Below are 57,671 nucleotides of genomic sequence, written 5' to 3'. Positions count from 1 at the left end.
TTTATTTAGTTAAAAAAAGACATAATATACAACGAGATCAAATGACAAACTTTTATCGTCGTGATTATTATGAAAAAAAATGGTTAAAACAGCGTAATTTTAATTTATTAATAATAGACATTGACCATTTTAAAAAAATTAATGACACCTATGGTCATGAAGTTGGTGATGATGTTATACGTCACGTTGCACAACGAATTAATAATTCTATTCGAACTAAAGATATTGCAGTTCGTTGGGGAGGCGAAGAATTTATCATTACTTTTACAGATATGACTCCTCCACAATTGCATATTAAAGCAGGACAAATCTGCCATTCAATAGCGTCAGTTCCTATATTAAACCTTAGTATTACGGTTTCTATTGGTGGTATATCTGCAACAGATATTAATTTTAATGATGCTTATAAAGCTGCAGATAAAGCACTGTATGTTTCCAAAAATCAGGGAAGGAATCAGTACACCATTGCTGAATAATCCTATAAATGATTATATAATCATCAATTTAGATAATGAGACTATGATAAGCGCCCTTATTATTCCACTGGGGTATTAAGACTATATCAATAAAAATCCTTTATGGTTATGATGTGTATTTTTCATTTTAATCTATGATATGAATATATAAAATGCAGCCTCGACGACTCTTTAGTACCTATGGATAGTAATGATTATAAATTTAAATAGCTTTTTAAAAAAATCACTTTCAAATTTAAAGCTTTTTACTTTATTTTTCATTGTTTGTTCTAGCTTATATCTAATTTATAATATTTTTAATATTAATAAATTACATCAAAAATATATTACTACATTAGAGAATGTTTACTCAGGTGCGCGTCGGTTTGGTTCATTTTATAATAATACTGGCACAGAGGATTTAAAAAAAGGGCAATATTTATTTAATGGTGTTTCTGTAGTCGTAAATACACCAACGCAAGCTAAAATATTATCTACAGGTATAAATAAACTACGTTTACAAATAAATAAAATAACTGAAAATCATATTTGGACAGTGGCTGTTTTTGAAACTTCGGCGAAATACTCACATTTTGACCCACTTAGATCTATTTATTTAAAACTCTATGACCACGTTGTACTTAACTCTATTGTTAAAAATGAAGGCCTAACAGATACCTATCAATCATTTTATGGTTGTAATATAAAATTAACAGACATATATAAAGAACAAGGTACAAATGAAATTCTGCGTACTGTTTATTTCCCTATATATAACAATAAAAAACTAGACGCTTTATTAGCTATTGATATTAATAACTCAATATTCAAAAACATATTAAAAAAATATAACCGTAATAAAATAACAATTATTAGTATGAAAGATAATAACCTTTATCAAAAAAGTGAGTTATTACCATGTTCAGAAGTTGATCCTATTAATTTAGGGATTAATTTTTATACTTTGTTTAAATTCACCTTTTTACCCTCTATATTATTAATGTTTTTATACCACTCACTAACAAAGCTCATTGCTAATAAAAATTATATTTTACGTTATGACCAAATGACTCGCTTTTATCGCCGTGATTACTATGAAGCAAAACTGCTGAATCAAGCTGATTTTAATTTATTGATCATCGATATAGATCACTTTAAAACAGTCAATGATACCTATGGCCACGAAGTTGGTGATGAGGTTATTCGTGGGGTGACAAAACGCATTAATAATTGTATCCGTAAAAATGATATCGCGATTCGTTGGGGTGGAGAGGAATTTATGCTTTCTTTTCCAAAAATGAATAGTGAACAACTCACAAAAAAAGCACAACAAATTTGTGACTCAATTGCGTTATATCCTATATCAGATATTGATATCAGCGTTTCCATTGGCGGAATTAGTGCAACGAGTCTACATTTTAACGATGCTTATAAAGCCGCAGATCAGGCTCTTTATCATTCAAAAAATAATGGCCGTAATCAAGTTACCATTATTTAAATAGGGATAAATTCAATTCAGCATCAACAATCAGAGATTATTATGCTTGCGATCATACAAATATACTAAAAACTATAAATATAAATTCACAAATTTGTTGCATCCTCTTGTCAAACTTCCATCACTAAGGGTATAAATAGGCATATAACTATTTAATTACCCATGGATGAACGATATGTTTGAAAAGATTACAGCAGCACCCGCTGATCCAATTCTCGGTTTAACAGAAGAATTTAAAGCTGATCCTAGAACACATAAAATTAACCTCGGCGTGGGTATTTACAAAAATGAAGCAGGTAACACACCTGTTTTAGCGACAGTAAAAAAAGCAGAAGCAATCCTACTAGCACAAGAAACGACTAAATCTTACCTTAGTATTCCAGGTACGCCTGAATATGGCCTTGCTGTACAACAGCTACTTTTCGGGGCTGACTCAACCCTTATTGCCGAAAAGCGTATTCAAACCGCACAAGCACCCGGTGGTACAGGAGCACTACGCGTTGCTGCTGAGTTTATCAAACGCCAGTTAGGTAATGTTACAGTTTGGATTAGTAACCCAACATGGGCCAACCACCACGGTGTATTTGGTGCTGCAGGTTTAGAAACTAAAACTTACGGTTACTATAATGCTCAAACAAAAGACATTGATTTTGAGGCAACTATTGCTGATTTAAGTCAAGCCAATGCTGGTGATGTAGTACTATTTCACGGTTGCTGTCATAATCCAACCGGTATTGATCCTACCAATCAACAATGGCAAACCTTGGCTAAACTCTGCCTTGAAAAAGATTTACTACCAATGTTTGACTTTGCTTATCAAGGCTTTGCTTACGGTGTTGAAGAAGATGCTCAAGGATTACGTATCTTCGCAGATCAAATGCCCGAACTACTTGTTGCAAGCTCATTCTCTAAAAACTTTGGTCTTTACAACGAGCGTGTCGGCGCATTTACTTTAGTCGCAAAAAATGCAGAACAAGCAGCAGTCTCTTTTAGCCAAGTAAAATCAATTGCACGTGTTATTTATTCAAATCCCCCCGCTCACGGTGCTGCAATTGTAACTCAAATTCTAAATGATGCGGTATTACGTGCGGAATGGGAGCAAGAAGTTGCTGACATGCGTGATCGTATTCAAGAAATGCGAGTCCTCTTTGTTGCAACATTAAAACAATGTGGTGTAGATGCAGACTTTAGCTTTATTGAACGTCAAAACGGCATGTTTTCATTTTCAGGCCTAAACAAAGATCAAGTAAACCGCCTAAAAGATGAGTTTGCTATCTATATCGTTGGTTCTGGACGCATCAGTGTTGCAGGCATGACAAAATCAAATATGCTTCCACTATGTCAGGGAATTGCTGCAGTTTTATAATCTATAGTCCCTAACACAACCATAAAAAGAGGATAATTATCCTCTTTTTTATCGACTATAATGACACCAATAATATTAGCCTGATTTATTCAATGGCAGTACATTGCAATAAAGATCATGTTCATAATGCTTCTCTAATTGCTTACGCCAAGGTCGCTCTGCTATTGGTACAAGATAAAACATTTCTCTTGTAGTATCAGTCACAAACGCCATTCCATGCCGCATAACTTCATAATGTATATCGTGAATATAACCGAGAGAAAAACTTTGTCTCCCAGTTAGCATATTAATATCTTCGCGACTGAGGGATACTCCCTGTGTTTCATCTGCAAACCGTTCAAGTAGCCAACCAGAAAATTCCTTTGCACTTATCATTGTCATAAGATCAGTTTCTCCGAATTCTACGTACTCCTTGAGAGTCTCTCTCCATATTAATAGTTATAGCAGAGTGAAAAATAACCGTCAGTTTTATGTATTAAAGATAATAATAGTATAAATAATAACTGTAGTATGAGGGGAAATAGAATCATATTGCAGAGGAGAAATAGAAGAAAAACATAGAAATGCCCGCTTCTGAACAAGAAGCGGGATAAGCATATCTTAAAGTGCTTTATATAACACTTTATTCCCTGCCATTTGGATACGCTCAACTAACCCTTCTTCAGTCAATTTTTTTAACGCACCAGTAGCCCAAGATGCTGCTTTTGCATCTTCTTGGCCAGCTTGTAGACCAATACCCTTTGGATTTAATCCATCAGTATGCTTAACAATAATATCTAAAACTTGTTGTTGTTTAGGTGTTAACGTTGCAGCTGATTTAGAAGCTACAACAGGCTTAGAAGCGACAACAACTTCAGCAACAACTGCTGTTTCAATAGCTGTTTCAACTTTCTGTACATTTTTAGCTGCAGAGACTGTATTCGTTAAAAGAGGTTTCTGTTTATGCAGTTTACGCTGGATATTACGTTTGTGAGAAATTCTCATTACTTTATTTACTCCGTTACACTACTTTCGATCACCACTATTTTCAGCGAGAAAAAGTGAGCGCGTTTTATACCAAGGTTATTTGACAATTACCAGCAAACGATTATTTATCCATCAATAAATATGATCCTTAACAGGTGAGCATCAAATAATGGTGAATTTTGACGTACTAATAGCAAAAATAACGCTAAAAATCAGCATATCCATCGAAATGCCTTCAGTGCATATATACAACTTATGGATATTGGGTAACGGTACAATGTGACTATAATAGTAATAATGATGTAAGGAGGCAGTGATGGAGACACTTCATATTCATTCAGACAAAATAACTGCAAAACATTATGTCTGGTTGGTTATCATCGTTATCACTATAAGCCTCGCTTTTTTAAGTTATTTTAATACGAAATTATCAGCAATCAGTATATTTATTGTGCTATTTTTAATGGTAACTATATTGTTAGTAATGATTAAAATTATTACTACACCAAGTGTAAGTTTTACGTTAACTTTTATGCATTGCCAATATCATAGTCGCTATGGTGGCTGGGCGACAACATGGCACAACGTAACACATATAGGTCATGCTACTGTTGGGACACAAGGCTGGCATACATCCCTGCCCTGGATAGGTATTCGTTTAAAAAGTTATGATAATTTTATTAGCAGTATATGCCCCCGAGTAGCCTCAAGATTATTACTTGAACAACGGGTTTTATTGATAATGGCACTTAAATATAGTGTCGATTCACATCACCAGCTTGAAGACATATTATTTGATGACTCACCTTTTATCACTCAAGATGGTGAACAATTTATAGGGCTACAAGCGATGCTTGCTAATCGAATGCGCTATAACAGAGAATTATTAGGGTTCGACTTTTTTATTGCTGATGACGTTATCGATCGTCCTATTGCTGATTTCATTGGTTTATTACGACGCTATAAAGCCGCCGCCGCTTAACATGACGATGAATGACGAGCCGCTGAGGTTTGGACTTTAAGAAAAGGCAATAAAAGTAACCCAATAAAAGCAGCAGCTACTGAAATTACAACAAAAAAGCCAGTCCAATGATAATAGTTCATAATAATAGCCAGTGGATATCCAGCTAACGCAGCTCCCATATAAGCAAATAAACCCACAAAGCCTGTCGCGGCACCAACTGAATCTTTATGAGAACATTCTGCAGCAGCCATACCAATTAACATTTGTGGCCCAAAGACAAAGAAACCTATCGCAAAAAAACATCCCGACTGCAATATATAACTTGTTACTGGCATAACCCATAGTGCGGCAACGGCTAAAAATATTCCCATTGCAAACAATAAAATCATCGGACCTCGGTTGCCTCCAAATAATTTATCAGATCCCCAACCGCCAACTAATGAACCTAAAAAACCGCCAACTTCAAATAATGACAACGCGCCATTAGCTGATAACAAACTATAATGATGCTGCTCCGTTAGATAAAGGTTTCCCCAGTCATTGATCGCTGTTCGAACGATATAAACCAAGACATAACTCATCGCAAGTAGCCATAAGTATTTATTGGTTAATACATACTTAAACAATATTTGTCGTTGTGTAAGATCAATTCCTTCATTTTCTTGTGCAATTTCCAAATGGTCATGACGCCATAACCCAATACTTGGTAACCCTATCGCTGTCGGTTTATTTCGCAAACGCCAACATAAACTAAAACCAATAAAGATCGCTATTATGCCGGGAATAAAGAATCCATAGCGCCATCCATAATGCACAGTTAAAAAACCAACTAATAAAGGAATCAGCGCCCCACCAACATTATGAGCAGTATTCCAACAAGACCACCATAATCCACGTTCAGAACGTGAATACCAGCTTGTAAGCAATTTAGAACACGCAGGCCATCCCCAACCTTGAAACCAGGCATTAGCTATCCATAATAACGTAAATGCCATAATCGAACTTGAGAAACCAAAGCAGATATTTATAACGCCGGTTGCTATTAAACCTATACCCATAAAATAGCGTGGATTGGAACGATCAGATATCATACCTGATATAAATTTTGAGCAGCCATAAGTAAGATAAAACAAAGTTCCCATCATACCTATATCTGATTTATCCCAACCTAAATCAGCAATCATTGCCGGCATTGCATAAGTAAAGTTTTTACGGGTTAAATAAAATCCCGCATAGCCAATATACATACTAACCATAATATGCAAACGCCAATATTTATAGCGTTGATCAACTGTTGAATGTGATATTACGGCCATACTATACCTAAAAATATAAATTTAATTTATCGTTGGAATTATGCTATTGGTAATAGGATTATCAGCGTTGTACCTGCATCTTTTTTTGGTAATGATATGTTTTGGGACTCATCATGATAATTGCTCACTATTGAACATTGCCCTCCCAATACTTCAACTCGCTCACGAATACCGCGTAAACCGAAGCCTTTAAATGCATCTTCAGCTTTAAAGCCAATCCCATTATCTTCAATTTGTAATCTGATTTTTTGGTCAATCTCTAATTCAATAATAACTTCTGTCGCGTGTGAATACTTTGCGATATTATTTAATGCTTCTTGGCAAATACGATATAAGGTAACGCTAGTAGTATCGCATAATAATTGTTGATGATGGCCCCATGCCATTGCTACCTCAATACCTTTATCTTCCAATTTTAAATCGCAAACAACCTGCTCAACCGCTTTAGCTAGACCAAGATCATCTAATGTTTTTGGACGCAGTCGTGATAATAAACCTTTCGCTGTATCATAAACATTGAGCGATAATTGTTCGATTGTAGAAGCGCACTGCTGGGTCACAGGTGTTATTTCAACACGTTTTAATATACTCGCTTGCATTCTAATTGCGGTAATATTTTGCCCTATTTCATCATGCAATTCTCTGGCAACATCTCGCCTAACCGATTCTTCAGTTTTAATTAATTGCCGTGATAATACCTGATTTCGCCCTAACTCAGCGGATAATTTATGATTAAGATCCCGTTGTCGTTGAATACCAAGACCCAATAAAATCCCCGTTAAACTTTGTGCTGATAACGATAAGAGTAAATCAGTGATCTCCATCTTACTGACACCACTTCTTGCTGCTATTAATGCAACACTATTGAGTAGCGTCCCTAATAATGCACCTTGCCATCCATGCCGAAAAGCAAAAACAATAATAGGTATCGCTAAACAAAATGGAGCAAAACGACTTAATTCATCAGGTAAGTTTATTTGCAATAAAATATTAGCGACAAAAAGTAAAGCGTATAAACATAAATCACGATGGCGTAATTCTAATGGTCGAGAAATTAAAGCAACCGTCAATGGAATCCATGACCGATTAAATAAAAAGCTCCATAGTAAATAGCACGCTGGAACCAACATTAGCCCTCCCGTTATACTAATAAGGAAGATCATGCCTACTGATGATACGGCGATTTGGGCAATGGAACCAAATCCGATCACCATAGCAATATTAATACTTGCAGTGGATAGAATAACGACAGCCATTACTAATAACTGTCGCCATTGTTCGCCATAATAATAACGCCGACCATACCATAATAACGGCCACGATAAACCACTCGCCATTAAAATAGGCCACCACGGTAAATCATTAAGCACTTTTGAAAGAAGTAAAATTAAACCCCATTCAGCCGCGTAAATTATTATCCAATAACGACTTGCTGTATGCAGCGTTATTCCTAGTCGTAGTGCAAAAGGGAAAAGTAAAATAGCTAATGCAGGATCACCCACAAAATAAAAAGCAATTACCCACAAACAAAACCAACTACAAATAAAAAATAAACACCCGCCTAATGACGTGAGAAAATAATGTCGCATTACAATACTTCTTGTGGGAAATACTTTGCTAACTCAACATTATTACTAACATTAAGTTTATCCATTGCATTAGAACGATGTACATGAACGGTTTTATGGCTCAAACCTAATTCGATCGCAACCGCTTTAACATCTAAACCAGTAGCTAGCATTTCGCTAATTTGACGTTCACGTTTAGTTAAACACGCTATAGATTGCTGGTAAGGATCGGTCGTACCCAATTGGGCTTCTATATCAGAGGCTAAATAACGTTCACCATTTGCCACCTTTCGCACTGCGCGTATAAGCTCATCAGGGCTGCAACGTTTACTTAAATAACCTTTTGCTCCTGTGGATAACGCTTTATTTACAACGGTTGCAGTATCATGAACGCTAAGCATAATGCACGCCATATTTCGTGATAAATCTTCAAGTAATGTCAGGCCACTTTCATTAGGCATTGATATATCAATAATACATACATCGACAGTCTGCTTAACTAATCCATTACGCGCTTCTTGTGCTGAACTAAATTGACTAATAACCACCATATCTGACTCTAGCGATAATAATTGAGCAAAGCCAGAACGGACAATAACGTGATCGTCAACTAAAGCGACTGTAATCATGATGAGATATACCTATAAGCACTAAAAAACGACAGGAAAGCCCTAACGAGCATAAAATACCGTTTAGGTTAACCTCACGCAAGCTTTAGACTCCTAAATTGTTTATTGCTTAATAAACGATATAAAAAAACCACTGATCGTAAGACGATCAGTGGTTTCAATTTAATCTCGTGCTGGAATCCTGCTAACTAAGTGCTAACCTGACACACAGACATTATTAATACAGTGGCATTTCATCAGCTACAAATGGGTTTGTCACACGCTCATGACCAAATGTAGACAATGGGCCATGGCCAGGAACAAATGTCACTTCATTACCTAAAGGCCACAGCTTTGTCTTGATAGAATTTACCAATGTTGGATGATCACCTTGTGGGAAATCAGTACGACCGATCCCACCTTTAAATAATACATCCCCCACAAACGCGACGTTAGCATCCGCACTATAAAAAATCACATGGCCAGGTGTGTGACCAGGAGTATGAAATACTTGTAAGGCTTGATTACCAACGTTAACTACGTCGCCATCATTTAGCCATTGAGTCGGCGCAAATGCTTCTGTCATTGGGAAGCCAAACATTTCACTTTGACGAGGTAATCCTTGCAGCCAAAATTCATCATTTTTCTGTGGGCCAATAATCGGCACATTCAGAATCTGAGAAAGAGGCTCGGTACCACCGACATGATCTAAATGTCCGTGGGTTAATAATAATTGAGTAACATTAACACCAAGTTCTTCAACCACTTGCTGAAGTTGCTGAATATCACCACCGGGATCAATAATCGCTGCTTGATGTGTTTCATCACACCATATAATAGAGCAGTTTTGCTGAAATGGCGTAACTGGCACAATTTTGTATTGAAGACTCATTCATACTTCCTAACTGAGACATTATGTAACGAAGCATGCCATGAATATCACTAAAAATACAGATTCGTGCTGCAATAAACTACCCTCTCCAATTACGAACTGGTCCAGTGTCAATGTGCACAAATTGGCTATTTGGATAATAACCAACACCACCAATATTTAAATCTTGTGCCGCTTTGCGTATTTTAGCTAAAGGAACCCCTTCAAGATTAAAATCGATCGCCTGTGCTTTCATATGGTAACTTTTCTTTGCTACCCCGCCACGTTTGGCCAGCATTTTATTGGTTTTAGGCGAACGGTAACCCGAAAATAACTGTGCGTAGCCTTCGTGACCAAGATACGATTGGATTTGTGCAATCGCATCATACAAACGGCGATCTATACGAGCAATTTCATTTTGACGAAAATCACGACAAAGATGATCTAAACGTCGAACTTCTTTACCCACATAAGTCTTACCATTAAAGTATTTAGTTTCTAGTTCTTCACCTGTATGCAAATTACGCAGTAACATTGTTCGAGGTGTTGTTGCTTGAAAAGGGCTGGCTAGCGCAATATTAGGTAACATACATGCACCAACAGTCAACCCACCATATGTTAAAAATTTACGACGACTAATATCTAGATTTGACATAATTCACACAACCGAAAAAAATGATCTTTATTTCTAAAGCAATTCATATACCAATGTTGCAAGACATTATCTTCAGTTAATAAAGCAGTCAAATGCAAAAGTCACATAAAATAAAGCTGACAAATCTATTTTTAAATATCATTAAGTTACATTCAATTATTATTGTAAGCAGAGATTAATGACATTTTATTTTGTTGTTCTCTATCATATTCGTAAATATCAAACCGGTAATTAACCTCGCCATCATCATTAATCCATGCGGACTGATAAATAATTTCTACTGGAACTTTTTTGCTTTTATTGAGTCTAATTGTGCGCGTTTTTTTACTCCTAGAAAACATATTAAATTGCGACTCACTTCTTCCTGAATATTGTAATAATGCTAATGCCAGAGATTTAGACTCAAGCACACGCACACAACCAGAACTCAGTGCACGTTCATGCTTATTAAATAAGACTGGATATGATGTATCATGCAAGTAAATAGACTGGGTATTAGGAATATTAAACTTATATAAACCTAACGCGTTCTTTTTACCTGGCTTTTGACGTAACCGATAAGGAAATTTATTAGATGCTAATAAGTTATAAGGAATTGAATTTATATTTATTTTTTCAGAACTTCCCCAACTACGAAGAACCTCATAGTTATGACGCCTTAAATAACTTCGACTACGTCTTACTTTTGGTAATATATCCCTTTTCGTAATTGAATTAGGTACATTCCAATATGGATTAAATACCACCGAGTTTACTATCGAATTAAAAATCGGCGTTTGCCGTGATGGTCGGCCAACAATTACTTTACTATTCATAACCCAACGACCATCTAGCCATAAGTTCATATAATAATTAGGGATATTCACTACAATGCCGGTATAAAGGCTTGTCGACCATAACCGTAATCGCTGAGCATTTAACGCTAATAATCGTACTCGTTGGGTTAAATTTAATGCTAACCATTTCTGGGTTTCGGTACCAATAATACCATCACGTTTTAAACCATGTCGTGCTTGAAAACGTTTTACTGCTAAGACAATACTGCCAGTATATAACGATCTACGTTGCTGTTGATGCCGCTTAGCCTCACGTGGAGAAAGATCACCTAGACGCTTAAGTACCGTTATCAAACTAGGCATAAATTGAATTTTACTGCCTGGGTTCACTTTGCCGTGAAATACAAATACAGGCCAACGTAATGTGGGATGAGATTCCAACCGATTAATTGATGCTACTAATTGGTTATATTCAGAAGTTTGTGGCTTTAAGCGAATAATGAATTGATGAAACTGATTATTTTCAAAATTCTTTAGCATATCTTCAATGACCATTTGACTAGGCCGAGGTAATCGTGAAGATGTCTTCTCACCAAATAACCACATTTTTCCTTTACCATGTAACTGTTCAATAAAACTGAGATAGATTAATAATGTGTCTGTTGCGATAACATCATATTGCTGCCAGTTTTGTTGTGGCTGTAATTGAATGAGTAAATGATATCTTGCGGTAAGTTCTTTATTGGTTTGAGATAAGCTAATGATGCGTAATTGATCAATAAAATCATTGATTGTTCGTTGGTTTTTCCAAAATTGGCTAAACCCTGTTGATAAATATAACTCGACTAGCGTGGTTGGATATTTAAGTCGCGTCATATTTGCATTCGAATCCTCGACCCATCGCTGAGCACGACTTAACATATTTCTTGACCGATCAACTGTCGAAGAAGAAGCGTTGGGGTTATTTAAATGCAAGAGTCTATTATTCTCTTGAGTAACACTAGATTGAGAATATGCACATGATATTTGCCAATAAAAACTGACAAATAGTAATATGATAATTAACAAAACATCTTTAACTAATGCCATTCAATACCTCCATTGCACACTTTCAGCATGACAAATAAAACTTTATTTGATGATTAAATGTAGAAGACGATAATGTTCGCATATCTTAGAAGTACAACGATAAATTAGTGTCTAAGGTAACAAGCTATTTTAACTAGATAAAAACAATAAAAATGTTACCAAAAGTAGATGAATTGTTTATTGCCACAAGAACGTAATACTGCATTTTTATATTTAAGTGACAGGTATAGAACACCAATGATTATCCCAAGGAATAATCCTTTGGTTCATATTCGATTGTCTAGTAACAGCTACATGATTTCTTCAGTTTACTGCAAAACGACAATCATTTTCACTCAAAAATCAAACACAACAACAACACCATTGCAACAACTAAGGGTGGATACAATAGCGTACAATTACATTTATTTATGAAAAAAATTAATTAGAACCCGATAAATAGCAATGAAAATGTTATAATTATTGTATAATCACACTATGAAAATACCCTATACATCACAATGATTTTATACGGTAATTGCACACAAATTTAATTGGGAAAGTAAGATGGATAGGCACGAAGAAGTACTTATTGCTCTGAGACAAATTATTCGAGCAATTGACCTACATTCTAGAAAATTGAATAAAAGCGCCGGACTTACCGGTCCACAGTTAGTATTAATGCGTGCAATTCGAGGATCAGGCGAGATTACTATTCGTCAACTATCTAACAATACCAATATGAGCCAAGCAACAGCTACCACTATTCTTGATCGTTTAGAAAAACGAGGCCTCGTTGTTCGTAAACGTAGTGTGCTTGATAAACGTAAGGTACATGCACATCTCACAGAAGCTGGGCTTGTCTTACTTGATAAAGCGCCGATGCCATTACAAGATAGTTTTATCTCTCAATACCATGACTTAGAAGATTGGGAACAATCATTGCTGCTTTCTTCTGTACAACGTATTTCAACTATGATGAATGCAGAACACCTTGATGTTGCACCTCTACTTGAAGTTGGCAGTATTACTAAACAAGAAAAAACGAATAGCGAATTAGAAGAATAAACGGATAACCGCTTATATCTAGGCAATAAAAAACCGATCACTTGATCGGTTTTTGCGTATAGATAGCTATCAATATGTTTATCACCGATTACGCATTATATGCCTTGTTTGAAGTCAGTTTAGCCAAACCTTTAATAACTCTAAAAATAGACCAAATCCATACTGCAACCGCTAAAAAGTAGCCGACAACGACAAAAGCTAATACAAACGATACAATGTATAAACCTAACCCCCACCAAAAGGTTTTGGTAATATTGGTATAGTGATCTTCAAAGATTGTACCTTTAGCTTCATCTTTTTTTATCATTGCCCAAATAGCACCAACAATCCAAAAAATCCCCGTAAATAAACCAACAACCATCAGTCCATAAGCAATCAATGCATTGGTTTTTGCCGCTTCATCTTTCGTTGTCATAGTTTGACTTACAACGACCTCTTCTTGTATTTCTGACATGTAGAACTCCTTATGCTGTCTATCTATAAATCCGTTATAATACGCACACATTAAAACCTGCCACTACCATTGGCAATTTTAATCACATGCATACACTTTGATAAATCAATAATCGTGAAATATTATATGAGAGCATTTTTTTCTTACAATATTATGCGTTTATTTGTAACAACATACATAATTTTATTCGACTCATATCTAAATATTTATTATGGGAAAGCTCAACATATTAAATGATAGTTTGAAAGTCGGTGCTATATGGAGCAATATAATATGCTAAAAAGAAAGTTCTCATTTTAATTAGTTAAGCATACAATTTATTATATAGCCCACCACGTTTTAAATATATTAATGATAATATCATTAGCGTTATTATACTGAATAATCCTATTAGCCAACTGTCTTGAAATACCATAATAGCATCACTTGTCGGGGTGTCATCAGTCATACTTTCGACAATAATAAATACGTACGCTGCCAAATTATTTAAGCAATGGCATATGATTGGAATAATAAGCTTCTGAGTTTGAATATAAATCATAGCCATAACCACACCAAAGAGTGTTGCACTTAGCGGATCTGTATGTAATACACCAAATAAAATTGAGCTTATTATTACGGCAGTCTTAGTCTTAAATGTTACAGATAATCGATTAATCAATATGCCACGAAATACCAATTCTTCAATAATAGGAACAAATATCACCATCAAAATAGCCATTAAAAAGTTCGGCAATAATGGATATCCTCCCTCATAGGTATAGAAAATGATAGGTCCAGAACTCAACCATTCATAAATATAGTTCGGGTAAGCAAACGAAAGTGGATAAAATATTATATAAATCGTCGAATACGATACTATGATATTAAAAAAAACCACCTCCAATGCAAATGGTAAATTTTTACGATTAAATGTCCCAACCACCTCACAGAAGCGTAAACCTTTTTTCCAAAAAATAAACAATAAAAAAACTAACAGTATAACGCAATAATAATAGCTTCTTAAAACTTCATTCCAAAAATTATCATTTGATAGAGAACGCTGATTAATAAAAACATCAAATGAAATGCTTGCTAATAGTAAAAAAAACACTATATATGTAATTTTAATTTCTGATAATTTATACATATTGTTACCATTAATTTATTATTTTTTGTTGATATTTAATACCGTCTCAACTTTTATATCAATAATGATCAGCATAATATTAAGATACTGAATCATAATTTTTATGACACCACGTTTCCCAACTTACATTACCCAATTTCTTTTTGGCTCTGATGATACGAAAGACCAAGGTTGCTCCCATAATACAACCAAAAGCCAAACTAGATAGAGTGTAACGGATCCAATTTTCTGGCGTTGGATGCCAAACCATCAACCACATCAATGATCCCCATATCACGCTGAGAATTAAACTTTCTCTAAAAAAAAGCATAACCAAAGATTGAAAAACAAGCGGTCTGTCTTCCAAGAATAGAAACTTTGATAAGAAATTAGAATTGAACTTCGTTAAATCGGCTGGCACACCTTTTTCAATTAAGTGTTGCTGGATAAATTCTATCTTATTCATAATCACTTCCTTGCGCACTAAAGTGGGGGGCTTTAGTTGTCTAAAGATCAGTAGTGCGACAAAATATATCACTCATAATTTCAAACACTACTTTGTATAACTGATTAGAATCCATTCATTGATCAAGCTCAGAATTACTCATGTCATTCACTGCAAAGATTAACGCAATACGTGATAAAGGCTCATTACACTTTTAGAGATACTTTGGCCCTACCTCTTTTGTCGATATTACTCACGACATACCATATTCTCATGCGTCTTACCTCGCCTCTACCGCGATCATCCCGTATCATTAATTCCTCTCTTTCATCAATGGAATGAACCGATGTTACTTGAAGGTATTGAAACCTTATTAGTGTTAGCCGAAGAAGGTACCATGAGTCGAACGGGTAGCCGTTTATATATCAGCCAATCGGCAGTGAGTAAACGCATTGCCAAATTAGAAGCAACATTAGGCACCAAGCTGATTATTCCTGCTGGCAGGTTAATTAAGCTAACCCCCGATGCGCATGCGCTGATCAAAAATGTTGGGCCAAGCTTTAATGAGATTCGCGGGTTGATTTTTGAACACCAGAATTTAGACGACCAAAGTATTATTACGTTAGATTGCTCTGAAACCTTGGTGACAGGTTATTTATCCGATGCGCTGGGACAGTATTTTCAATACGATAAGTATATTTCTATAACAACTCATCACACCCCTGTCATTGTCGAAAACGTCCAATCAGGGAAGGCCTCAATTGGATTTTGTGCAGGTCATTTACCAGCAAACTATAACTTTATTGCTGAGCATTTAATGGATGAGCCTTTTAAGGTGATATTTAATCAGCCGCTAACGACACTACCTAAAGCCATTGTAGTTAATGACTTAAAAAACCCTTCAAATATTTCCCAAGCGGCGGTGCTGCAAAAGCATGGGATCACGCCTTTAATGGAGATGGACTCTTACACCGCTTCGGCACAATTAGCGCTGGCCGGTATGGCACCGGCCCTTGTTCCTAAATCAATCGTAAAAACATTAGCGATTAAGGATAAATTCTGTTTTGAGTTTGAGGAATTAGTGGAACTCACTCGCCCTATTAACCTCATTTACCGTCAAAATAGTTATAAATCACCACGGGTTAAAACGCTAATTGAAACCATTGCGGATGCTGTTGCCACAGCAATTTAATTGCCATTCCCATCGACATAATTACCACCATGGGGCGAATAAAACGTTGCCCTTTACTGATAACAATATGTGCGCCTAATCGTGCACCTATAAAACCGCCTGCAGCCATAATTAAACCTACTTTCCAAATAGGTAATCCAGCTAAAATAAATAATATCAACGCGGCAATGTTGGAAGTGAAATTTAAAATCTTAGTGCGAGCGGTCGCTTCAACCAATCCTAATTGCGCAAGCACAACAAAACAAATAGTAAAAAATGACCCTGTACCTGGGCCAAAAAAACCATCATAAAAACCAATACTCGTACCGACAGAAAATGCAAATGCTGCTTCTGATAACTTAGGAGTACCACCACCTACACCAATATTTGGTGACAATAAAAAATATAATGAAATACAAATCAGTAAAACTGGAATAAGGCTTGTTAATACACTAGCATCAATATGTTGTACTAATATGGCTCCAATTGCTGAGCCAGCAAATGTACAGGCAATCGCTAACCGCATTTGTTTTAAACTAACTAACCCATTGCGTACGAAATACCAAGAAGCTGAAAAACTACCAAATGAGCTTTGTAATTTATTAGTCGCTAATGCTTGAGCCGGAGGAATACCAACAGATAATAGCGCAGGAACCGTAAGCATACCGCCGCCACCAGCAATAGCATCAATAAACCCAGCAGCCAGCGCTACACAAAATAAAATAGCAAGTACATCTACACCTAATTCCATTTACTATCACTTTATTAGTTAACACATTGATAGCAGAATAATAACGGTGATTTGGGATCTCGAATAGTGAAAGCTAGGATAGCAATCCATTCCAGTTTGGAATAGATTCAAGCTCAATGAAAGCACATCTATTTTACCAACAACTTAATACCATTAAGATTAATTGCGATTACGGCACATTTCTGCAGGAAAAGATAATTGCACCATAATAAATCGTTTTAATAACTCATCATAAGGTTGAGCATCTAATGCTTTTTGCATACACATTAGCCATGCTTGTTTCTCATCCTGACCAATAGCCATATGTCGATGAGCACCTGCAAGATTCATACGTCCATAACGCTCAACATAACGATCTTCTCCTCCCATCCATCCAATCAAAAATGTGGCTAATTTCTGCCGGGATTCACTAAGATCATCACTATGCATTGCACGTATTGTTGCAGCTTCAGGCAAACTATCAATGTAATGGTAAAAGTCTGTCACCAACTGCTGTACACCAGCTTCACCACCCGCAGCGACCAAAGTACTATTACCTTGTCCAAATACTGGCACATTACGCTTTTTTACACCGGATAAATCATCACCTTCAGGAAATTCATTATTATCAACCATTTCATACTCTCTTAATTACAATCACCTGTTAATAGTATAATAAATGAATAAAGAGCTACCGTAGTCGCTCTTTATTATTGATCACAATCTATGTTTTTAATTAACTAACATAGATAGGCCCACTGAATGACGTAACGGGAGGCACTTTGCCAGTGTACTTTTCAAAATCGACCACGACGGTATTAGCACTGGTTGCTTGCGCAAGTTCAGACGTAGGAATATCAATCGTTAATGTATTAGGATCGCCATAAGTATCGATAGCACCAATATCATTATTAAGAGGTCCGAACCACGCTCCTTCTTGAATACGAATAACCCCCGTAGGATAATGTTCAGAAAGCACCGCCCCCGCTAACAACTGCCCACGATCATTAAACACCCTCACAATATCACCATCTTTAATGCCTTTTTTCTTGGCATCTTGTGGGTTGATATATACCGGTTCATGGCCTTTTACCGCATAGGTATTACGAAATTCTTCGGAGTCACACATCTGTGAGTGTAAGCGTTTATTTGGATGACAAGATTGAAGCCAAAAAGGGAATTTATCCGATTTAGGTCCGCCATGTGAACGTTCTTCTTTTTCAAACCACATCGGGTGGCCTTGGCAATGCTGGTAGTTATAACGAGCAATTTTACGGCTATAAATTTCAATAAATCCAGAAGGCGTTCCGAGACCATTAATTTCAGGATCCTCTCTAAAAGCAGCATGACTAACATAGGTTTGATCTGTTGGAAATTCGACTAATCCTTGTTGCCAAAACTGTTTAAACTCTGGCATTTCATGCTTACCTTTATTGGCTTTACGACAATCATTATACAGTTGTTCAATCCACTGCATTTCTGTCATACCGCGAGTATATTGTTTACTTTTACCAAAGCGCTGGGTTAATTCAGTGAATATCTGAAAATCTGTTTTTGATTGGAAAAGAGGATCAACCAGTTTATGCATAGCCAATACACCGCTGGTTGAATATGTACCGTATTGATCTAAATCGCTACGTTCAAATTGAGTGCAGGCAGGTAATACAATATCGGAGAAACGGCATGTTGGTGTCCATGTATAATCAATATTAACCACGGTTTGAAGCTTTCTAAAGGCCTCTTTCATTCGATTACGTTGCTGATGATGATTCCATGGGTTGCAACCACTAAATACCATCATCTTAATATCAGGTAATACGACCTTGCTGCCGTTATATTGAATATTTTTGCCGGGTTCCATAATGGCATCAATCCATCTAGCAACTGGAATCGTTGAGCTGTAGCCTTTAAAGTCATTATTATTCCAAATAGGCTCCTGACCTTCATCAACATTTCGAGGAAATCCCCCAGGCCCTGCTGCAGTACTAAATGGTAAACCGACACCACTATAGAAATGTGAATAAGACACTCCACCACCAGGTAAGCCAATCTGACCCAGCATCGATGCCAACACCGCCCCCATCCAGTATGGCTGCTCACCATGTTGTTGGCGTTGTACTGCCCAGCCAAACATCAACATAGTACGATCTTTAACTAAACTACGGGCAAACTCTCGAATAGCATCAGCTTTAACGCCACAAATAGGCTCTGCCCATTCCGGTGTTTTGGCTATTTTATCTTTGCCAGTACCCAGTAAATAAGGCAAAAATTCATTGAAACCCAGCGTATAGATTTCAAGAAATTGCTTATCGTACAGATCTTCTTTATACAGTGTATGCGCAATAGCAAGCATGAAAGGCACATCAGTTTGAGGGTTGACGTATTGGTGTTCACAATTAAAATATTTTTGCGATTTTGATACCACTGGATCGACAGAGATCATGCGGATCTTACCGTCAGCCACCTTCTGCTTTAATTGGGCATAATAATCATACGCACCATGAGTTTCGCATTGCCAGCCAACTTGACCATTTTTAATCGGATCATTTGACCACCATATCAATGTCTTACAATCTTTAAGTACTGTCGACCATGTCGTTGCTTGCGCATAAACTTCTGTCGAGCCTAAAACATAAGGCAAAATAGTTTGACCTGCACCAGTAGAATAATCACCGACCTTCTTAATAAAATTACCATGCATACCAACAGCGCGCTGCATATGTGAAGTACAGCTTTGGAACTGCCCCGTTTCTCGCCACCCGGTTTGACCGGCATGTAATGCCCACGGGCCATAATCTTTCTGTACCCGTTGTAACTCTTGATAAAACAAATCTAACGCTTCATCCCATGTCACCCGTACAAAACGATTATTACCTCGAGTATCACCACTGTATTTATTTTTCTTGAGCCAATCTAGACGCACCATTGGATAACGCACCCGCGAAGGGCTATAAATTAATCCTTTGATCCCATTTAACATATCTGTAGGATTTTTATCGAATTCTAATGGCTTAATTTCAGCTACTTGACCATTATAAATACGAGCTCGAAATGCCCCCCAATGAGAACCTGATACCTTCCAAATACCTGGGGCTTCTCCTGTTGTCGTCGCATTAGCTTCAGTTGCTTGTGCCACTTGCAATAATAATCCAGGACCAATCACGGAAGCGGCACTGGTTGTCGCTAACCCTTGTAAAAATTTGCGCCGACTCAAAGACATAGATCTTTCCTCTTTATAAACGGGATCCGCTGTTAATGTTTTTCTTTAGCAAAATCTGATGAGTGATTTTGTAAATATTTCAAAACAATAGCTTCGCTGTCGGTATCAAAATTCACAAACGCTAACATGCCATTAAACATTCCCGGCCAAGTATTAGCATCAAAATGATTTTCTGCAGGTTGAGTATGACAAACACTACAATTGGTTTTATAAGCCGATTGTGCAACCGACCAAATATCATTGATATTACTGACAAACTTCGCTTTTTCTACCCATAGTATTGCGCTGACTTGCTGCCACTTCAGTCCTGTTACATCATCTTCTTTCTCGGTTGTTCCAGTCACAATCTTATTATTTTGAGCGGCCGTTTTACTTAATGCTGCCGTTGGAATATTCATCCCAAAGTCTTGATTAATTACCCGCCCAAACCCTTTTTCTTTACGCCAACCACTAATTTCAATTTGTAACATATCATCTTTTACCGCAACGACTTTCACTGCTGAAGCTGGCTCTAATGAACCACCATCTTGTGTTTTCGCTTCATCTTCAAACATAGGGATAAACTGCATACTGTAGTAAGTATTGCCTTTTTCATAATCAGTATTCTGCGCCACTGTGGCTAATTCAGAAATCATGCCGCCTGAAGAATCCATGTTAGCGGGTAAGTGATGAGCGATACCTTTGTGGCAGTCAATACAGCTTTGATCTTTAGCGGCTGCCTGCTTCATTTGTACTTGTGCACGAGGTGACATTTCATCCCATTTCATACTGGAGTAGCTATGGCAACTTTTACATTCGAGGGATTTATTAGCAGCAAAACGTTTCCATTCATGCTGAGCCAGTTCTAACCGCTTGGCTTCAAATTTTGCAGGGGTATCGATAGTGCCGACAATAGCACCAAAAACTTCTTTACTGGCTTGCATCTTACGAGCAATTTTATCAGTCCAATTATGAGGAACATGACAATCAGGACACGTCGCCCTCACTCCAGCATTATTTTCCCAATGAATAGTCCCTTGCAATTCAGGGTAAACCGTATCCCGCATTGAATGGCAACTAATACAAAATTTTTCTGTATTAGCCACTTCTAATGCGGTATTAAATCCTCCCCAAAAGATAATGCCTGAAATAAACCCACCGAGAGTGAGTACACCAAGACTTATCTTTGCGGCTGGACGCCAAAAAGTCAGCCATATTTTTTTTATGAATGTCAGCATTGTTTCACTCTCCGTTATTTATTCCACCCACAGCATTACAACCTAACCGTGTCCAGGTGGACCAAAGACAAAGACTTGCAACGCCCATACAGTGAAACCGTAGCCGCCGACTAAGGCTGCGGATAACAACGGAAATAAAAAAATAGTGATGAATAAAAAGGCCCACCATTCATAGCGACCTCTTTCCTGCTCTGTAATTTCAGTATTAGCCATCGATGACCTCTCTGTAATCATTACTATAGCGGTACACCATTCATCAAATGATAAATGGATTGGTGAAATTATAGTCAATGATAACTAACCTTCACGTCCTAACTTCGAATTAGTTGTATTAAAAAAAGACTCAATACCTAATTTAATCCATAAAAAAAGCCAGCATCACTGCTGGCTTTATTGGCATACTCAAGAGAGTTACTGAATATAATTACTGTTTACACAGGTTCAATATCAAGGAGTGTCTGTACTGGCATTTCCACTTTTGGTTTGTTACCAAAACCGCGTAAACCCACTACGTGTACGTGTTCACGATCCTTAAATATTTTACGCACTAATTTATAGGTCGTACCTTTTTCAGGACTAATATTTTCAGGTGCCGCAATTAATAACTGCATATCTAAACGTTCACATAACTCAAATAAGGTCGCAATAGATTTACCATCTAAACGCGCTGCCTCATCGAGGAATAACAAACGACAAGGAATAATATCTTTACCGCGTAAACGACGAGATTCTTCTTCCCAGCTTTGTACAACCATCAACAAAATTGCCTGACCAGTACCAATCGCTTCACCAGTCGATAATGCGCCAGATTCAGCTTGGAGCCAGCCATCAGTACCACGGTTAACTTCAATGTTCAGCTCTAAATAGTTACGGTAATCAAGTAACTCTTCACCCAGAATTTGCGGTGAACGCTGACCCATATCAATATGTGGATTTAAACGTTGGAATAATTTCGCAATCGCTTCTGAGAACGTTAGGCGATTATTGCCAAACAAATCATTATGCTGATCTTTTTGATCAATTAAGCCGAGTAATAACGATTCATGAGTATCACGTACTTTAACGTTAAGACGTACACCACGCACTTGACCAAATCCAATATTTTGTAAGCCTTGGTTAAGCATACGAATACGGTTTTGCTCACGCTGAATTGTCTTACGAATAATATTAGCAACTGAATCAGAGCTAATCGCTAGACGTTGCTCACGTGCAGTCAACTCTTCGGTTAGACGTGCCAGTTCAACTTCCATTTCTTCAATGGCTTCGACTGGATCATCAGTACGAATAATATCGTGGCGAATACGCTCACGCAGATGCTGATACACCGCAATATAGAACAAGACTTTACGTTCAGGACGCGCAACATCTTCTGATGCCCGTAGCGCATCACGTAAATTTTCATTATCTGAAACCGCAAGACGCAATGCACCTAATGCTTTATCCGATAATGAACGTAGTTCATCTGCAGACATATATGCCATTTCACGACGGTGTAAACGACGCTCAACATCACTTTCACGAGCAAGACGTAAGACAGCACACCAGCCTGCTTTTGCATTTACAACCAGCTTACGGAAATCTTGGTAATCTTTACCAACTTTACGTAAACGCTTCATCAAGCCTTTCATTTCAAGCTCAATTGAGGTGGTTGATTTTTCTAACATACTGCGACGGTTACGAGAACTGTGTAAACGTTCATTCAATTCATTACGACGAACCAATGCTCGCTCTTCAGCTTCGACATCAGCGCGAACGCCAAGTTCTTGAAGCTCACGTTCAAACTCAAGCACTGTTTCATTTTTCGCTTGATGAGAACTTTTCAGTGATGCCATCAACTGGTTATATTGGTTAGCTTGTGCGCGTGATTGTTTTAAACTTTCACGGGCACTGTTACGCTGCTGTTCTGCTATCGCTAATTTTAGCTTTAGCTGCTCGTTAAGCTCAGAACTCTTACTTAATAACTCAACTGAATCAGCATAGCTAAAGTGATGACGACGTTCGGCTAAATCAGCAACCGCAAAAATCAAGGTTTTCAATTGTTGCAGTTTTTGATCAGCGGCTTCGTAATTAGCTTGTAGTGCATCAAACTGTTCAGGATCGGCATCAAGAGCTGATACCAGACTTTCAAGTTCAATTAATGATTTGCCGTAACGATCAAGATAGTTACGAGCTTCATCCATTTGCGCAAGTTGTTGTTCAACCTCAGCAAAGCGCTCAGTTAATGTTTCGTCTTCAAGCAAAGTGACCACTGGATTTAACTTACCCAGTAAAGTTAAACCTTCGCGCGCAGCGGCTAATTGAGCGCGTTGTTGTTGCTCTTGCGCTTGTGATTCAGCTAACTGACGCATGATCTGATTACGTTGATCACGTGCTTGTTTAAGTTCAACTTCAGGATCGGCATTAAACGCAATCGCCATATGCGTCGCAACAAAACTGTTAAAGCTTTGGTACAAACGCTGCAGTTTTTGCGAGTCAAATGCCGCTTTAGCGTGATCTTCGACCACTTGATCACGTTCATCACGCAAAAACTCTAAACGCTGCTCACGGGCTGCTCGACCAAATAATGGTACTTTTGGAAAACGTGAATAACGTAGCTGGCGATCATTAAGATGCACACATACTGCATTTTCAAGTTCATCAACATCAAAGCCACTGTCGTCAAATGAATCCGCATCACCTTCAATGATATATAAATCATCAGGGCAATCATCAAGTGCAATTAGCTTTTCTTTAATACCGCTTAAATCAGGGACAATAATCGCATGACGAGATGGGCCATACATTGCGCTGAAATAAGGAGCATCAGCAAGGGTAATGTCATCATAAATTTCAGATAACATGGTACCGCCAAGAGTCTCCGCTAACGCTCGTAAACCCGAATCATCACTGCCGCCCGGCTGTGCCAAACGTTCAATATCATGCTCTAACGTTTGCTTTTGTAGCGCTAACTGATCACGTTTAGCTGACACTTGACGTTCATTATCAAGTGTTACTTGCATCGCATCCATTACGGCTTGGCTGCTGGTTAATTCTGCATTCGCTTGATCTGCAAGAACTTCCAGTGCATCAGATGCCGCAATCCACGCCGGAGCAGAGGCTTCAAGTGCCGTAATACGTACAGCTAGTCCTTGCTCGTTATGACGCATGTCATTACGTTGCTCAACCAAACTTGCTTGATCTTGTTCTAAACTTTCTAATGTTGCTTCATGACGGGCTTGCTCTTCGGCTAATGCCAATTCGCCATCAATAGTCGTTGCAAACTTTTTCGCGTAAGTTTCTGCTAATTCAATCGCTTGACGTTGACTACGCACACTGCGTTCTAGATCACGATATTGTGCTTTTAGCTGCTCACCGCGCTCAGAGACCGAACGAAGTTGGCGGCCATGCTCAATTAACTCACGGGCTTTATCGCTAGCATTAGTACGATCAACCACACCAGCAATAGTGGTAACAATCGCTAACCCTTTTTCAAACTGTTGCGCCGCTGCTGATGACATATCAAGCTTATGCTTCAATGCCAATAAAGCAGTGGTTTGTTGTTCTTGCTGTTGTTTTAGCTGAGATAAGTAAGGTGGCGCTTGATCAGCAAGCATTTGGTGATCACCCGATAACTGGCGCGCCTTTTCTAACGCTTGTAACGCTTGTTGATATTGCAGAGCTCGTGTCTGCTGCATATCTAGCGCTTGCTGGTAATCGGCCAACTGAGTTTTTAAGCTATCAACTTCTTCTTCAGTTAACTGTGATTGTTCTTCGGCAATTGCTAATTGTTCAGCAGCCTCTTCAACCACCATCACTTGCTCTTCAAGACGCTCTGTCAGCTCTTCAAGATCTTCTTTATAACGTTCAATTTTCTCAGCTTGACGTACTGCTGCTTGAACCAATTGTAAGTGATCCGACGCTGATTGATGATCTTGTTCTAGCGCGCTTTCCTGATCGATCAGCTCGGCTAGTTCTGCATTCATGTTATTTAACGATGATTGCTGATCAATAAGCGTTTGACGTGACCCCATTAACTCACCACGCAAACGTAGTGTTTGATCAAGTTTCTGTTGGCGTTCGTTAGCATGACGCATATAGTCAGCAGCAACATAATTCGTTGCTTCAGAGATTAAATGCTTAAATAAGTCACGATCACTTTGAGTTAACTTAATCGCTTCTAACGTCATACGGTTTTCACGTAATGCCGCTTCCATATCTTGGAAGGCTTTTTTTACCCCTGAATTATGCGGTAATAAGTAGTCACGTAGTGAGCGAGTGATCGCACTTGAAATACCACCGTATAAAGAGGCTTCAATAAGACGATAGAATTTTGAACGATCTTGGCTATTACGTAATTTCTTTGGTAATACGCCCATTTCAAACATTTGCACATGGTAATCAGTTACCGAGTTAAATGTTTTAAATTGCACCCCTTCATATTGGCTAACAAGGTCTTTAACATCATTAAGCTGACGAACACGTGCTTGGTTTTCAGAAATCGTTTCAACTAAAATTTCAGCAGGTTTTATATGTGATGGTAAGCCTTGAATCAAAAAGGGCTTAATGTCTACTTTCTTATCACGACCAGCAACTTGCTGTAATTTAACGGCAAAGATAATGCGTTGTTGCTTTGAGTTAACCACATCCAGCGCAGCATAACAGGCACCCGGCTTTAATTTACCGTGAAGGCCTTTATCGCGGGATGCATTTGAACTACCCGCTTCTGTGGTATTACGAAAGTGAAGTAAGCTTTGATCTGGGATCAGTGTAGTGATAAACGCTGCCATGGTGGTAGATTTACCCGCACCGTTACCGCCTGAAAGCGTTGTCACCAGGTTATCAATATCAAAGGTACGTGCAAAAAAGCCGTTCCAGTTAACCATGGTGAGCGATTGATACTTGCCGCGTTCCATTAAATACTACTCTCCTGTCCTGCTTGCTCTACATCTTGCTGCATTTCAAGCGCTTCTTGATTATTGGTGTCAATATCATCAAGCAAACTTGACTGACTTGACGCTTGCTGGTGCACCACTGCTTCACCGTCACGAATTAATCGTAACTGCGCTTCACGGACATCATCGCCAGTACGGACATCAGCACCAAAACGGAATACAGATTCGCTGATACGAAATTTGCCATTTTCGCCAATAGGAATTAGCATCCCTAGACGACGTAAACGACGCAGTGCTGTTTTCACTTTATCAAACAGCTTTTCACGATCGAGATCTGAACCTGAGGCACGATTAGTAACAAGCTTCATTAGCTTTTGTTCATCAGCTAATACTAGCAACTCATCAAAAAGCTCTTGATTGGTAAAAATACCTTCATGTGCTAAACGTTCCGGGCTAAGGTAAAGAAAACACAATACCTTACCAACGAGCATATCGATTTCAGATAATACTGAACGACCAATCAATGATGTTGAGCGTGGACGCAAGTATAAAAAGCCTTCAGGTGCACGCACTAATTCAGCATTATAGCGGCGGTAAAACATCGCTAATTCTTTCTCAAATTCAATTAAAAAAGAATGGTTATCTAAATCTTCACTTGAAATATGACGGCCAGAACGTAATGCATTATCTAGCGCAGGGAAAAGTGGATTAGCTATCGCTTTTGCCAACTTCTCCGGCATAAATTCTTCAATATTTGTCAATGACATGGGCTTGTACCTTAGCTCCGTATTCGTTAATTGCTTCCCAATCAGGCTGAATGGCGTTGAAATCAGCTTCGGAATACCCCATCCTTACTGCCTGATCAATCACAATCCGTGCTAAATCAAAGTGTTGTGCATACGGATGTTGTGACAAATAGTCTTTAAGTAAAACGCTCAAATTAATTGGTGCACCTGTCGCTTTATGTGCTTGTAACATCAAACCGACTTTCTCAGCCAATTGATCGTTAACCAAATCAAGCTCTTCGAATTCCATCTCTCCAGGAACGATACCTGTTACTTCATCATCACGTAACATCAAGGTTTCATCACGCATATCAAGTAAACGTTCAGCATCCGCAAACGTCAGCAACCACGGCGCATCAAAGTAATCGGTGACAGATTGACGCAGTCGTTGACTAAAGGCGCGGTTTTTATCCATATCAATCGCAGTACGAATAAATTTATGTACATGGCGGTCATAACCAATCCATAAATCAATTGTTTGCTGACCCCAACTAATAATGCGATCTAACTTCATTTGGAGGATGTAAATCATACCATCAACAAAATCGAGATCATCATGTCCTTGAGTTGCTTCTTGAATAGCAAGTAACTGACTTTGAAGCTGATCACCGGCTGCTTGCAACGTATCCTGCAATTCACGCAAGGTTGATGATGTTTCATCCAGTAATGCTTCACAACTACTAATTGCGGCTTGCCAATCTTGATTTAATAATTCAGCAATATCGAGCTTAACTTGTTGCTGCTGCTCATCCATTGCGCGTTGGTTTAAATCAATACGGTCAAATATTTCAGCCACTGAGTATTTTAATACTGCATGCACATTTTGACGCCAATGCTTTTCATCACCGCCTTCTTGTGCAGCTGTCGCTGCTTTATTTATTTCATCAGCTACCATTGCTAATTGAATGGATAGTTTTAGCGTTGAAAACTCACGTTGTCGCACGTAGTAATCAGTAATACCGAGCGCTAACGGACTTAGTCGATAAATGCTAGCACCGTCAGTAACCTCACTGGTAAAGCGTGATATTAACCGCTGTCTTACCAATTCATTAATGGCGTTATTGGCGCGAAATGCCAGGGTTTCCTTGGTTTGGCCGAACATATCGCTAACAATACGAAATGCATCAACCAACTCACCTTCCCCTAATTCTTCATCAAAGCGATCGCCACTTAATACCGCAATCGCTAACAAGAACGCCAGCCGTTCTGTTGGTAAATTAAGGGCAAACTCATTATTTTTGACCCAATTTACCAACTCAGGAACAGTCTGGGTAACTTCACTCATCCCTTGTCCTTATTGCTATGATTTAAATTTGCCATCAATGTTGGCGTTGCTTCTGTGAGTGGCTTACGCGCATACACATGAATATAACGGCCTAATGACAAAAAAGGTTCCTGACGACAAAGCTTTTGCTCCATATCAAGAACTTGTTCGAAACTGTAATCACCCATTCGATCGTGGTGCATGTAATCATGGAATGTGCGTACGCCGGTTTTACCCATTATGTCAAACCCAGCCTCAGTTAGACACTGATATACTTCATCAGGTTTTATACCTTGCTGAGGTTGTAACTTAAACCGTTTACGATGTGGCATCCCCTGTTCTATATGGGTTAGATTGCCACAAATCAAATTCTTAAACAGTAATCCATTGTAGTTATAAAACATTACCGAAATAACACCACCTGGTTTTACGTTATCTAATAAACCCATTAATGTTGTAATCGGATCAACTAGCCATTCCATCACTGCATGAAAGAGAATTAAATCAACAGGTGCTGGGATGTGCTCACTGATTTCTTGTATCGGTGAATGTACTAATCGATATTGCTCAACTAAGCCGTTTTTAGCAATTTCTTGTTCTGCTAATGTCAACATTTCGCTAGAAAGATCACATAACGTCACTTGATGTCCAAGTGCTGCTATTTTTTGAGATATTTGTCCAATGCCGCCACCAGCGTCCAAAACTTGCAAAGGTGAGGCTGCATTCAATTGTTCCAATATATATTCAATATCTTGCCAAACAACAGTTTGTCGTATTTGGCCTTTCGCTGTGCCATAAATATTTTCAGCGAACTTTTTCGCTAAATCGTCAAAATTTCGGTCTTTTTTCATGGCTCATTTACGTTATGATAGCGACTCTAGAATGTGACTTATTTTCTCACAAGCAGTAAAGGAATAAAGGCTTGTGATCGGTTTTATTGCTCAACTGCTGAAATTTCGGACGACATATTATGTTTATACTAAAAAAAATCATCTCTGCGATACTAATGCCGCTCCCGTTTCTATTATTAGTCGGCGCTATTGGTTTATGCGTACTGTGGTTTACACGCCAAAAAAAGTTAGCCTCGATTTTGGTTAGTGTCTCTTTGATCGGTATCTTTTTATGTTCATTCCAACCATTAACAACATCGTTACTACGACCATTAGAACAAGAAAACCCAGCATTTGTGAGTACCACTAAACCTATTAGCTACGTAATGGTATTAGGCAGTGGTCAAGTAATTGATAAAACCTTCCCTATAACCTCAGAGTTATCTCCAACCGCTATTACTCGTTTAGTCGAAGGGATCCGTATTTTCCGCATGTATCCTGACGCCAAGCTGATCTTATCAGGATTCGGGGGGATTGCTTCTCATGGTATTAGCCACGCGCGTTTAATGGCTCACTTAGCAATAGCACTAGGTGTAAATAAGCGTGATATTTTATTATTTGAGTCAACAAAAGACACGAAAGAAGAAGCTTTCCAAGCCGCCGATGTCGTTAAAGATAAGAATATGATTCTAGTAACATCTGCTAGCCAAATGTCACGTGCACTTTATTATTTCCATCAAGCAGGATTGCAGCCAATTGCAGCACCAACTAACTTTAGAGCGAGTAATAAAATGCGTAATTTCATTCCTAATGCAACCTCTCTGACTCAAATGGAAATTGTTGAACATGAGCGTTTAGGGCAATTATGGCAACGTATTACCAGCAAACTGTTAGACCCAAAAACTGAGCATCTACAGGCAGAAAAGGTAAAACCAGAGACTTTATAGGTTTTACAATGTCATATTTTAGTTAATTAATTTAAAGTCAGATCCCACATTATGAGGTATCTGGCTTTTTTTTCTCAGTTCGCTTTTTGCATAACTATTAAAGTAATACTGTTCAAGAATTACTTTAATCTTATTATTTCATTCTAATCTCAATATGCTTTGCTTTATTTCATGGTAAAATAATCTCTTATTACTTAATTAAGAATTTAATTCATGAAACTTTTAATCCGTAACCTTTCTCGCAGCACAGCTGAAGTTCAAATTCATAAAATGTTTGAAGAATTTGGCAAAATTAGTGCGTGTAACCTTGTATTAGACGAAAAAACAGGTAAGTCAAAAGGATTTGCATTTGTTGAAATGGCTGATGACGAGCAAGCAATTCGCGCAATGAAAGCACTTCATGAAATGATGGTTGATAAAAGCCGTATTCGTGTAAAAATCGCTGAATAAACTACTTCCGTAGATTAATTTAAAGACAAAAAAACCGAGTAAACGATACTCGGTTTTTTATTATGCAGTATTAACTTTGTGAGCTAATTAGCCAACTAACTGACGCACTTTTTCTAAATCTTCAGGTGTATCAACCCCTGCTGGTGGCGCATCAATTGCGACATCAACATGAATTTTCTCACCATACCAAAGCACTCGCAGTTGCTCTAATGATTCAATATGTTCCAGTGGGCTTGGCTGCCAATTAATATACGTATTAATAAACCCTGCACGGTAAGCATAAATCCCAATATGGCGTAAAAGGTTATGATGAACAATACGCGGTTGCTGGGCAAAATTATCACGATCCCAAGGAATCGCAGCGCGACTAAAGTACAGTGCGTAACCGTCTTTATCCGTCACAACCTTTACGGCATTAGGATTAAAAATCTCATCATGATGATCGATTTCTACCGCTAAAGTTGCCATCGGTGCATTAAAGTGCGCAATATTGTCTGCAACTTGGCGAATAATCGTATCAGGGATAAGTGGTTCATCACCTTGCACATTAACCACAATATGATCATCAGCAAGTTGATATTTAGCCACGACTTCAGCTAAACGTTCAGTGCCTGATTGGTGATCAGCACGTGTTAAACATACTTCACCACCAAAGCCTTGTACAACATCAACAATACGCTGATCATCTGTTGCCACAATCACTTGATCTGCACCAGATTTACACGCTTGCTCATATACCCATTGTACCATTGGTTTGCCCGCAATATCTGCTAACGGCTTACCCGGTAAACGAGTTGATTGATAACGTGCTGGAATAATAACAGTAAATGCCATTACTTAACCTCATCAGAGCTTAATGTACGCGCTTCAGAATCAAGTAAGACTGGAATACCGTCATCGATAGGATAAGCAAGACGATCAAACTTACACACTAATTCATTATTTTCTTTATCGAAATTCAACTTACCTTTACATACAGGGCAAGCAACGATTTCAAGCAGACGGTGATCCATACTTTTCCTTAACCTCTATAATCCGTTTAATAATAGCTGATGCTTGTGGCTCGGAAATAACTGCATCAACAGGCAGATACCACCAATTATCCTCAGCAAATGGGTAACATTTTACCGCATCTTTTTCAGTCATAACTAAATGTTGCCCTTGTTGGGCTAAATCGAACAATGTTTGATGAGTAAATGGTTGGTGATCAGCAAAAGGCTGACACACAACAGGCTTTACTCCTAACGCATCTAATGTCGCAAAATATCTCGCAGGATTACCAATACCAGCCATCGCCACAACGGCGGTTAAAGAAGTAGCAGCACAACGAGCGCCAGTTTTAATATTGATTAATTCTGACGGTGCTAAATGCATTGCTGCTTCATCAGTATCCGCTTTACCACCATTGCAAATTAAAAAATCAACCTCATTTAAACGCTGACACGATTCACGCAATGGTCCCAATGGCAATAAATGTTGATTACCAAATCGGCGTTGGCCATCAATGACAACTAATTCAATATCACGTGCAAGCGCATAATGTTGTAGCCCATCATCAGTAATAATGACATCAACATCATGCTTTAATAGTAGCTTTACTGCATCACTGCGAACGGGAGCAACAGCAACTGGCACCCCTGTCCTACGGCGAATAAGTACTGGCTCATCACCTGCAATATTGGTGCTGGTATCATGATCAACAAAATACGGATAATACGGTGCTTTACCGCCGTAACCACGTGAGACAACACCAGGTTTTAACCCTTGTGCTAGTAGCTGTTCGACTAACCACACCACTACTGGCGTTTTACCATTACCACCAGCGGTAATATTACCGACAATAACAACCGGCACCGGGGCTCGATATGCTATTTTTTTGCCATTAGCGTATTGCTGTCGCTTACGACGGCTTAATAAACCAAATAACAAACTGAGAGGCCACAATAATGGCCATAACAGTAAATAGACAACCTGTGCTTTACCTTTAAGAACAGGTTGATACCACATAGCTTCAATCAATGCCGCCACAATTAATCACCAAATTGAATACGATGAAGTTGCGCATAAGCACCGTCATGACTAATTAATTCACCATGTGTACCACGCTCAATAATTTCACCATCATCGACCACTAAGATCTGATCAGCATTTTCAATCGTCGACAAACGGTGAGCAATCACTAATACTGTGCGATCTTTTTGCAACTCATCCAATGCCTGCTGAATAGCACGTTCAGATTCGGTATCTAAAGCAGAGGTTGCTTCATCAAGCACCAATACTGGGGCATTACGTAACAATGCGCGTGCAATGGCAAGACGCTGACGTTGACCACCAGATAAACTCACACCATTTTCACCAATAACAGTATCAAGTCCATGCTCCATGTCTTTTATAAAGTCCATGGCATAAGCAAGTTCTGCTACACGTTCAATATCTGCACGGGTGTATGCTTCGCCACTGGCATAAGCAATATTATTAGCAATCGTGTCATTAAATAAATGGACGTTTTGCGATACAACTGCAACTTGAGAGCGTAAGTTCAATAAAGTGTAATCTTGTAGCTCAACATTATCTAAACGTAGTGCGCCCGAATCAATATCGTAAAAACGGGTCAACAAATTAGCAATGGTACTTTTACCTGAGCCAGAACGACCGACAAGTGCAACCGTTTTACCCGCAGGGAGTTCAAAGCTCACATTACGTAGCGCTGGCGTGTCTTTGGTTGGGTAAGTAAAAGTAACATTTTGTACTGACACATCACCTTTAACTCGCTCAACTTCATGCTTACCAGTATCTTTTTCTGTTTCTAAATCCATCAAATCAAACAATGTATGACACGCAGCCATACCACGTTGGAATTGAGAGGTCACATTCGTTAATGATTTCAATGGACGCATTAAGCCAAACATCGCACCAAATACTACTGCAAAAGTACCCGGCGTTAATGAGTCGCGTAATGATGGTGTATTCGCAAGAATTAATACCACCACTAAAGCAGAAGAAGCAATAAGCTGGATGATTGGATTGGCAATAGCCTGCGCAGAAACCAGTTTCATCGATTGGCGACGCATTAAATTACTTACATAATCAAAACGGTGCTTCTCTACTTCTTGACCACCATAACTTAATACAACTTTATGGCCTTTTAGCATTTGCTCCGCCGAAGAAGTCACAGACCCCATCGCCTCTTGCATACTACGTGAGATTTTTCGAAAACGTTTTGAAACAATACTAATACTAATAGCAACGATAGGCGCAATGACGATCAAAATAGCCGATAACTGCCAGCTATTCCAAAACATCAATATCATTAAGCCAATAATAGAGGCGCCTTCACGGACAATACTTACTAATGCACTACTGGTTGCAGAAGCGACTTGCTCAGAGTCATAAGTAATACGTGATAATAATGCCCCAGATGCTTCTTTATCAAAGAACGCCACTGGCATTTTCATGAAATGCTGAAAGAGTTCTCGGCGTAAACTCATTACAACATTACCGGAAACCCACGATAAGCAGTAAGTGGATACAAAACCACTAGCGCCACGCATGATCATTAAGCCAACAAGATAAATAGGCATCATGGCAAGGAAACCTGAGTCCATACTGTCAAAGCCACCAAAACTTTTATCAAGCAACGGTTTGAGCATCGACAGCATCAAGGTATCACCAGCAGCATTAATAATCAGCGCAATAACAGCGACAATAATACCTGCTTTATAGATCTTGATATAAGGCCATAGTCTTTTATAAGTATCTTTGGTTGATTTTTCTGTTAATTGCGTCATGAATGCCAATATTGATAAAATACAGTGTCTCTATTCTACCCTTAAGATTGCTATCAACCAAATTTGTCCACAATCCTTTTTTATTAAAGGGCTTTTTCTGCTCATAAAAACAACAGTCAGCACAGTCAATAACTGTTATTTAATTGTTTTGCTAACCATTGTGGCCTGTACCATGTTTGAGAGTAATGATAACGGTATTGTTTTACGCTGTAGCTATTATTACTCATTGTCACCGTTACTTGGCCACTATCTTGAGTACTAATCCAATCAATATTATTCGTTTGATAACGTGCAGCAATCGTTGCTGACGGTAATCCCCAAGGGTTAAAATAACCAATAGACACAACAGCTAACGATGGTTGTACTGCATCAAGTAAAGTTTGTGTTGAAGAACTACTGCTGCCATGGTGTGGTACAATTATAATATCGGATTGCCAATCTTGATCCTGCATTAACATCACTAGTTCAGACTTAGCGTCAATATCTCCAGTCAATAAGATACTCGGTCCGTTACCATTTATAGCCTGAACGCGAATAACACAAGAATCTGAATTAGCGGCTCGTGGCGTTGCTTTAGGTGGCCACTTAACGACAAATTCAAGTCCTTGCCATTGCCATGTTTGTCCGGTTATACACTCAGAAAAACCTAAGCGGTGATCGCTACTGTATTTTTCTAAAGGTTGATAACGATCTATAAGATAATCACTACCGCCAGCATGATCGCTATCAGCATGACTCAAAACTAGCCCATCAATAGTTGTTATTCCCTTATCCGCCAATATCGGTGCAATAACTGACTTTGCAATGCTATTTTCATCCCAAACATTACCGGTATCATAAACAAATACACGTTGTTGGTTTTGTATTAATACTGCTAACCCATGCCCTACATCTAACACGCTAAGCGTCCATAATGACGGTTTCTGGTTATCGTTTTCCCACCGCCAACTCAATACAATAAAAATAATACTGCTGTAAAACCACCGAAAATGCCTCAAGGGGAATAATGGCCACGACACCGTAATTATTGCGACCAACACTAACCATGGCGTTATCGAAGCAGGTAACATCATCCATGCACCATGACTCCATGCGGCAATTTTAAGAACGGGTAGTAAAGAAAAGTCAGCAACTAGCCAACACCATGACGACAACCAAGGCCACCATGGAGTGATCGCACCAATTAACACTAAAGGAACCGTAATAATACTTAACCAAGGAACAGCAATTAAATTCGTCAATGGTGCAGCTAAAGATACTCCACCAAACCACCACCACTGCATCGGTAACATTAATAACAATAAATACCCTTGCAATTTACAGAGATACTTTATTCGTTGATAGCAGCGCTGATACCACGCTAAATTTGCTAAAACTGGCGAATTCTCAGTCATAATCATGACTAAAAAGATGATAACCGCACCAAAAGATAGCCAAAATCCGGCGCTATAACTAACAAAGGGATCCCACAGCAAACATAACCCTAAAGTGATTAACAAAACTTGCCAAGGTAGCCAATAAATTGCCGTTATTCTTAAAATGCCGACGATTAAACACATCAATAATGCACGAATAGTCGGCAAACTAAATCCAGCCAACCACGCGTAGCCTAAAGCAAAAATTAATCCACTCAGTAAAGGTAACCACAGCCAATAGTACGTTTGTGGAAGGCATAACCTCAATAAATAGCCTAACCACCACCCCATTAACATTGCTAGCCCAATATGTAACCCTGAAATGGCTAATAAATGCGCTAAGCCACTATCACGTAAATACACCCAATCTTGGGCCTTAAGTCCATCTCTAAGTCCAAAGGTTAAGGCGGTTAAATAGCTTTGATTGTTAGTGCTTTTTAACAACGGGGTAATTTTATCTAACCATTGCTGCCGTACTGACACCGAAGATGATAATCTTATTGGCAACGCGTCACCGTTTATCACAACGGCACTACCATGAATACTACGGCTTAGTGCATATTGCTCACCATCAAATCCAGCTTGATTGACTCGTCCAACAATACGACTCAATCTTACGGGTAAACGCCATATTTGTCCTTGTTTCAATTGCGGCGGATCTTTCCAGACCACCATCAATCTTAGTGGAAAAACAAAATCAACATTCTGTGAGTGCAAATTAAGCACCTTCACCTCAAAATGCTCAGTGGGTATATTTTCATTAAAAAGCGTACTAACGCTTACATCTATGATAATATTAGTTCTGTTTTTTGGAATACTATCTATATCGTTAATATATTGATTAGCATCAAAAACAGCCCATGATATAGCGAGCGAAAAGCTAATAACAATAACATTTCGATACACCATAAATATAATGACACCGATTACTATGATTAATAGTAAAGCCCAATATGGTGGTAATACATTGAAAAAATGTAACGACAGAAATCCGCTTATACTCGCTATAAATATTTGAACCATATGGCCTTAGCCAGTTTGAAAAAAAATTATTATGCCAAGACATTTCATTAAAAAATTTCTGCCTAGCCATGAAGTAATTAAACGCCAAAAAGCGTTAAAAATATTTGGAAATCTACTTTATAACCCTAACCTATGGTGCCTAAATCGTCGCTCAGCATCTGGCGCATTTGCTGTCGGGTTATTCATGGCTTTTGTTCCACTTCCAAGTCAAATGTTAATGGCTGCAGGCCTAGCTATTATGTTTGGCGTAAATTTACCGCTCTCTGTAGCATTAGTATGGGTCAGCAACCCCGTGACTATGCCGGTACTATTTTACGGTGCCTACAAACTAGGCGCTTGGGTTTTACATAGTCCTGATGTTGGATTTCATTTTGAGCTAACTTGGGATTTCCTGTTAAATCAAATGAGTCAAATCGGTCCTCCATTCTTATTGGGCTGCTTTATCTGTAGCGTCTTAAGCGCTTTAATCGGTTATTTTGGTATTCGATGGTTATGGCGCTACTCGGTTGTACGTAGCTGGAATAAGCGTAAGTTCCGTATTCCTAAAACCCACTAACTGTTGCTTTGTTATAACAATAAAACTCCATCATTTTGGAGTTTTATTGTTAACAAACCTTCTTTTGAGAAACAACTAACACCATTTTTCATTCCCATACGCAAGATTTCACGATTAATCGATCTAACTCTCACCTCTTTATCTTCTCTCTATATATATCGCGCCATCAAAAACTTATATTGCTAATTAGCTGCATTTTATACCTAGTAATTATTATTGTTCAGTCTACTATTTAAAAATGAAATACATCCTTAAATAGCAATCACTTACTAGTCGCTAATTAACATTAGTCATTTAATTAAAGGGAAATAATATGGAAAATCCAGTGAAGAATTTACTTACAAAAGGTTGGAAATGGTTTGTCATCGTAGGTGTGATTGTTGCACTTGCGGGTATTTTTGCCATTAGCTTACCGGTTGCTGCTGGTATGACTATTACAACCATTATTGGTGTGATCTTTTTAGTGATCGGGTTAGTGCAGGTTTACCACACTTTTAGTATTCCACAATGGAAAACCAAAATTTGGTATGTCATTAGTGCCCTTTTTTACCTCATTGGTGGCTTATTCATCCTAGGACAACCCTTTATTGGCTTGGTGACTATTACCGTTCTTATGATTGCTACCATGGTATTTAATGGTATTACGCGAATGGTATTTGGTTTCAGTAGCCGCGAGCACCTTGCTGGTTGGCGTTGGATTGTATTTAGTGGTTTATTATCAACTGCAATTGGGGTTTATTTCTTTAATTTAATGCATAACCCTGAGTTTTCAATGTCACTCTTAGGAATTTTTGTTGGTGTTTCGTTAATATTTGAAGGAATTAGCTTTATTTTCATCGGTTCACAAATGAAAAAAGCGCTTCATAAGTAAGTACTAACATTCAATAAAAAACATTCAAGCTTCAGTTAATGACTGAAGCTTTTTCTTTATAATTCATAGAATAACCAATAAGAAGTATAATCAATAATTCATTTCCATTACAATTTCTTATAAAAACATTGCCTTTGGTTATAAATTTCAGTAAAAGAGTGTTTTTTATACTTGGGCGATACTATTGATGGGTTACCTTACTCTATTTAGCTTACTGCTAAGCGTTTTATTAATAAGCGCAACGAGTATGACTGTGCCTGCAACAACTCCTCAATATGCTTTACATAAAGTTTCAGTCTTTAGCCTTACCAGTAATCAAGAAAACTGGAACAATAATGTCGTTATTTTATCGAATAATAATCATAAAACACGACAGTTATCAAAAACAGAGAAAAAGAATTTTGTTCCTGTTCTAAATTGTGACAACAATGTCGTCCTATACTTACACAAAACAATAAGTCATTGCGCTAAGCGCCAACGGTATCCACCTCTTGCACTTGCTAATTTTCAATACCGTTTCACCCATAGTCGTAGGCAGTTAAGATTACTCAATTACCGCGACATTTACTTTAATTATGACTCTGACTACAAGGACTACATAGATGCTTGATTCATTTGTATCTATTTTTTCAGCGCTATGGCAACAAGATTTTGCAGCATTACAAAACCCTGAAAGTATTGTAATGATTTATTTTTGTGTCACCTTTGTTATTTGGTTAGAAAGCGCATTTTTACCAGCAGCACCGCTACCTTGCGACAGTATTGTTATTTTAGCTGGCACACTGGGTGCAATGGGAATCATTGATTTCAAACTGATTGTATTTTTATTAATTGTTGCCGCTGCAATTGGCAGTTGGTTAGCTTACTTACAAGGCCGTTGGCTTGATCATTTGCCAAAAGTAAAGCGATGGGTAGATATGGTTCCACCTCATCGAATGCAAACAGTAGATAAACTGCTTATTCGACATGGTATTGTGGCATTATTTGCTGCACGATTTATTCCAGTTGTGCGGCCTTTATTACCTTTAATGATGGGATTTCGAATCAAGAACCAAGCGCATTTCTTTCGATTTGCTTGGCTAAGTGCAACTGCTTGGGTATTAGTATTAACTGGACTAGGCTACTTACTGACACTACTACCTGAAAGTGTCGCTCGTGTAACGACCATGGTATTAATGGTTGCTCCTTTCATTACGTTAGGTATAGCGATCATAAGCCTTTTCAGTAGTTGGCTCATTAAACGCATAAAAAAAAATAACATCGCTTAATTGTGTATGTACCAATCAATAGCTATAAAAAAACCCGCTAACTATTAGCGGGTTTTTATCATCAATATATAGGCTTAGACTTAGAAGTAGAAGCGAGTACCGAATACGATGTTTGTTAGGCTGTCTTTCGCTTTACCGCTAGAGAACTCAATATCGTCAGTTGCGATGTTGTAGTTAACTTCTGCGCTTAGAGCAACGTTAGGGTTGATGAAGTACTTAACACCACCAGCTAGTTTAAGGTTAAGTGCCCAAGAATCGCCATTTTTACCAAGATCGCCATTAGCGCCATCTTTTTCATTGTAGTTTAAAGCAGCAAGCTCAGTTGCAACACCAACGTAAGGAACCCAGTTAGTAGAGTTAACAAAGTTGTACTCAGTAAACACACCTAGCTTACCGCTAACTGCATCATTTTCGTCTTTAGCAGCAACAGATGCTGTACCACCAACTTCCCAGTTATCTTTTACGAATGTACCGTAAGAACCGTTTAGGTTTAGATCCCAACCGCTGCCTAGTTTAGCGTTACCTTGAACACCAATTTCTTGTGTACCAGCAGGAAGTTGAACAGCAGCTTGTGCCGCTACAGGTGCCATTACAGCAAAAGCTACTAATAAACCAAGTGCATTCTTTTTCATGTTAATTCCTATCCTAATTGTTTTATTTATTAACAAATAGCTGTCTATTATAAAATAACAGTCATATCGATGCAGGATGAATCCCTTTCCAATAACGACAACAGCACATTTGTATTTAAGTAACGACAAATTATCACGTAAAAATGACACTGTTAAATTAAACAACATAAATTCACAAAAAAAAGAACAGTGTTCGTAATTTATATGTGACAAAAAATCTTTTTCAGGATTTTTGACAATCTGTAGGCTACATCAGTACTGGAGATGCCTTTATTTTTTATAAATTACCAACATTAAATGCTGAAATAAAAATGAAGAAAATAAAAAAAACGCACCTTGCCAATGTCATAAAAATCACATCTTTGGTCAAAAAGTAACCATAAAATACAAATAAAAGACAAAATAATCCACAATCACCCTGCTTTTTATTTTTATTTATCCGTCATAAATGAACTTATTTTCTAATGCTCCTCAAAAAAAGCCATTTTACAGCAATTATGATAGCTACAAACACCGCAATAATACCAATAACTAAAAAACACAAACAAAAAACGGAGCATGAGGCTCCGTTTTTAAATTAACACCATGAATGAAAGCGTTACTAGTTATTACTTAGCACTTAATACTCGGGCTGGTTGTAATCGACTTGCTCGAGTTGCTGGATACCATGTTGCTATCAAACTTAATATAATCGCTGTAGTGGTAACTATCACAACATCATGCCAAGCTAGTTGTGTTGGTAGAAAGTCGACAAAATAGATATCTCCCGACAAAAATCGATGCCCAATAATTTTTTCTATCACACGAACTATATGCGTTAAGTTAATCGCAATTAAAGAACCAAATATCGAACCAATAATACTACCGAGTACACCTGACAATACCCCATGCCAAACAAAGATAGATTTAATCAGTCGATCACTCGCCCCCATAGTACGTAAAATCGCAATGTCTGCAGCACGATCTTTTACTGCCATCATCAACGTCGAGACAATATTAAAACAAGCAACGCCAATCACTAGTACCATTACCAAATACATAATGGTGCGCACCATTTGAATATCACGGTATAAATAGCCGTATTTTTGCGTCCAACTTTTAAGGTAAACATAAACCGGCAACGTATCTCCGACTTCTTTTACGATTTGTTGTGCATCAAGTACATTATCAACATTCATTTCGATACCTGAGACACCTTGTCCCATATCTAAATATTGTTGTGCATCTTGTAACGGTACAATGGCTAAACTGTGATCAATTTGCCCCCCTAAAGCGAGCAAACCAACAACTTGTAGACGAATACGCTTTGGCGCTCTCAACTTCATTTGAGGATCTGTATTTGGAATCATTGCTGTGATCCAATCCCCAACCTTCAGTTTAAGTTTAGTTGCAACACCTTGGCCTAAAATAACCTCTCGCTTACCTGCGGTGAAAGTTGACCATGCATTATTCTTAACATAGCGGGGTAACTCACTCACTTTAAGCTGTTCTTTAGGATCGACACCACGTACAGCAACAGCTTTCAGTTTGGTGCCTCTTTCAAGTAACGCTGTAAATTCAACATAAGGTGCAGCAGCAGTAATATGTGGATGTTGCTCAACTTTCTTTAATAATGGTTTCCAATTATTCAATGGCGGTTGCACTGCTTGCAATTCACCTTGCGGAATAACAGAAAGCACTCGCGTTTGTAACTCACGTTCAAAACCATTCATCGCCGATAAACCGATAATGATCACCGCGACACCCACGGCAATCCCAAGCATCGATGACAAAGAGATAAACGACACCATGCGATTACGTTTTTTCGAACGATTAAAACGACTACCTATATAGAGGGATAAAGGTCGAAACATTACTTCTCCTTAACCTCAGCTAAAATACCGTCTTGCATGTGCATACAACGATCAAGCTTTGAAGCTAATTGAGTATCATGAGTTACCACTAAAAATGCAGTACCTGATTCTGCATTTAGCTTACGCATCAGATCATAAATATCTAACGCTGTTTGATGATCTAAATTACCCGTAGGCTCATCCGCAAGTACGATCGCAGGGTTATTCACCAATGCACGTGCGATAGCAACTCGCTGCCGTTCACCACCACTCAATTCTGATGGACGATGTTCAAAACGATGATCTAATCCAACCATTGCAAGCATGTCTTGCGCACGAGTACGTGCCTCACTCACTGCAACACCACCAATCAGTAATGGCATTGCCACATTTTCTGTTGCGGTAAAATCCGCCAATAAGTGGTGAAATTGGTATACAAAACCAATATCTTGATTACGTATTTTGGCTTGTTTATTTGAGCTTAACGTATCTAAACGCTGACCTTTAAAAAACACTTCGCCGTTAGTCGGTTCATCTAGTGCTCCTAAAATATGCAATAAGGTACTTTTACCCGAACCTGAAGAACCAACAATAGCAACTAATTCATGATCAGCGATGTCAATATTGACCTGTTTTAATACTTCAGTTTGTAACTGACCTTCTTGATAGGTTTTACATAATTGCTGACAAGATAATAAAGCATTATTCATAACGAAGAGCCTCAGCAGGACGGACAGCGGCCGCACGATAAGAAGGGAAAATAGTCGCTAATAAACTCAAAATAATAGCGCCAACAATAACAGCCAAAATTTGCATCGGCTCAAAATCTACCGGTAGAGAACCACCAATTGCAGCTAGGTTAACACCGAAAAATGCCATAATTGGGTTTATGTAATGAGAGACTATCACACCCAAAATGCCACCTAATAATGCGCCAATAACACCACTACTTGAGCCTTGTACCATAAATAGTGTCAGTACCTGTCGATGAGTCATACCTTGGGTTTTTAGAATTGCCACCTCCGCTTGCTTTTCCATCACAACCATAATCAAAGCTGAAATAATGTTAAACGCAGCGACACCAATGATTAGACCCAACATCAGCCCCATCATGTTTTTTTCCATTTTAACGGCTTGAAATAACTCTCCGCGTTGTTCACGCCAATCCGACCATTTCCAATGATTTGGAAGTGGCATTTCCGCTAATTCAGTGACAGCAAACGGATCATCAAGGTACAAACGCCAGCCTGACATTTGATCAAGTTTGTAATGCAGTAATCGACCCGCATCGGAGATATTTGTAAACACCAACTGTTTATCAACGTCAGAACCCGTATCGTAAATACCAGAAACGGTAAAATTACGCTGACTTGGTAAGCGTCCCAATGGAGTGAATTGGCTCGCACTAGTTACCATTAAGCGAATTTTATCACCTGGTTGAATATCAAGTTCAACAGCTAGCGCTTGACCAATAATGACATTAAAACTGCCAGGTTGAAGATCCTTTAATGAACCTACCATCAAATGATCAGCAATAGGATCATATTGATTAGGTTCAATACCAATCATCATACCAGCAGCTAATGAATTAGCACTCTGAATGATGGTTTCACCACGAGTTATTGCTGTTACTTTTGTCACATGCGGTAACTGCTTTAAAACTGTAGGTACTTGTTCAGAAAGAGGCACTCGTCCATCAGCATTCGTCACAACAGCTTGCGGTAACACACCTAATATTCGGTCTTTGAGTTGTTGTTCAAAACCATTCATGACAGACATGACGGTAATTAATGCCATCACTCCTACTGTAATACCCGCCGTTGACATATAAGAAACAAAGCGACTAAAACGGTCACCTGAACGTCCACGTAAATAACGTAAACCAATAAAAAAAGATACAGGATGAAACATAGGCTTAAAAAACCACTCCTTTATTTGATGATCCAAGAATACTCGTTAACGACCCGCTTTACCATCTAGCAAGGTAAATGTAATGTAAAAACAGTGAGTAAAAGATCGCCGCTTAACTGAGATCGCTTGCTCGTAACTACGCTCTAAGTAATAATTGAAACAAATGTCGCCGATATTAACGTTGGTTACATAACCTAAATAATGACAACGTCGATGGCAATTAACTGGTAGTGAGTAAGTAATGAGACAAGATGAATATTTTTCAGTTCACTTAGGACTAACAATCAATGTCGAGCCATTAGCAGATGGCCACCCACTCCCTAATATCGACACCTTTCGTACTGAAATACCACCTCTGTTTCGTATAGCCAGCGAATGTAACACGCTCGAAGAAAACGCAGAACGTCTATTAAACGGGTTTGGTAAAGAAGATAGTAAAGCCTTAGCTAATTATCTTAGTGCTCAAAATAGTAAAATAAACCTGCTGTTATCTTACGTGCTATCTCAACAAGATAATGTTAATTATCGTTATATAACTGAAACATTTGGCGCAAGTAATTTGAGCTTTTATAGCTCACATGATTTTACGATTGGGCAAAATGTCACCGTTAAACTATTTTTAGATCACCCTGCCGCTGCAATTTATTGTTATGCTGAGGTGGTTAATTGCTCCGCTTTAGACGGTCGTTTTTTAATCCAGTTGCATTACACGCGATTGTTAGAAGATGATCGTGATTTATTAATCCGTGCCGCACTGCATTGCCAACAAAAGCTTTTACGTCAGCGGGCCCAACAACGAAACATGAATAATAACAATGACGAATAAAACATTACTCTCAATCCCCTTACCAAAGAAAGCTGGGGATAATCGTTACATCGGTAATTTATCAGGTTCTGCATTGGCGTTGTCATTAGCAGAAATAGCGACCAAACATAAAGGGCCTGTACTTGCCGTTGTTGCTGATACCCAAACAGCACTGAGATTACAGCCTGAAATTACTCAGTTTTGTAATCTTGACGTACACGTTTTTCCTGATTGGGAAACACTACCTTATGATAATTTCTCGCCTCATCAAGATATTATCTCTGAGCGTTTAGCGCGCTTATACAAAATGCCAACGCAGAAAACGGGCATTATCTTAGTGCCTATCAGCACACTATTACAACGATTAACACCCCAAGAATTTATTCATCAACATGCTTTAATTGTTAAAAAAGATGATCGTATTTCGCTAGAAAAATTACGTCTTCAGCTAGAAGCATCCGGTTATCGTCATGTGGATCAAGTAATGGAACATGGTGAATATGCTAGCCGTGGTTCATTGGTGGATCTATTCCCTATGGGTAGCAATGCGCCATACCGAATTGATTTTTTTGATGATGAAGTCGATTCTATCCGTCAATTTGATCCTGAAAATCAGCGTTCAACCGCAGAAATTACCACTATTGATTTACTACCAGCACATGAATTTCCAACCGATGAGTTAGCGATAGAAAACTTTCGAATGCGTTGGCGTGAACGATTTGAAGCCCGCCGTGAACCTGAATCTATCTATCAACAAGTCAGCAAGAAAATCTGGCCGACAGGTATCGAATATTGGCAACCGCTATTTTTTGATCATACCGAAACCTTATTCGACTATTTACCGAGCAATACTTTATTAGTGACATTAGGTGACTTAGAGCCAGCCGTTGAAACATTCTTACATGATGCCGAATATCGTTATGATCAACGTCGAGTCGATCCATTACGACCATTACTCGCTCCTAAAGAGCTATGGCTGACTAAAGATGAAATGTTCGCTGGTTTTAAGCAATTACCACGAGTGAGGATACAACGCGACCCGATTGATGATGAAAAAGTGGGTCGCTACAACCCGACACTAACGCCAGTTCCAGCAATTACAATTAACCATCAGCTCAAAGAGCCATTGGCTGAATTGCGCCACTTTACAGAGCAATTTAAAGGGAAAATTATTTTCTCCGTTGCTTCTGAAGGCCGTCGTGAAGCATTATTTGATTTATTAGCTCGAATAAAACTGCGCCCGACAGTATACGACAACCTTGAAGCAGCAATTGCAAGCAAAGATAAACATTGCCTGGTTATTGGTGCGGCGGATAATGGCTTTATACTCGAAAAACCTGCCGTCGCTTTTATTTGTGAAAGTGATTTGCTTGGTGAACGCATTCAGCAACGCCGTCGCAATGACAAAAAAACCACCGTCAATGCAGATACGATTATTCGCAACCTTGCTGAATTACAAGTTGGCCAGCCGGTGGTTCATATCGATCATGGTATTGGACGCTACCAAGGACTGCAAACACTTGAAGCTGGCGGAATTAAAACCGAATACGTTACCCTTGAATATCAAGGTGGCGCCAAACTGTATGTACCTGTTGCTTCACTGCATCTTATTAGCCGCTATTCAGGTGGCGCAGAAGATAGTGCACCAATTCATAAACTGGGTGGTGAAGCATGGGTTAAAGCTCGCCGTAAAGCCGCCGAAAAAGTACGAGATGTCGCCGCTGAGTTACTCGAAGTTTACGCAATGCGTGAACTTAAGCCAGGCTTTAAATTCATACTTAATCGCGAAAGCTATGCCGATTTTTGCACTAGCTTTCCTTACGAAGAAACTTACGATCAAGCCTTAGCCATTAACGCAGTTCTATCTGATATGTGTCAACCTAAAGCGATGGATCGTCTTGTCTGTGGTGATGTTGGCTTTGGTAAAACAGAAGTCGCAATGCGAGCTGCCTTTGTTGCCGTTGATAATAATAAGCAAGTAACAATATTAGTACCAACGACATTATTGGCTCAACAGCATTTCGAAAACTTCCGTGATCGTTTTGCAAATACGCCAATTCGCGTTGAAGTTTTATCACGATTTAAAACAGCCAAAGAGCAAAAGCAGATTCTGAAGGATGTCGAAGAAGGTAAGATTGATATCCTTATTGGTACCCATAAACTACTAAATAGCAGCGTTAACTACTATGATCTAGGATTACTGGTGGTTGATGAAGAACACCGCTTTGGCGTGCGTCAAAAAGAAAAAATTAAAGCCATTCGTTCCGACGTTGATATTCTTACTCTAACGGCAACCCCAATTCCTCGTACATTGAATATGGCGATGAGTGGTATGCGTGATTTATCAATTATTGCCACACCACCAGCTCGTCGTTTAGCAATTAAAACCTTTGTTCGTCAAGGTGATGACGATATTATTCGAGAAGCAATATTACGTGAAATCAGCCGTGGTGGTCAGGTTTACTTCCTCCATAATGAAGTTGATAGTATTGAAAAAACCACTGAAGATTTAGCTAAGTTAATACCTGAAGCACGAGTGACTTTTGCACATGGTCAAATGCGTGAACGTGAACTTGAAAAAATCATGGGTGATTTTTACCACCAACGCTTTAACGTATTAGTTTGTACCACTATCATTGAGACCGGTATTGATGTACCTAGCGCCAATACTATTATTATGGATCGAGCGGATAATCTCGGCTTAGCGCAACTGCACCAATTACGTGGTCGTGTGGGTCGTTCCCACCACCAAGCATATGCCTATTTACTAACACCGCATCCTAAACGTATGACCAAAGATGCGGTTAAACGTTTAGAAGCGATTGCTTCATTAGAAGATCTTGGTGCTGGCTTTACCCTTGCAACTCATGATTTAGAGATTCGTGGTGCAGGTGAGCTCTTAGGTGACGAGCAAAGTGGTCAAATTCAATCTGTTGGTTTTAGTTTATTCATGGAAATGCTAGAACAAGCCGTTGAATCATTACGTGAAGGTAAAGAGCCAACACTTGATGACCTACTAAAACAGCAAGCTGAGGTAGAAATGCGTATTCCAGCATTGCTACCCGATGATTATATTCCTGATATTAATACCCGCTTATCACTTTACAAGCGTATCGCGAGCGCAACTGATGACAGTGAACTTAATGAGATAAAAGTAGAATTAATCGATCGCTTTGGTTTATTACCAGAAGCGGCAACGAACCTACTTACAGTCAATAGCCTTAAACTCAAAGCGGCAATTATTGGGGTTAAAAAAATTGAGAGTAATGAAAAAGGCGGTTATTTTGAATTTAAACAAGATGCTGCTATTAACCCTCACTTCTTAGTTGGCTTACTGCAAACCCAACCGCAGCATTTCAGAATGGAAGGCCCGACGAAGTTAAAAATTGTATCGGGAGAGATGGATCGTAAAAAGAGAATTAAATTTGTTGAGGATCTACTTAACCAATTTAGAGAAAATATGATCTAACTATGATAAGCCTCAGATAAATCACATCGTCTGGGGCTTATCTCTCTCCGCATTAAGCACAACATCACTTAGAGGCTAAATAATCATGAAACTTGATTTTGAACTTACTACTCCTCGACTGATTTTACGTCCTTTTAAAACTGCCGATTTACATGCTTTTCTTGAAGCGGTTAACCAATCAAATCAATACCTTCAACCATGGTTAGAATGGTGTGATAATAATTTTGATCAACAACAAGCTTATGAATGGATCAATGCCAGCCGTTTAAGTTGGCAACATGATTACAGCTATGAATTAGCTATATTTGATCGACTTAATGATGATTTTATTGGTACCGTTTCACTTAGCGCCATTACACCATTATTTAATTCAGCTAACCTCGGCTATTGGATCAAATATAATTATCATCGTCAAGGTATAGCAACTGAAGCTAATATCGCTATTATTCAATTTGCATTTCAAATGTTAGGTCTTACTCGACTGGAAATAATTACCCATACCGACAATTATGCCAGCCAAAAAACAGCGCTTGCCTGTAATGCTATTTTTGAATGTGAAGCAAGAAACCGAATTTTTTACCAAAACAAACCTATGAATGGCTATGTGTATTCATTAGTGCCTCAGGATTTATATTAAGCATTATTAATTATATCTACATTGGTATATATCAACCTTTAGTCACCACATTTCAGTTACTATTCAAGTCTATTCCTTTATACAGTCAATAATTATGTCCTCTACTGAATCTCGCCATGGCCACGATGTATTAAACCTTATCGCTGATGCTTCAACACCTTTCACAATCAAAACATTACACGCATATGTTGAACAACATTGGGGAGCTGATACTCTTTTCCATACTTGCAAATTAAACAACCTCTCTTTAGATACACTGCTCACCTTTCTTTTATCCCGCAATAAACTTACTTTTGATGGCGATAACTTACATACAAATAGAGAGCAAATCTGTCAGCATTAATAAATCATTCCACATGATTTTTAAGACAAATATTTTAGCTAGGTTACTGTTCACAACTGCGAGTAATGGTAAGATAAATCAACTTAATTCAGTAAGGACACACTAGTGCCAAAAATTATTATTGCAGTGGTTATCGCTGCCGTAGTTGCGTTTTTTCTTTATCGCTCTTACAACAACAAGCAAGCTGCACAAGAAAACATTAAGATTGGGCAGGAGTTTCTAGCTGCTAACAAACTTAAGGAAGGCGTACAGACCACCGCTTCAGGTTTACAATATCTGGTATTGCAGCCAGGTACTGGAACTGAACATCCAAAAGCAACCGATACAGTTACTGTGCATTACCATGGCACACTAATTAATGGCACTGTATTTGACAGTTCAGTCGATCGTGGTGAAAAAATTTCATTCCCACTAAATCGAGTAATTAAAGGATGGACTGAAGGCTTACAACATATGGTTGTTGGTGAAAAGGTACGTTTCTTTATTCCTGCAGATCTTGCTTACGGCAATAATGGAGCTGGTAGTATTCCTCCTGGCTCTGTACTGATCTTTGATGTTGAGTTATTTAAGATTAATTAAATTATCTGCACCAATAAAAACGCCAGTATTGATCTCAACTAATAAGAGAGTTCACAATACTGGCGTTTTTTATTACTTTACTATGATATTAATGCAGTTTTAGGCTTGGGCGCAGTACGCGGTTAATTCGACCAACTAACATAATCAAGCCAGTTTTAAACATACCATGTAACGCCATCTGGTGCATACGATACAACGAAATGTATACCATCCGCGCAATACGGCCTTCAACCATCATTGAACCTTTAGATAAGTTACCCATTAAGCTACCCACCGTTGAGAAACGGCTTAATGACACTAACGAACCATGATCACTGTAAATGTAAGGCTTTTGCTCACGATCTGATAATTTCGCTACGATGTTAGCAAAACAACGGCTTGCCATTTGATGTGCCGCTTGTGCCCGTGGCGGTACAAATGACCCATCTTCTTGCATGCATGATGCTAAGTCACCAATAACATAAATATTATCATCACGGGTTGTTTGTAGCGTTGGTTTAACCACTAACTGATTAATACGGTTAGTTTCAAGACCCGCAATATCTTTCATGAAATCAGGCGCTTTAATACCCGCGGCCCATACCATTATTTGTGCTGGGATATGTTCGCCATCTTTAGTTGTTAAGCCTGTTTCATCAGCTTTTGTTACCATCGTTGCCGTACGAACGTTAACACCTAGCTTAGTTAGTTCATTGTGCGCAGCTTGAGAAATACGCGGCGGCAATGCTGGTAAAATACGCTCACCAGCTTCAACTAAGTTAATATTTAAGCGAGAACTATCAAGATCACCAAAACCATAGTTATGTAATTCTTGAACTGCATTGTGTAGCTCAGCAGACAGTTCTACCCCTGTTGCACCTGCACCTACAATCGCAATATCAACTGTTTTTTGATCTTTATTCGCATGTAACTTCATGAACTGGTTATTCATTTCACTACGGAAACGGTGTGCCTGTTCTGGACTATCAAGGAAAATGCAGTTATCACGTACACCTTGAGTATTGAAATCATTCGATGTAGAGCCAATTGCCAATACTAAAATATCGTACTCTAGAGAACGTTCAGGCACTAATAGCTCATTATGCTTATCATATAACGCAGCTAAAGTGATCGTTTTTGCATCACGATCAATATCCTGTAATGAACCCATTTGGAAATCAAACGAATGGTTTTTTGCATGTGCACGGTAACTAATAGCATCAACACCAGCATCTAACGATCCCGTTGCTACTTCATGCAGTAATGGTTTCCATAAGTGGCTTGCACGACGATCAACTAATGTAACTTCAGCACGACGCTTACGGCCTAATGTACGACCCAATTTAGTGGCTAATTCTAAACCACCAGCACCACCACCAACAACGATAATACGTGTCAAGATAGCTTCCTCTCTATTTTATGATTTTTAAAAACTGACAAAGACTAAATTGCATAACAGTCTGCTTAGAGCAAATATTCAAGCACTAAGACCGCTAGGCGAAAAAGTATCTATATATTTAGATTCACGTATGTAGGCAGACGGATCTACGACCCGTCTGTGATATGTAGGAGGTAATGGTTCCGTTGTTACTGCGCTTTAAACGCTTTTATTTTTTGTAGATGCTGCGAGATTTTTTTAAACTTATGAGATTCATTTTCATCCCATACAATATCGTAAAATTGATCTAGCTCATCTTTTGTTTGCTGATTATCTAACACTTCATCATGAGTTGAAAGGATACAGAGACAATTTCCTGTATTTTTTTTACGAAAATTTGTTACACACTTTGTCAAAATATCGTCGTATTCCTCAGGACGGTCTATTTTACCCTCCATATTGTGCTCTGGATGCAAATTAGGGTTCAACATCACTTGTTTTATACCTGATAGGAATCCAATTCGCTCAGCCCAATAACCACCAAGACCAACACCGCAAATCAAAGGCTGTGGATCATCACAGCTTTCAAGTAATTTATGAACTTCTTTCAATAGATGTTGCATATCATGCTTAGGATGTAGCGTACTGTAATTTAGAAAACGAACGTCAGAATCAATAAATTGCAATTGCAATACTTTGTCGTGATTACCTGGACTTGTTGAGTCAAAGCCATGTAAATAAATAATCATTGTTATCTCTCGCTATCTAGTAATAATTTTACTTACTATCTATACCTACATAGCTGAGTTAAATCCATAATATGAGTAGTGTTTTAACAAATTTAAAACAAAAAACATGATCCAGTCGACAAAATTTCATTCACCAAGGTAATAACCATATCAACTCAAGTGTTATTTATAATAACTTACTTATTGTTTTTAAAGGTAATTATCTTATACATCATTTAAGATCTATTAATGTATTCAATAAGTTGTTGCTGTAATTGCGAAGCATGTTGTAAATATTCCGGTTGGTGCCAGATCTTATAGCCAGCCAAGTACCATAATAACGCTAAGTATTGGCACCACGGCTGCCAACCACTCACCGCTTGTAACCAATCATACTTATTAAAATGCGTCCCTTGCTCAATCAGCTGCCGATAGTCACAATAATCACTCACTGCCAACTCAGGATCTAATTCATTAGCGATGATTGTCATCGCTAAATCTAAGCTCGGATCACCTGCCGCGGCATATTCCCAATCAATAATTTTGGCGCGATCAGTTAAACTCGCCGTTGATAATGGCAAAATAACGTTATAGCGACCAAGATCAAAATGACAGCAACAATCGTCAAACGCCGTTGGCACTGATTGATGCTGAAAGAAAGTATAGATTGAAGTTAGTAACGGTGTTTTATGATCATTATTGATATGTTGCCAATAATGCTGTGCCCGTTGCTGAACATCTAATCGCCAAGATGGGAGCGGCAATTGATGCACTTTTGCTTGTAGTTGACATAATGCGGTATCAGAAAAACGAGACGTTGCTTCTGTTCCAGGTAACCATTCCACAACCAGCCCTGTCACTCGTTCGACAGCAGAATCAACATCAACTAATAACTGTAATGGTTTGGGGGCTAAACCAGTATCATATATCATCGTTAGTAATTGATATTCATGCTGACGTTCAATACCAAATACCTGAGTCGCAGCAGATAATGGTCGCCATACATATTCTTTAGTTTGATTTGTTGACGGGTGGAATAATACGACTTTCCAACAACGATTAGTCAGCCCACCAGTTAACATTGATGCTGAAATAAATTCAGTATCAGGTAAGGTAAGTAAAAGATCACAATCAAACTTTTCACAACAATCCATATTGCTCTTCCTCACCTGATACTAGACGTTGTAATTACCAAGCAGCACTATTTGTCGCAGCAGCTTGCATCACTTGATCTTGATCAGACCACTCAATAGCTCCTGATTTCAGATCCATCAATCGCATGGTCATTTTATAATATGCTTGCTGACCGTTTGATGTTGATTGCATTACCGTCGCTACGTGCCCATAAAGCATATATTGCGCACCAACCATATTACCAAACTGAATTGCCGTACTTTGGTTTACAAAGCGATCATCTTCACGGAAATTTAATTGCTTACGCACAGCTTGAACACGTGCGGGATCAACAAAACGGAATTTACCTGAGTCTTGTAATTGTTCACTAATCATCGCCGTTAAAGCGCTTGTATCAACATGATTACGAGTTTGATTCTTAATACTATCAACAACAACAATAGGTTCACCGTTAGCCGTCATTGAACGCACAGCAGCTGATGCTAGCATTTTATCAACCATTGCCGATGATAATTTCTCTAAATCACTAGCACCAAAATTTGTCACCGCATTTTCAATCCCATGCAATCCGCCACCGTAATTAATAGGTTGAGCACAACCTCCTAATAACGTTGCTGCTGCTAACAAGGCTATTACACTCTTTTTCATTTTAATTACCTTTAAATTTCTCTATCTAGCTTAGTTATTTATATCATGCACAACAATACGGTATTGCGTAGCTGCTGTACTAGGTGCCAATGCTTGCAATAACAATATTTGATTAGGCTTAATTGTCAGCGTACATGAGATTGACGTTGGATGATTTATCTCTAAACCGTTAGCATCATACCAATAAAAACGATAGTTCAATGATATGGCTGCGTCAGTTTTATTCATGACCTCAACAGAAGCATGCAAATAACCATCACGCAGATCTGTTTGTGAGTGGCTAAACTTAAGCTTACTGGCTAATGTCGTATTACCGATGACAACCTGATGATTACCCTTATCAAGGCTAATCCCTGGCATTGTTATTCCGCTACATCCCGTAACGAGTATGACCAACAATATCGACAACGCAGATATATACTTCATGCTACATTCGTATACAGCTAGGCTGTAGCCTCCTAAATTTCAATGGGATTACTCATCAGCATTATTTTATAAGTTTACTCTAAGAATGAAAAAAGCTTGAGTGACTTATTGCTAATCACTATTGATGAATTAGCACTGTCATACTCAAGCTTTATTATCAATACATTCTATTGCAACTTCATGCTAAGAATTTACCACTTATTTAACTTACAACCATTGGCCCTAATGGACGACCGCCTAATAAGTGCATATGAATATGATAAACTTCTTGGCCACCAAAAGGATTGCAATTAACAATCAAACGGTATCCATCTTCTGCAACACCTTCACTTTCTGCTAGCTTACGTGCAACAGTAAACATGCGCCCCATCATTAACTCATCTTCTGCTTCAACGTCATTAACCGTTGGCAACAATTTATTTGGAATAATAAGAATATGGCTTGGCGCTCGAGGGTTAATATCACGAAATGCAGTTACTAACTCATCTTGATATAAAACGTCTGCTGGAATTTCTTTACGAATGATCTTACTAAAAATAGTTTCTTCAGCCATACCTGACTCCATTAAATAATCAGCTTAAATGTATTCTCGGTTGAGTATGCGCTACCAAGGTGAGTAGGGCAATATTGAACATCGTTTTAAACACTTTTTTCGTGCCTCATTTCATCTTTTACCGTTATTTTTGCAACAACGGTCAAAATATTTACCAATGCCCTCTTCAAAGAGTCAAGAGTTTGAAGTTCGCGTCGATAGATAAATCAAACTGACGTAACATTAGAAATATCAATTATAACAACACTATCAATCACCATTAATGATCGATTTGGCACTTGCTGTAACTGTAATAAAGAAATTTTAATTATTAAGTACAAAGTTATCAGCTTTTATGAAATTAGGGATATTATGAAAAAAACACCTCAAACCTCAGTCATACGTCGTATGTACTTAGGCTTTGCTATCTTAGTAGCATTATTTGTCGTCACCATTATATTCATGCTTGATGGTGTAGGTCGTATTCACAATCAATTAAAATCAATTACTGCCGATGCCTTACCCCTAGTTTCAGTTTCAAATAATGTCAGCGTACAGCTACTGGTCGCAGATAAGATATTCAAAGATTATCTAACCAGCCAAGATCCCCAAGCAATGGCAACCTATAGCACTGAATTTGAAAAACAAACCAATATTTTTCAACAAGCTCGCAATCAACTTGAACACGTTACGAAAAATAATCCACAATTAACACAATCTATTCAGGCTTTAACAGCATTAGAACAACGCTATTTTTCTGAAGCCACGACAGCAATGACAAACTATCGTTTATTACTGCTTACCGCTAATGATCGCCAACAATCTTCACGCCAATTTCAACAACTACAAACACAACTCAATATTGGCATGAAGGAATTTATTAACGAGCAAGATAACCTTGCGGTTAAAATGCTATCAAAAAATTACTTTGAAAAATTAAAAGAAACAGAGACTATTACCCTCGACGCGTTAGCCTCTGACGACACAGCCGTTATTGAAAAGGCAATTAAAAGTAATAAGATCAGCGTTAATCATCTTAAAAACGCCTTCCGCTCTTTATCTGTATTACAACCTGAATTAAAACCAGCATTTGGTCTATCCGTAGAACAATATGGCCTTGATATTGGTCGTACTGGCGGTGTGCTTGACCAACATTTTGAATATATTCAGGCACAGCACCGCCTGTATAACAATATTGCTACTTTAGCCAAAGAAATTAATCAAGCAATGGAGATTGTTGGTAGCTTTAATAAACAAGCTAATAATCAAATGAACCACACCATTACTACTGCCAACAAAACCTATACAGACGTAGTGACAAAAGCCACTATCATCGGTGTCGCGGTAATCTTTTTAGCTATCATTGTCGGCTGGTATTTAGCTCGCTGTGTACGTCGCCCGTTGATGGCAATGTTAAACACATTAGAGGCACTAACTGCAGGTAATATGACTCAACGCACTGAAAATAGTAATTTCATTGAGTTTAGCCAGCTCAGTCATCACATCAATATGCTCGCTCAAAATTTACAACAAATATTAAGTCAAATTAGCCATGCATCATCAGAATTAAGCACTGTTGCCACTGAAAATCATGCAACGACAGCAGAAGCTAAGCTTCGCTTAAACAGTCAACGTCAACAAACAGCCTCTGCAGCAACAGCAATGGTTGAAATGGAGCATTCAGTCACAGATGTTTCAAAAAGTGCCCAGCTCACCATGGAACGGGTTAATGAGGTAGAACAAGCATCAGCGGCTGGTCGAGAGGTTATGACCAGTAATATCAATACCGCCCACCAACTTTCTAGCCGCCTAGATGAATCGGTACAAGCCGTTGAGCAGCTACAAAAAATGAGTAGTAACATTGGTTCAATTTTGGATGTTATTCGAAATATTGCTGATCAAACTAACTTATTAGCCCTTAATGCTGCAATTGAAGCCGCAAGAGCCGGAGAACAAGGACGTGGATTCGCGGTTGTTGCCGATGAAGTACGAGTGTTAGCTAAACGTACAACTGATTCTACTGCTGAAATTGAAGCAATGATCAAAAACCTGCAAACCAGTTCAGGCCAAGCAATGGACATGATGCAAAGTTGTGTGACTGAAATGGATAACAGTATTGGTCAAGCATCCAATGCCAATAGTTCAATGGAAGAAATTCAAGCTATTATTATTGATATTAGTGATATGAGCAGTCAAATAGCACAAGCAGCAGAAGAACAACGTTGTACTACAACCGAAATTGCTCGTAGCTTAGAAGATATTAGTCATATTGCTGACAACAGTTATAACGCCATGGAAGAAATGGCCGATACCAGTGTGAAACTCGAACATTTAGCGACTGAACAAAATACGCTAGTCAGTCGATTTAAGTTATAACCCCACCACTCACCGGTATTTATATCGGTGAGTATTTCTTTGGTCTAAATGAAATAAACATTGCAGCCAATACAATCATTCCGGCTCCCACCCATTGAAGCTGTTCAAATTGTTCACCTAACCACCAATGTGCAAACAAACCACCAAATACAGGTTCTAATCCCAATAAAAAAGAGACTTGAGTTGGACTTGTATGTTTCACCCCATAGTTTTGAAAATAAAAAGCAAACAAGGTACAAAAAATAACAAGGTAGCTAATATACAACCAAAACTCTGGTGCACTAGGTATTATGAATTGATCAGCAGGAACCGTAAAAATCAATAAGCCAATACAAACTGCTGTTACCACTGATAATTGGATAAATGTTGCAACCATAGGATCGCAATGTTGTTTATTCATTTTCTTTTTAGTCGTCACAACAAAAGCTGCACGTCCCAACGCAGCAATCAAAATTAAAATATTACCGATATTGAACGTTACCGTATTAAGGCTATCCCCAACTAATAACCACACACCAGCAATCGCAATACATCCAGCAAATAAATCTGTAACCGTCAGCTTATGGCGATTAAACAACGCATCAACAGCAGGAGTAAAGATAATAAAAAGACTAATAAGAAAAGCTGCATTAGAAGCCGCAGTGTATTTCAAACCATAGCTTTCAGCTAA

Annotated in this window: 54 protein-coding genes (2 of these 54 running past the window's edge); 18 read left to right on the top strand and 36 right to left on the bottom strand. The window is 38.4% G+C overall.

The genetic code is table 11. The annotated features are described in order from the left end of the window. The 3 genes from C0W29_RS10380 to C0W29_RS10370 form a co-directional block, all read left to right on the top strand. On the top strand, nt 1-476 hold the final stretch of the coding sequence (locus tag C0W29_RS10380) for a GGDEF domain-containing protein (RefSeq protein WP_045041534.1). 829 nt of this gene lie to the left of the window's left edge; the window shows 476 of its 1,305 coding nt (coding positions 830-1,305); its start codon lies off the left edge, out of view; its stop codon occupies nt 474-476. A gap of 190 nt (nt 477-666) precedes the next feature. Next, complete coding sequence (locus C0W29_RS10375) at nt 667-1,953, top strand: GGDEF domain-containing protein (protein WP_045044394.1); 1,287 nt, start codon at nt 667-669, stop codon at nt 1,951-1,953. 175 nt (nt 1,954-2,128) lie between these two features. Next, on the top strand, nt 2,129-3,319 hold the full coding sequence (locus C0W29_RS10370; protein WP_036795191.1) for an amino acid aminotransferase: 1,191 nt from the start codon (nt 2,129-2,131) through the stop codon (nt 3,317-3,319). A gap of 75 nt (nt 3,320-3,394) precedes the next feature. On the opposite strand, the gene C0W29_RS10365 is transcribed toward C0W29_RS10370, so the two are convergent. Then, nucleotides 3,395-3,700 (bottom strand): hypothetical protein, encoded by a 306-nt coding sequence (locus C0W29_RS10365; RefSeq protein ID WP_036795192.1) that lies wholly within the window; start codon nt 3,698-3,700, stop codon nt 3,395-3,397. A gap of 219 nt (nt 3,701-3,919) precedes the next feature. After that, on the bottom strand, nt 3,920-4,303 hold the full coding sequence (locus C0W29_RS10360; protein WP_045041536.1) for a hypothetical protein: 384 nt from the start codon (nt 4,301-4,303) through the stop codon (nt 3,920-3,922). Between the two features lie 298 nt (nt 4,304-4,601). Here C0W29_RS10360 and C0W29_RS10355 point away from each other — a divergent pair, with 298 nt between their 5' ends. After that, nucleotides 4,602-5,267 carry a DUF2982 domain-containing protein gene (locus tag C0W29_RS10355; protein ID WP_045044393.1) on the top strand — a complete coding sequence of 222 codons (666 nt, stop codon included), beginning with the start codon at nt 4,602-4,604 and terminating at the stop codon, nt 5,265-5,267. Here C0W29_RS10355 and uhpC read toward each other — a convergent pair. The 6 genes from uhpC to C0W29_RS10325 form a co-directional block, all read right to left on the bottom strand. Further along, complete coding sequence (gene uhpC / locus C0W29_RS10350) at nt 5,264-6,565, bottom strand: MFS transporter (RefSeq protein WP_045044392.1); 1,302 nt, start codon at nt 6,563-6,565, stop codon at nt 5,264-5,266. The genes C0W29_RS10355 and uhpC overlap by 4 nt on opposite strands. A gap of 38 nt (nt 6,566-6,603) precedes the next feature. After that, nucleotides 6,604-8,154 carry a signal transduction histidine-protein kinase/phosphatase UhpB gene (uhpB, locus tag C0W29_RS10345; RefSeq protein WP_045044391.1) on the bottom strand — a complete coding sequence of 517 codons (1,551 nt, stop codon included), beginning with the start codon at nt 8,152-8,154 and terminating at the stop codon, nt 6,604-6,606. Next, nucleotides 8,154-8,762 (bottom strand): transcriptional regulator UhpA, encoded by a 609-nt coding sequence (gene uhpA / locus C0W29_RS10340; protein ID WP_045041540.1) that lies wholly within the window; start codon nt 8,760-8,762, stop codon nt 8,154-8,156. The genes uhpB and uhpA overlap by 1 nt, the downstream gene beginning before the upstream one ends. Nucleotides 8,763-8,979: 217 nt before the next feature. After that, a complete protein-coding gene (locus tag C0W29_RS10335) occupies nt 8,980-9,633 on the bottom strand; it encodes an MBL fold metallo-hydrolase (protein WP_045044390.1) in 654 nt (217 codons plus the stop codon). A gap of 79 nt (nt 9,634-9,712) precedes the next feature. Then, nucleotides 9,713-10,267 (bottom strand): YcbK family protein, encoded by a 555-nt coding sequence (locus C0W29_RS10330; protein ID WP_045041542.1) that lies wholly within the window; start codon nt 10,265-10,267, stop codon nt 9,713-9,715. A 152-nt stretch (nt 10,268-10,419) separates the two neighbouring features. Continuing rightward, nucleotides 10,420-11,919: a L,D-transpeptidase family protein gene (locus C0W29_RS10325; RefSeq protein ID WP_158260021.1), complete on the bottom strand. Its 1,500-nt coding sequence runs from the start codon at nt 11,917-11,919 to the stop codon at nt 10,420-10,422. Nucleotides 11,920-12,678: 759 nt separating this feature from the next. On the opposite strand from C0W29_RS10325, the gene C0W29_RS10320 reads away from it, so the two are divergent. Further along, nucleotides 12,679-13,179: a MarR family winged helix-turn-helix transcriptional regulator gene (locus C0W29_RS10320; RefSeq protein ID WP_045041543.1), complete on the top strand. Its 501-nt coding sequence runs from the start codon at nt 12,679-12,681 to the stop codon at nt 13,177-13,179. 88 nt (nt 13,180-13,267) lie between these two features. Here C0W29_RS10320 and C0W29_RS10315 read toward each other — a convergent pair whose 3' ends face one another. The 3 genes from C0W29_RS10315 to C0W29_RS10305 form a co-directional block, all read right to left on the bottom strand. Beyond that, on the bottom strand, nt 13,268-13,633 hold the full coding sequence (locus C0W29_RS10315) for a DUF4870 family protein (RefSeq protein ID WP_045044389.1): 366 nt from the start codon (nt 13,631-13,633) through the stop codon (nt 13,268-13,270). A gap of 304 nt (nt 13,634-13,937) precedes the next feature. Then, nucleotides 13,938-14,762: a CPBP family intramembrane glutamic endopeptidase gene (locus tag C0W29_RS10310; protein ID WP_107174156.1), complete on the bottom strand. Its 825-nt coding sequence runs from the start codon at nt 14,760-14,762 to the stop codon at nt 13,938-13,940. Nucleotides 14,763-14,841: 79 nt separating this feature from the next. After that, the gene (locus C0W29_RS10305; protein ID WP_045041546.1) at nt 14,842-15,207 is read right to left on the bottom strand and encodes a DUF6404 family protein; all 366 of its coding nucleotides are present in this window, start codon (nt 15,205-15,207) and stop codon (nt 14,842-14,844) included. 325 nt (nt 15,208-15,532) lie between these two features. Here C0W29_RS10305 and C0W29_RS10300 point away from each other — a divergent pair, with 325 nt between their 5' ends. After that, nucleotides 15,533-16,378: a LysR family transcriptional regulator gene (locus tag C0W29_RS10300; protein ID WP_045041547.1), complete on the top strand. Its 846-nt coding sequence runs from the start codon at nt 15,533-15,535 to the stop codon at nt 16,376-16,378. Here the strand turns inward: C0W29_RS10300 and C0W29_RS10295 are convergent. The 9 genes from C0W29_RS10295 to cmoM form a co-directional block, all read right to left on the bottom strand. Continuing rightward, a complete protein-coding gene (locus C0W29_RS10295; protein ID WP_036795207.1) occupies nt 16,329-17,108 on the bottom strand; it encodes a TSUP family transporter in 780 nt (259 codons plus the stop codon). The genes C0W29_RS10300 and C0W29_RS10295 overlap by 50 nt on opposite strands. Nucleotides 17,109-17,267: 159 nt before the next feature. Further along, a complete protein-coding gene (locus C0W29_RS10290) occupies nt 17,268-17,723 on the bottom strand; it encodes a group II truncated hemoglobin (RefSeq protein ID WP_036795208.1) in 456 nt (151 codons plus the stop codon). Between the two features lie 100 nt (nt 17,724-17,823). Beyond that, nucleotides 17,824-20,307, bottom strand: a complete 2,484-nt coding sequence (gene torA, locus C0W29_RS10285) for a trimethylamine-N-oxide reductase TorA (protein WP_045041548.1) — start codon at nt 20,305-20,307, stop codon at nt 17,824-17,826. 32 nt (nt 20,308-20,339) lie between these two features. After that, nucleotides 20,340-21,524, bottom strand: coding sequence for a pentaheme c-type cytochrome TorC (gene torC / locus C0W29_RS10280; protein WP_045041549.1), 1,185 nt, complete (start codon nt 21,522-21,524; stop codon nt 20,340-20,342). A 42-nt stretch (nt 21,525-21,566) separates the two neighbouring features. Further along, entirely contained in the window at nt 21,567-21,815 is a 249-nt protein-coding gene (locus C0W29_RS10275) for a periplasmic nitrate reductase, NapE protein (protein ID WP_373455510.1), read from the bottom strand. A gap of 140 nt (nt 21,816-21,955) precedes the next feature. Beyond that, nucleotides 21,956-26,416 (bottom strand): chromosome partition protein MukB, encoded by a 4,461-nt coding sequence (gene mukB, locus C0W29_RS10270; RefSeq protein ID WP_045041550.1) that lies wholly within the window; start codon nt 26,414-26,416, stop codon nt 21,956-21,958. Continuing rightward, nucleotides 26,416-27,162, bottom strand: coding sequence for a chromosome partition protein MukE (gene mukE / locus C0W29_RS10265; protein ID WP_036795214.1), 747 nt, complete (start codon nt 27,160-27,162; stop codon nt 26,416-26,418). The genes mukB and mukE overlap by 1 nt, the downstream gene beginning before the upstream one ends. Continuing rightward, nucleotides 27,143-28,465 (bottom strand): chromosome partition protein MukF, encoded by a 1,323-nt coding sequence (gene mukF / locus C0W29_RS10260; protein ID WP_036795215.1) that lies wholly within the window; start codon nt 28,463-28,465, stop codon nt 27,143-27,145. Before mukF ends, mukE begins: the two co-directional genes overlap by 20 nt. Next, complete coding sequence (gene cmoM, locus C0W29_RS10255; RefSeq protein WP_045044388.1) at nt 28,462-29,295, bottom strand: tRNA uridine 5-oxyacetic acid(34) methyltransferase CmoM; 834 nt, start codon at nt 29,293-29,295, stop codon at nt 28,462-28,464. Before cmoM ends, mukF begins: the two co-directional genes overlap by 4 nt. Nucleotides 29,296-29,414: 119 nt before the next feature. On the opposite strand from cmoM, the gene elyC reads away from it, so the two are divergent. Together elyC and C0W29_RS10245 are read left to right on the top strand one after the other, a co-directional pair. Then, nucleotides 29,415-30,221, top strand: a complete 807-nt coding sequence (gene elyC / locus C0W29_RS10250; RefSeq protein ID WP_045044387.1) for an envelope biogenesis factor ElyC — start codon at nt 29,415-29,417, stop codon at nt 30,219-30,221. A 213-nt stretch (nt 30,222-30,434) separates the two neighbouring features. After that, nucleotides 30,435-30,671, top strand: coding sequence for an RNA recognition motif domain-containing protein (locus C0W29_RS10245; protein WP_045041553.1), 237 nt, complete (start codon nt 30,435-30,437; stop codon nt 30,669-30,671). Between the two features lie 87 nt (nt 30,672-30,758). Here C0W29_RS10245 and kdsB read toward each other — a convergent pair whose 3' ends face one another. The 5 genes from kdsB to C0W29_RS10220 form a co-directional block, all read right to left on the bottom strand. Further along, nucleotides 30,759-31,505, bottom strand: a complete 747-nt coding sequence (gene kdsB, locus C0W29_RS10240; protein WP_036795219.1) for a 3-deoxy-manno-octulosonate cytidylyltransferase — start codon at nt 31,503-31,505, stop codon at nt 30,759-30,761. Then, on the bottom strand, nt 31,505-31,684 hold the full coding sequence (locus tag C0W29_RS10235) for a Trm112 family protein (protein WP_036795220.1): 180 nt from the start codon (nt 31,682-31,684) through the stop codon (nt 31,505-31,507). Before C0W29_RS10235 ends, kdsB begins: the two co-directional genes overlap by 1 nt. Further along, the gene (gene lpxK / locus C0W29_RS10230; RefSeq protein ID WP_045044386.1) at nt 31,665-32,699 is read right to left on the bottom strand and encodes a tetraacyldisaccharide 4'-kinase; all 1,035 of its coding nucleotides are present in this window, start codon (nt 32,697-32,699) and stop codon (nt 31,665-31,667) included. The genes C0W29_RS10235 and lpxK overlap by 20 nt, the downstream gene beginning before the upstream one ends. A gap of 2 nt (nt 32,700-32,701) precedes the next feature. Continuing rightward, nucleotides 32,702-34,459: a lipid A ABC transporter ATP-binding protein/permease MsbA gene (gene msbA, locus C0W29_RS10225; RefSeq protein ID WP_045041556.1), complete on the bottom strand. Its 1,758-nt coding sequence runs from the start codon at nt 34,457-34,459 to the stop codon at nt 32,702-32,704. Nucleotides 34,460-34,584: 125 nt separating this feature from the next. Continuing rightward, nucleotides 34,585-36,897 carry a DNA internalization-related competence protein ComEC/Rec2 gene (locus tag C0W29_RS10220; protein WP_045044385.1) on the bottom strand — a complete coding sequence of 771 codons (2,313 nt, stop codon included), beginning with the start codon at nt 36,895-36,897 and terminating at the stop codon, nt 34,585-34,587. Between the two features lie 31 nt (nt 36,898-36,928). On the opposite strand from C0W29_RS10220, the gene C0W29_RS10215 reads away from it, so the two are divergent. The 4 genes from C0W29_RS10215 (at nt 36,929) to C0W29_RS10200 (ending at nt 39,592) form a co-directional block, all read left to right on the top strand. After that, the gene (locus C0W29_RS10215) at nt 36,929-37,453 is read left to right on the top strand and encodes a DUF2062 domain-containing protein (RefSeq protein WP_036795225.1); all 525 of its coding nucleotides are present in this window, start codon (nt 36,929-36,931) and stop codon (nt 37,451-37,453) included. A gap of 313 nt (nt 37,454-37,766) precedes the next feature. Beyond that, nucleotides 37,767-38,324 (top strand): HdeD family acid-resistance protein, encoded by a 558-nt coding sequence (locus C0W29_RS10210; RefSeq protein ID WP_036795227.1) that lies wholly within the window; start codon nt 37,767-37,769, stop codon nt 38,322-38,324. Nucleotides 38,325-38,571: 247 nt separating this feature from the next. Then, entirely contained in the window at nt 38,572-38,934 is a 363-nt protein-coding gene (locus C0W29_RS10205; RefSeq protein ID WP_146145215.1) for a hypothetical protein, read from the top strand. After that, the gene (locus tag C0W29_RS10200; protein WP_036795230.1) at nt 38,927-39,592 is read left to right on the top strand and encodes a DedA family protein; all 666 of its coding nucleotides are present in this window, start codon (nt 38,927-38,929) and stop codon (nt 39,590-39,592) included. Before C0W29_RS10205 ends, C0W29_RS10200 begins: the two co-directional genes overlap by 8 nt. Nucleotides 39,593-39,672: 80 nt before the next feature. Here C0W29_RS10200 and C0W29_RS10195 read toward each other — a convergent pair whose 3' ends face one another. The 4 genes from C0W29_RS10195 to lolC form a co-directional block, all read right to left on the bottom strand. Then, entirely contained in the window at nt 39,673-40,224 is a 552-nt protein-coding gene (locus C0W29_RS10195; protein ID WP_045041561.1) for an outer membrane beta-barrel protein, read from the bottom strand. 608 nt (nt 40,225-40,832) lie between these two features. After that, complete coding sequence (lolE, locus tag C0W29_RS10190; RefSeq protein ID WP_045041562.1) at nt 40,833-42,077, bottom strand: lipoprotein-releasing ABC transporter permease subunit LolE; 1,245 nt, start codon at nt 42,075-42,077, stop codon at nt 40,833-40,835. Further along, complete coding sequence (lolD, locus tag C0W29_RS10185) at nt 42,077-42,766, bottom strand: lipoprotein-releasing ABC transporter ATP-binding protein LolD (protein ID WP_045041563.1); 690 nt, start codon at nt 42,764-42,766, stop codon at nt 42,077-42,079. The genes lolE and lolD overlap by 1 nt, the downstream gene beginning before the upstream one ends. Further along, the gene (lolC, locus tag C0W29_RS10180; protein ID WP_045044384.1) at nt 42,759-43,967 is read right to left on the bottom strand and encodes a lipoprotein-releasing ABC transporter permease subunit LolC; all 1,209 of its coding nucleotides are present in this window, start codon (nt 43,965-43,967) and stop codon (nt 42,759-42,761) included. Before lolC ends, lolD begins: the two co-directional genes overlap by 8 nt. Nucleotides 43,968-44,208: 241 nt before the next feature. On the opposite strand from lolC, the gene C0W29_RS10175 reads away from it, so the two are divergent. The 5 genes from C0W29_RS10175 (at nt 44,209) to C0W29_RS10155 (ending at nt 49,800) form a co-directional block, all read left to right on the top strand. Then, the gene (locus C0W29_RS10175) at nt 44,209-44,793 is read left to right on the top strand and encodes a PilZ domain-containing protein (RefSeq protein ID WP_036795235.1); all 585 of its coding nucleotides are present in this window, start codon (nt 44,209-44,211) and stop codon (nt 44,791-44,793) included. Next, nucleotides 44,783-48,241, top strand: a complete 3,459-nt coding sequence (mfd, locus tag C0W29_RS10170; protein WP_045044383.1) for a transcription-repair coupling factor — start codon at nt 44,783-44,785, stop codon at nt 48,239-48,241. Before C0W29_RS10175 ends, mfd begins: the two co-directional genes overlap by 11 nt. Nucleotides 48,242-48,326: 85 nt before the next feature. Continuing rightward, complete coding sequence (locus C0W29_RS10165) at nt 48,327-48,878, top strand: GNAT family N-acetyltransferase (protein WP_045044382.1); 552 nt, start codon at nt 48,327-48,329, stop codon at nt 48,876-48,878. 94 nt (nt 48,879-48,972) lie between these two features. Next, nucleotides 48,973-49,221 (top strand): YecH family metal-binding protein, encoded by a 249-nt coding sequence (locus C0W29_RS10160; protein ID WP_080895313.1) that lies wholly within the window; start codon nt 48,973-48,975, stop codon nt 49,219-49,221. A 105-nt stretch (nt 49,222-49,326) separates the two neighbouring features. Beyond that, nucleotides 49,327-49,800, top strand: coding sequence for an FKBP-type peptidyl-prolyl cis-trans isomerase (locus C0W29_RS10155; protein WP_036795239.1), 474 nt, complete (start codon nt 49,327-49,329; stop codon nt 49,798-49,800). A gap of 88 nt (nt 49,801-49,888) precedes the next feature. Here the strand turns inward: C0W29_RS10155 and C0W29_RS10150 are convergent, their stop codons facing one another. The 6 genes from C0W29_RS10150 to hinT form a co-directional block, all read right to left on the bottom strand. After that, a complete protein-coding gene (locus C0W29_RS10150) occupies nt 49,889-51,178 on the bottom strand; it encodes an NAD(P)/FAD-dependent oxidoreductase (RefSeq protein ID WP_045041567.1) in 1,290 nt (429 codons plus the stop codon). A gap of 188 nt (nt 51,179-51,366) precedes the next feature. Next, entirely contained in the window at nt 51,367-51,906 is a 540-nt protein-coding gene (gene ycfP / locus C0W29_RS10145; RefSeq protein WP_045067265.1) for an alpha/beta hydrolase YcfP, read from the bottom strand. 215 nt (nt 51,907-52,121) lie between these two features. After that, entirely contained in the window at nt 52,122-53,039 is a 918-nt protein-coding gene (locus C0W29_RS10140; RefSeq protein WP_045044381.1) for a phosphotransferase, read from the bottom strand. A gap of 34 nt (nt 53,040-53,073) precedes the next feature. Continuing rightward, nucleotides 53,074-53,667 (bottom strand): penicillin-binding protein activator LpoB, encoded by a 594-nt coding sequence (gene lpoB, locus C0W29_RS10135; RefSeq protein ID WP_045044380.1) that lies wholly within the window; start codon nt 53,665-53,667, stop codon nt 53,074-53,076. Between the two features lie 30 nt (nt 53,668-53,697). Then, nucleotides 53,698-54,093 carry a YcfL family protein gene (locus C0W29_RS10130; RefSeq protein WP_045041570.1) on the bottom strand — a complete coding sequence of 132 codons (396 nt, stop codon included), beginning with the start codon at nt 54,091-54,093 and terminating at the stop codon, nt 53,698-53,700. A gap of 202 nt (nt 54,094-54,295) precedes the next feature. After that, complete coding sequence (gene hinT, locus C0W29_RS10125; protein WP_036795245.1) at nt 54,296-54,646, bottom strand: purine nucleoside phosphoramidase; 351 nt, start codon at nt 54,644-54,646, stop codon at nt 54,296-54,298. 351 nt (nt 54,647-54,997) lie between these two features. Here hinT and C0W29_RS10120 point away from each other — a divergent pair, with 351 nt between their 5' ends. Then, the gene (locus C0W29_RS10120; RefSeq protein ID WP_045044379.1) at nt 54,998-57,001 is read left to right on the top strand and encodes a methyl-accepting chemotaxis protein; all 2,004 of its coding nucleotides are present in this window, start codon (nt 54,998-55,000) and stop codon (nt 56,999-57,001) included. Nucleotides 57,002-57,020: 19 nt separating this feature from the next. On the opposite strand, the gene C0W29_RS10115 is transcribed toward C0W29_RS10120, so the two are convergent. After that, nucleotides 57,021-57,671 carry the 3' portion of a DMT family transporter gene (locus tag C0W29_RS10115; RefSeq protein ID WP_052671542.1) on the bottom strand. 261 nt of this gene lie beyond the right edge of the window, so only the last 651 of its 912 coding nucleotides appear in the window; the start codon falls outside the window, past its right edge; the stop codon is at nt 57,021-57,023.

Origin of the sequence: Photobacterium kishitanii (assembly GCF_003026355.1) — a bacterium.
In the GTDB taxonomy this organism is placed as follows: domain Bacteria; phylum Pseudomonadota; class Gammaproteobacteria; order Enterobacterales; family Vibrionaceae; genus Photobacterium; species Photobacterium kishitanii.
This window is presented reverse-complemented; position numbering and strand designations above follow the sequence as displayed.

Coding starts and splice junctions, on each gene's coding strand:
- lolC (WP_045044384.1), bottom strand. CDS start 43,967: ATGTTTCATCCTGTATCTTTTTTTATTGGTTTACGTTATTTACGTGGA.
- C0W29_RS10175 (WP_036795235.1), top strand. CDS start 44,209: ATGAGACAAGATGAATATTTTTCAGTTCACTTAGGACTAACAATCAAT.
- C0W29_RS10160 (WP_080895313.1), top strand. CDS start 48,973: ATGTCCTCTACTGAATCTCGCCATGGCCACGATGTATTAAACCTTATC.
- torA (WP_045041548.1), bottom strand. CDS start 20,307: ATGTCTTTGAGTCGGCGCAAATTTTTACAAGGGTTAGCGACAACCAGT.
- C0W29_RS10370 (WP_036795191.1), top strand. CDS start 2,129: ATGTTTGAAAAGATTACAGCAGCACCCGCTGATCCAATTCTCGGTTTA.
- C0W29_RS10215 (WP_036795225.1), top strand. CDS start 36,929: ATGCCAAGACATTTCATTAAAAAATTTCTGCCTAGCCATGAAGTAATT.
- elyC (WP_045044387.1), top strand. CDS start 29,415: ATGTTTATACTAAAAAAAATCATCTCTGCGATACTAATGCCGCTCCCG.
- C0W29_RS10210 (WP_036795227.1), top strand. CDS start 37,767: ATGGAAAATCCAGTGAAGAATTTACTTACAAAAGGTTGGAAATGGTTT.
- C0W29_RS10245 (WP_045041553.1), top strand. CDS start 30,435: ATGAAACTTTTAATCCGTAACCTTTCTCGCAGCACAGCTGAAGTTCAA.
- uhpC (WP_045044392.1), bottom strand. CDS start 6,565: ATGGCCGTAATATCACATTCAACAGTTGATCAACGCTATAAATATTGG.
- C0W29_RS10165 (WP_045044382.1), top strand. CDS start 48,327: ATGAAACTTGATTTTGAACTTACTACTCCTCGACTGATTTTACGTCCT.
- cmoM (WP_045044388.1), bottom strand. CDS start 29,295: ATGAAAAAAGACCGAAATTTTGACGATTTAGCGAAAAAGTTCGCTGAA.
- C0W29_RS10325 (WP_158260021.1), bottom strand. CDS start 11,919: ATGACGCGACTTAAATATCCAACCACGCTAGTCGAGTTATATTTATCA.
- C0W29_RS10315 (WP_045044389.1), bottom strand. CDS start 13,633: ATGTCAGAAATACAAGAAGAGGTCGTTGTAAGTCAAACTATGACAACG.
- C0W29_RS10320 (WP_045041543.1), top strand. CDS start 12,679: ATGGATAGGCACGAAGAAGTACTTATTGCTCTGAGACAAATTATTCGA.
- hinT (WP_036795245.1), bottom strand. CDS start 54,646: ATGGCTGAAGAAACTATTTTTAGTAAGATCATTCGTAAAGAAATTCCA.
- mukF (WP_036795215.1), bottom strand. CDS start 28,465: ATGAGTGAAGTTACCCAGACTGTTCCTGAGTTGGTAAATTGGGTCAAA.
- C0W29_RS10290 (WP_036795208.1), bottom strand. CDS start 17,723: ATGGTTGATAATAATGAATTTCCTGAAGGTGATGATTTATCCGGTGTA.
- C0W29_RS10360 (WP_045041536.1), bottom strand. CDS start 4,303: ATGAGAATTTCTCACAAACGTAATATCCAGCGTAAACTGCATAAACAG.
- C0W29_RS10130 (WP_045041570.1), bottom strand. CDS start 54,093: ATGAAGTATATATCTGCGTTGTCGATATTGTTGGTCATACTCGTTACG.
- mukE (WP_036795214.1), bottom strand. CDS start 27,162: ATGTCATTGACAAATATTGAAGAATTTATGCCGGAGAAGTTGGCAAAA.
- C0W29_RS10200 (WP_036795230.1), top strand. CDS start 38,927: ATGCTTGATTCATTTGTATCTATTTTTTCAGCGCTATGGCAACAAGAT.
- mfd (WP_045044383.1), top strand. CDS start 44,783: ATGACGAATAAAACATTACTCTCAATCCCCTTACCAAAGAAAGCTGGG.
- C0W29_RS10220 (WP_045044385.1), bottom strand. CDS start 36,897: ATGGTTCAAATATTTATAGCGAGTATAAGCGGATTTCTGTCGTTACAT.
- kdsB (WP_036795219.1), bottom strand. CDS start 31,505: ATGGCATTTACTGTTATTATTCCAGCACGTTATCAATCAACTCGTTTA.
- msbA (WP_045041556.1), bottom strand. CDS start 34,459: ATGACGCAATTAACAGAAAAATCAACCAAAGATACTTATAAAAGACTA.
- C0W29_RS10295 (WP_036795207.1), bottom strand. CDS start 17,108: ATGGAATTAGGTGTAGATGTACTTGCTATTTTATTTTGTGTAGCGCTG.
- lolE (WP_045041562.1), bottom strand. CDS start 42,077: ATGTTTCGACCTTTATCCCTCTATATAGGTAGTCGTTTTAATCGTTCG.
- C0W29_RS10335 (WP_045044390.1), bottom strand. CDS start 9,633: ATGAGTCTTCAATACAAAATTGTGCCAGTTACGCCATTTCAGCAAAAC.
- C0W29_RS10375 (WP_045044394.1), top strand. CDS start 667: ATGATTATAAATTTAAATAGCTTTTTAAAAAAATCACTTTCAAATTTA.
- uhpA (WP_045041540.1), bottom strand. CDS start 8,762: ATGATTACAGTCGCTTTAGTTGACGATCACGTTATTGTCCGTTCTGGC.
- C0W29_RS10365 (WP_036795192.1), bottom strand. CDS start 3,700: ATGACAATGATAAGTGCAAAGGAATTTTCTGGTTGGCTACTTGAACGG.
- C0W29_RS10235 (WP_036795220.1), bottom strand. CDS start 31,684: ATGGATCACCGTCTGCTTGAAATCGTTGCTTGCCCTGTATGTAAAGGT.
- C0W29_RS10330 (WP_045041542.1), bottom strand. CDS start 10,267: ATGTCAAATCTAGATATTAGTCGTCGTAAATTTTTAACATATGGTGGG.
- lpoB (WP_045044380.1), bottom strand. CDS start 53,667: ATGAAAAAGAGTGTAATAGCCTTGTTAGCAGCAGCAACGTTATTAGGA.
- C0W29_RS10300 (WP_045041547.1), top strand. CDS start 15,533: ATGTTACTTGAAGGTATTGAAACCTTATTAGTGTTAGCCGAAGAAGGT.
- mukB (WP_045041550.1), bottom strand. CDS start 26,416: ATGGAACGCGGCAAGTATCAATCGCTCACCATGGTTAACTGGAACGGC.
- C0W29_RS10205 (WP_146145215.1), top strand. CDS start 38,572: ATGACTGTGCCTGCAACAACTCCTCAATATGCTTTACATAAAGTTTCA.
- ycfP (WP_045067265.1), bottom strand. CDS start 51,906: ATGATTATTTATTTACATGGCTTTGACTCAACAAGTCCAGGTAATCAC.
- C0W29_RS10305 (WP_045041546.1), bottom strand. CDS start 15,207: ATGAATAAGATAGAATTTATCCAGCAACACTTAATTGAAAAAGGTGTG.
- C0W29_RS10140 (WP_045044381.1), bottom strand. CDS start 53,039: ATGGATTGTTGTGAAAAGTTTGATTGTGATCTTTTACTTACCTTACCT.
- uhpB (WP_045044391.1), bottom strand. CDS start 8,154: ATGCGACATTATTTTCTCACGTCATTAGGCGGGTGTTTATTTTTTATT.
- lolD (WP_045041563.1), bottom strand. CDS start 42,766: ATGAATAATGCTTTATTATCTTGTCAGCAATTATGTAAAACCTATCAA.
- C0W29_RS10120 (WP_045044379.1), top strand. CDS start 54,998: ATGAAAAAAACACCTCAAACCTCAGTCATACGTCGTATGTACTTAGGC.
- C0W29_RS10355 (WP_045044393.1), top strand. CDS start 4,602: ATGGAGACACTTCATATTCATTCAGACAAAATAACTGCAAAACATTAT.
- C0W29_RS10195 (WP_045041561.1), bottom strand. CDS start 40,224: ATGAAAAAGAATGCACTTGGTTTATTAGTAGCTTTTGCTGTAATGGCA.
- torC (WP_045041549.1), bottom strand. CDS start 21,524: ATGCTGACATTCATAAAAAAAATATGGCTGACTTTTTGGCGTCCAGCC.
- C0W29_RS10310 (WP_107174156.1), bottom strand. CDS start 14,762: ATGTATAAATTATCAGAAATTAAAATTACATATATAGTGTTTTTTTTA.